The organism is Arthrobacter sp. Sr33, assembly GCF_054511195.1.
In genome coordinates this window covers 1-57,671 of the sequence record NZ_JBTNDD010000007.1, presented here as the reverse complement: position 1 = coordinate 57,671, position 57,671 = coordinate 1, and the positions used below count along the sequence as shown (strand labels likewise).

36 protein-coding genes and 1 tRNA gene (1 of these 37 running past the window's edge) are annotated in these 57,671 nt (G+C 61.4%); 23 read left to right on the top strand and 14 right to left on the bottom strand.

Translation table 11 applies throughout. From position 1 onward, the window contains the following. Both ACX80T_RS10650 and ACX80T_RS10645 read right to left on the bottom strand, forming a co-directional pair. Nucleotides 1-563 carry the start of a DUF58 domain-containing protein gene (locus ACX80T_RS10650; RefSeq protein ID WP_459304401.1) on the bottom strand. 967 nt of this gene lie to the left of the window's left edge, so the window shows 563 of its 1,530 coding nt (coding positions 1-563); the start codon lies at nt 561-563; its stop codon lies off the left edge, out of view. An 8-nt stretch (nt 564-571) separates the two neighbouring features. Further along, the gene (locus ACX80T_RS10645) at nt 572-1,540 is read right to left on the bottom strand and encodes an AAA family ATPase (RefSeq protein WP_459304464.1); all 969 of its coding nucleotides are present in this window, start codon (nt 1,538-1,540) and stop codon (nt 572-574) included. A gap of 262 nt (nt 1,541-1,802) precedes the next feature. On the opposite strand from ACX80T_RS10645, the gene ACX80T_RS10640 reads away from it, so the two are divergent. The 3 genes from ACX80T_RS10640 (at nt 1,803) to rsmA (ending at nt 5,160) form a co-directional block, all read left to right on the top strand. Further along, nucleotides 1,803-2,732: a TatD family hydrolase gene (locus tag ACX80T_RS10640; RefSeq protein ID WP_024476886.1), complete on the top strand. Its 930-nt coding sequence runs from the start codon at nt 1,803-1,805 to the stop codon at nt 2,730-2,732. Nucleotides 2,733-2,984: 252 nt separating this feature from the next. Then, complete coding sequence (locus tag ACX80T_RS10635) at nt 2,985-4,181, top strand: transglycosylase family protein (RefSeq protein ID WP_459304399.1); 1,197 nt, start codon at nt 2,985-2,987, stop codon at nt 4,179-4,181. A 94-nt stretch (nt 4,182-4,275) separates the two neighbouring features. Continuing rightward, the gene (gene rsmA / locus ACX80T_RS10630) at nt 4,276-5,160 is read left to right on the top strand and encodes a 16S rRNA (adenine(1518)-N(6)/adenine(1519)-N(6))-dimethyltransferase RsmA (protein ID WP_026041189.1); all 885 of its coding nucleotides are present in this window, start codon (nt 4,276-4,278) and stop codon (nt 5,158-5,160) included. Nucleotides 5,161-5,305: 145 nt separating this feature from the next. On the opposite strand, the gene ACX80T_RS10625 is transcribed toward rsmA, so the two are convergent. From ACX80T_RS10625 to ACX80T_RS10615, 3 genes are read right to left on the bottom strand one after another with little or no spacing between them, the layout of a single operon-like run. Beyond that, entirely contained in the window at nt 5,306-5,893 is a 588-nt protein-coding gene (locus ACX80T_RS10625; RefSeq protein ID WP_459304397.1) for a DUF3618 domain-containing protein, read from the bottom strand. Further along, a complete protein-coding gene (locus tag ACX80T_RS10620; protein WP_019483620.1) occupies nt 5,890-6,339 on the bottom strand; it encodes a phage holin family protein in 450 nt (149 codons plus the stop codon). Before ACX80T_RS10620 ends, ACX80T_RS10625 begins: the two co-directional genes overlap by 4 nt. Next, nucleotides 6,339-7,169 (bottom strand): hypothetical protein, encoded by an 831-nt coding sequence (locus ACX80T_RS10615; RefSeq protein ID WP_459304396.1) that lies wholly within the window; start codon nt 7,167-7,169, stop codon nt 6,339-6,341. The genes ACX80T_RS10620 and ACX80T_RS10615 overlap by 1 nt, the downstream gene beginning before the upstream one ends. Before the next feature lie 144 nt (nt 7,170-7,313). Between ACX80T_RS10615 and ACX80T_RS10610 the strand changes: the two genes are divergently transcribed. The 3 genes from ACX80T_RS10610 (at nt 7,314) to ACX80T_RS10600 (ending at nt 11,690) form a co-directional block, all read left to right on the top strand. Further along, a complete protein-coding gene (locus ACX80T_RS10610) occupies nt 7,314-8,288 on the top strand; it encodes a 4-(cytidine 5'-diphospho)-2-C-methyl-D-erythritol kinase (RefSeq protein ID WP_459304395.1) in 975 nt (324 codons plus the stop codon). A 65-nt stretch (nt 8,289-8,353) separates the two neighbouring features. Further along, nucleotides 8,354-10,162, top strand: a complete 1,809-nt coding sequence (locus ACX80T_RS10605; protein ID WP_459304394.1) for an ABC-F family ATP-binding cassette domain-containing protein — start codon at nt 8,354-8,356, stop codon at nt 10,160-10,162. A gap of 259 nt (nt 10,163-10,421) precedes the next feature. Then, nucleotides 10,422-11,690 (top strand): acyltransferase family protein, encoded by a 1,269-nt coding sequence (locus ACX80T_RS10600; RefSeq protein WP_083850944.1) that lies wholly within the window; start codon nt 10,422-10,424, stop codon nt 11,688-11,690. Between the two features lie 95 nt (nt 11,691-11,785). Here the strand turns inward: ACX80T_RS10600 and ACX80T_RS10595 are convergent, their stop codons facing one another. Further along, nucleotides 11,786-13,432 (bottom strand): HNH endonuclease signature motif containing protein, encoded by a 1,647-nt coding sequence (locus ACX80T_RS10595; protein WP_459304393.1) that lies wholly within the window; start codon nt 13,430-13,432, stop codon nt 11,786-11,788. Between the two features lie 383 nt (nt 13,433-13,815). Here ACX80T_RS10595 and ACX80T_RS10590 point away from each other — a divergent pair. From ACX80T_RS10590 to ACX80T_RS10580, 3 genes are all read left to right on the top strand, one after another. Beyond that, nucleotides 13,816-13,887: transfer RNA gene (locus ACX80T_RS10590), tRNA-Gln, on the top strand. A gap of 91 nt (nt 13,888-13,978) precedes the next feature. Continuing rightward, complete coding sequence (glmU, locus tag ACX80T_RS10585) at nt 13,979-15,529, top strand: bifunctional UDP-N-acetylglucosamine diphosphorylase/glucosamine-1-phosphate N-acetyltransferase GlmU (protein WP_019483223.1); 1,551 nt, start codon at nt 13,979-13,981, stop codon at nt 15,527-15,529. Next, nucleotides 15,526-16,506 (top strand): ribose-phosphate diphosphokinase, encoded by a 981-nt coding sequence (locus ACX80T_RS10580; RefSeq protein WP_019483222.1) that lies wholly within the window; start codon nt 15,526-15,528, stop codon nt 16,504-16,506. Before glmU ends, ACX80T_RS10580 begins: the two co-directional genes overlap by 4 nt. A 30-nt stretch (nt 16,507-16,536) precedes the next feature. Here ACX80T_RS10580 and ACX80T_RS10575 read toward each other — a convergent pair whose 3' ends face one another. Further along, nucleotides 16,537-17,850, bottom strand: coding sequence for a UDP-glucose dehydrogenase family protein (locus ACX80T_RS10575; RefSeq protein ID WP_026041142.1), 1,314 nt, complete (start codon nt 17,848-17,850; stop codon nt 16,537-16,539). A 332-nt stretch (nt 17,851-18,182) separates the two neighbouring features. On the opposite strand from ACX80T_RS10575, the gene ACX80T_RS10570 reads away from it, so the two are divergent. From ACX80T_RS10570 to ACX80T_RS10545, 6 genes are all read left to right on the top strand, one after another. After that, nucleotides 18,183-18,806, top strand: coding sequence for a 50S ribosomal protein L25/general stress protein Ctc (locus ACX80T_RS10570; protein ID WP_019483220.1), 624 nt, complete (start codon nt 18,183-18,185; stop codon nt 18,804-18,806). Between the two features lie 19 nt (nt 18,807-18,825). After that, nucleotides 18,826-19,413: an aminoacyl-tRNA hydrolase gene (gene pth, locus ACX80T_RS10565; RefSeq protein WP_019483219.1), complete on the top strand. Its 588-nt coding sequence runs from the start codon at nt 18,826-18,828 to the stop codon at nt 19,411-19,413. A 363-nt stretch (nt 19,414-19,776) separates the two neighbouring features. Next, nucleotides 19,777-22,419 carry a helix-turn-helix transcriptional regulator gene (locus ACX80T_RS10560; RefSeq protein WP_019483218.1) on the top strand — a complete coding sequence of 881 codons (2,643 nt, stop codon included), beginning with the start codon at nt 19,777-19,779 and terminating at the stop codon, nt 22,417-22,419. 31 nt (nt 22,420-22,450) lie between these two features. After that, nucleotides 22,451-25,102, top strand: a complete 2,652-nt coding sequence (locus ACX80T_RS10555; protein ID WP_459304392.1) for a helix-turn-helix transcriptional regulator — start codon at nt 22,451-22,453, stop codon at nt 25,100-25,102. A gap of 246 nt (nt 25,103-25,348) precedes the next feature. Continuing rightward, nucleotides 25,349-28,021, top strand: coding sequence for a helix-turn-helix transcriptional regulator (locus tag ACX80T_RS10550; protein WP_272942573.1), 2,673 nt, complete (start codon nt 25,349-25,351; stop codon nt 28,019-28,021). Between the two features lie 46 nt (nt 28,022-28,067). Beyond that, nucleotides 28,068-30,689 carry a LuxR C-terminal-related transcriptional regulator gene (locus ACX80T_RS10545; protein WP_459304390.1) on the top strand — a complete coding sequence of 874 codons (2,622 nt, stop codon included), beginning with the start codon at nt 28,068-28,070 and terminating at the stop codon, nt 30,687-30,689. A gap of 297 nt (nt 30,690-30,986) precedes the next feature. On the opposite strand, the gene ACX80T_RS10540 is transcribed toward ACX80T_RS10545, so the two are convergent. The 5 genes from ACX80T_RS10540 to ACX80T_RS10520 all read right to left on the bottom strand — a co-directional run bounded on the left by ACX80T_RS10540 (nt 30,987) and on the right by ACX80T_RS10520 (nt 38,020). Continuing rightward, entirely contained in the window at nt 30,987-31,553 is a 567-nt protein-coding gene (locus ACX80T_RS10540) for an arsenate reductase/protein-tyrosine-phosphatase family protein (RefSeq protein WP_459304388.1), read from the bottom strand. Between the two features lie 115 nt (nt 31,554-31,668). Further along, nucleotides 31,669-32,946 carry a carbohydrate-binding domain-containing protein gene (locus ACX80T_RS10535; RefSeq protein ID WP_459304387.1) on the bottom strand — a complete coding sequence of 426 codons (1,278 nt, stop codon included), beginning with the start codon at nt 32,944-32,946 and terminating at the stop codon, nt 31,669-31,671. A 397-nt stretch (nt 32,947-33,343) separates the two neighbouring features. Then, the gene (locus tag ACX80T_RS10530; RefSeq protein WP_026041140.1) at nt 33,344-34,657 is read right to left on the bottom strand and encodes a UDP-glucose dehydrogenase family protein; all 1,314 of its coding nucleotides are present in this window, start codon (nt 34,655-34,657) and stop codon (nt 33,344-33,346) included. Between the two features lie 37 nt (nt 34,658-34,694). Continuing rightward, nucleotides 34,695-36,239 (bottom strand): sugar transferase, encoded by a 1,545-nt coding sequence (locus tag ACX80T_RS10525; RefSeq protein WP_019483211.1) that lies wholly within the window; start codon nt 36,237-36,239, stop codon nt 34,695-34,697. A 206-nt stretch (nt 36,240-36,445) separates the two neighbouring features. Next, nucleotides 36,446-38,020, bottom strand: a complete 1,575-nt coding sequence (locus ACX80T_RS10520) for a tyrosine-protein kinase domain-containing protein (RefSeq protein ID WP_019483210.1) — start codon at nt 38,018-38,020, stop codon at nt 36,446-36,448. Between the two features lie 490 nt (nt 38,021-38,510). Between ACX80T_RS10520 and ACX80T_RS10515 the strand changes: the two genes are divergently transcribed. The 7 genes from ACX80T_RS10515 to ACX80T_RS10485 are packed head-to-tail and all read left to right on the top strand — an operon-like array spanning nt 38,511 to nt 45,899. Further along, nucleotides 38,511-40,511: a WecB/TagA/CpsF family glycosyltransferase gene (locus ACX80T_RS10515; RefSeq protein WP_459304386.1), complete on the top strand. Its 2,001-nt coding sequence runs from the start codon at nt 38,511-38,513 to the stop codon at nt 40,509-40,511. After that, on the top strand, nt 40,508-41,452 hold the full coding sequence (locus ACX80T_RS10510) for an NAD-dependent epimerase/dehydratase family protein (RefSeq protein ID WP_459304385.1): 945 nt from the start codon (nt 40,508-40,510) through the stop codon (nt 41,450-41,452). Before ACX80T_RS10515 ends, ACX80T_RS10510 begins: the two co-directional genes overlap by 4 nt. A 54-nt stretch (nt 41,453-41,506) precedes the next feature. Next, nucleotides 41,507-42,409: a glycosyltransferase family 2 protein gene (locus tag ACX80T_RS10505; protein WP_459304384.1), complete on the top strand. Its 903-nt coding sequence runs from the start codon at nt 41,507-41,509 to the stop codon at nt 42,407-42,409. Then, nucleotides 42,399-43,739 carry an O-antigen ligase family protein gene (locus tag ACX80T_RS10500; protein ID WP_459304383.1) on the top strand — a complete coding sequence of 447 codons (1,341 nt, stop codon included), beginning with the start codon at nt 42,399-42,401 and terminating at the stop codon, nt 43,737-43,739. Before ACX80T_RS10505 ends, ACX80T_RS10500 begins: the two co-directional genes overlap by 11 nt. Continuing rightward, complete coding sequence (locus tag ACX80T_RS10495; protein WP_459304382.1) at nt 43,729-44,262, top strand: serine O-acetyltransferase; 534 nt, start codon at nt 43,729-43,731, stop codon at nt 44,260-44,262. The genes ACX80T_RS10500 and ACX80T_RS10495 overlap by 11 nt, the downstream gene beginning before the upstream one ends. Next, nucleotides 44,255-45,127, top strand: a complete 873-nt coding sequence (locus tag ACX80T_RS10490; RefSeq protein ID WP_459304381.1) for a glycosyltransferase family 2 protein — start codon at nt 44,255-44,257, stop codon at nt 45,125-45,127. The genes ACX80T_RS10495 and ACX80T_RS10490 overlap by 8 nt, the downstream gene beginning before the upstream one ends. 13 nt (nt 45,128-45,140) lie before the next feature. After that, entirely contained in the window at nt 45,141-45,899 is a 759-nt protein-coding gene (locus ACX80T_RS10485; protein ID WP_459304380.1) for a hypothetical protein, read from the top strand. Nucleotides 45,900-45,969: 70 nt separating this feature from the next. Here the strand turns inward: ACX80T_RS10485 and ACX80T_RS10480 are convergent, their stop codons facing one another. Beyond that, on the bottom strand, nt 45,970-47,268 hold the full coding sequence (locus tag ACX80T_RS10480; protein WP_019483203.1) for a lipopolysaccharide biosynthesis protein: 1,299 nt from the start codon (nt 47,266-47,268) through the stop codon (nt 45,970-45,972). Nucleotides 47,269-47,365: 97 nt separating this feature from the next. Next, the gene (locus tag ACX80T_RS10475) at nt 47,366-48,280 is read right to left on the bottom strand and encodes a beta-1,6-N-acetylglucosaminyltransferase (protein WP_459304379.1); all 915 of its coding nucleotides are present in this window, start codon (nt 48,278-48,280) and stop codon (nt 47,366-47,368) included. Between the two features lie 524 nt (nt 48,281-48,804). Here ACX80T_RS10475 and ACX80T_RS10470 point away from each other — a divergent pair. Continuing rightward, the coding region (locus ACX80T_RS10470) for a PA14 domain-containing protein (protein ID WP_459304378.1) at nt 48,805-57,671 on the top strand (8,867 nt) is incomplete at its 3' end.

Genomic DNA, 57,671 nt, shown 5'->3' with positions numbered 1-57,671 from the left:
CCATCGGCGCCCCGGGCGCCGGTCAACGGCGAATGGGGCAGCTCCACCGGGGCGGGGGTGACCACCAGCCGGTCGGTGCCGCCCAGGGTGTGGAGTGAGGTGCCGAGCCCAAAGGGATCGGTGAAGGCGGCGGTGACCGGTCCGACGTCGAACACGCCCCGGCCGGAGGAGCGCAGACGATACTCGTACACGCTGGCGCCCCGGGTTGGATGACGGGACGGGTAGTGGAACTCGGGGGACTCACCGAACCGGGCGGGCAACATTTCCTGCATCACCATGCTCCCGCTGACCGGGCCGCTGGCTGCGACCGACAGGGTGACGGTCGAGGTGAAGCCCGTCTCCATGGTCTGCGGGGCGAACTTCCGCTCGACCGTGAAGCGGGGTTTGATCAGGCGCAGCATCAGGACCGACAGGAGCGGGAGGCAGATCAGCAGCACGCCGAGGTACAGCAGGTCCCGGCGGCCGAGGAACTGTGCGAACAGGAGTGCAGTCACCCCCGCGATCACCAGTCCCCAACCACGCGGCGTAAGGACCCGGGACGGCAGTCTGGCGAGCAGTTGCATCCCGCCGCCTATGCGCGAAGGTAGGAGTTCGCCGTCGTGCGTTCCACTGGAACCTTCGACAGGATGCCCGCCACCACGCTCTGGGGGGTTTCTCCCGCGCTCAGTGCCTTGCGGTCCAGGATCAACCGGTGGGATAACACTGGTTCAGCGACGGCAGCAATGTCATCGGGCAGCACAAAATCCCTGCTCTCCAGTGCAGCGCCGGCCTTGGCAGCACGGAGCAACTGCAGGAGTGCGCGCGGGCTGGCGCCAAGCCGCAGCAAGTGATGGTCCCGGGTCGCCTGACCGATCGCCACCGTGTAATCGCGCACCGTGGGAGAGACATAGACCCGGCGCACCTGTTCCATCATCGCGGCAACGTCCGCCACATTCGCCACGGGACGGACCGCTTCCAGCGGAGAGACGGACTGGTGGTTCTGAAGCATCTGCAATTCGGCGCTGCGGTCCGGGTAGCCCATTGAGATACGGGCCATAAACCGGTCCCGTTGCGCCTCGGGCAACGGGTAGGTCCCCTCCATCTCGATCGGATTCTGGGTTGCCACCACCATGAAGGGTTCACCCAGCCGGTAAGTCCCACCATCAACAGTGACCTGGTGCTCTTCCATACATTCGAGGAGGGCTGACTGTGTCTTCGCTGAGGCGCGGTTGATCTCGTCACCGATCACGATGTTGGCGAAAACGGGACCCCGCCGGAACTCGAACCGGTGGGTGTCCTGGTTATAGATCGACACCCCAGAGACATCGGACGGCAGCAGGTCCGGCGTGAACTGGATCCGGTTGACTGAGCAATCGATGGTGCGGGCCAGTGTTTTCGCCAACATGGTTTTACCCACTCCGGGCACGTCCTCCAGCAACAGATGACCCTGGGCCAGCAACACGGTCAGCGCCAGCCGCGCCGCGGCGGGCTTGCCGTCAATAACCGTGTTGATCGATCCCAGGATCTGGCCAGCGGTTTCGTCGAAACGCTGCGCGGTCATCGCTGGAGCGTCACCCAAGGTGGGGGAGTCCTCCCGCCCGGTCCTGCCATTGGGTGAGACGTACTGGTTGTGGGCGTCCATGCGAACCTTCCGCGTACACTGCACGCCAATGTGCAGTTGAGTCGGCCAGCCCTGGTCAGTCACCCCGGCGGTTGTTCGGTCCGTGGAGTACGCAGCAACTGCTTTGTTACAGATTACTAGGACAACTTGGTGTCGTGGAGATAAGTTCCTCAGCCAATGTGCCGGTGGCTAGGGTTGGACTATGCCTTCTACAGCTATTCCTCCGGCCTACCGCCCCGTCTCACCCAGTCCAACCGCCGACGGCGACGCTCCGGTTGGTGCCGGTCGCGAAGACAAGCGGAGCTACCCGCCAGCGCCCGAACCCTTGCCGGTGCCGGTGATGGACAATCACACCCATCTGGACTTCCGCAGCGGTCTCCCGTTGGTCAGCGTCGCAGCAGCTCTTGATGCTGCTGCCGCTGTGGGCGTGTGCGGCGCAGTGCAGGTGGGGTGCGATCTCGAGTCATCACGATTCACTGTTCAGGCCATCGATCAGGAACCCCGCCTGCTGGGGGCGGTAGCGATTCACCCCAACGATGCCCCGCTGCTCGCGGAGCGCGGAGGCCTCGACGCCGCGCTAGCGGAAATCGAAGAATTGGCTACTCATCCCCGGGTGCGGGCCATTGGGGAGACCGGCCTGGACTACTACCGGACTCCAGCTGCGGGGATCGACAGCCAGCAATATTCTTTTCGACGGCACCTCGATATCGCCAAACGGCTGGATCTCACGCTCCAGATCCATGACCGGGACGCACACGACGACGTCGTTTCCACCCTTCGCAGCGAGGGTGCGCCGGACCGGGTGGTCTTCCATTGCTTCTCCGGTGGCGCCGATCTCGCCAGAATCTGCAACGACGCCGGGTGGTACATGTCCTTCGCCGGGACGGTGACCTTCAAAAATGCAGACAATCTCAGGGAAGCGCTGCGTATTGCCGATCCGGCGCTGGTGCTGACCGAAACTGACGCTCCGTTCCTGACGCCGCACCCGTTCCGCGGCCGGCCAAACGCACCGTATCTGGTGCCCTACACGGTCAGAGGGATGGCGGATGTGCTTGACGCCGACCTGGCGACACTGTGCCAGTCGATCGCAGATAACACCCGGCGGGTGTATGGAGAGTGGGAGCTCGGCTAACCAGTGTGGGACTGGCCCGACTTGCCCGTTTATCTCATTTCGGTTACGGTGAGCATTTATTAGCCGGGGTCGGGGAAGGCTTTCCGTCTAATACAGTTCTTTTGCGGGATTGGCTGGTCGCTGCCGTTCGGGCGACCAGATCTCCCGCCACTAGTGCATGCCTTCACGGCAGTGACGTACCCGGGCCACCGGTGTGCCAATTTACTGCCGTGTTTCCCCCGTGCCCGGATAAAGTCGACCGTAAGGGACTTTGTGGCGAGCAGAAATCGTTGGATCAAGACGGCCGGCCAGGGGATAGTCATGATGTGTCTGGTGCTTGGACTCGTCGCCTTTGTTGGCAACAACAAGTCGATAGTCCTCAACATCGACGGCCAGGCAAGTACCGTTCAGACCTTTGGCGGAACCGTCGGCGAAGTGCTAGCCAACTCCAACGTCGTCGTTACCGAGAACGACCAGGTCACCCCTTCGCTGGCGGCAGCCGTCGAGGATGGTTCGGCCATCCAGATCACCAGGGCCACGGCGATCGACGTCGTACTCAACGGAGCGGACACCGTTGTTCACACCACCGGATCGACGGTAGGGGACGTAGTCAACGAGCTGGGGGTCGCCGATTCCTCAGCAATTTCAGCTGACCTCGAAACCCGCCTGACTACGCTCAGCTCCGAACTGGAAATCTCGACCCCCAAAAGCGTGACCGTGACCGTCGATGGTTCGACGGCAACCCATACATCCACCGTAAAATCGGTTCAGGACCTGTTCGACGAAGCGGAAATTGTTCTCGGTGACGAGGATCGGGTCAGCGTTCCGGTCACCTCCTCCCTCGTCGACGGCCTTGGGCTGAAAATCACCCGAGTCGACAGCGACCACCGCGAGACCGTCACCGAAAGCATCAGTTTCACCACCGACGAGGTCCACGACGACACGCTCGATGTGGGCGAGCAGCGCGTTACCAGGGCCGGTGTCGACGGCGAGCGGACCAAAATCTTCACTGCCGTGGTGATCGACGGTCGGGAGGAGAATCGCGAACTCCTCAGCGATAAAGTCACCCTCGAACCCGTGACTGAACTACTTGCCATCGGCACGCGGGAGCCGAAGCCAGAACCAGAGCCCGAGACCAAACCGGATCCGGAGCCGGAGCGCGTGGAGGTGTCGGCACCTGCGGATGAGCCTGAGCCCGCCGGATCAAGCGGCCCCGCCCCAGCCGGCGGGGCCTGGCAGGCGCTGGCCCAGTGTGAGTCCGGGGGGAACTGGTCCATCAATACCGGAAACGGCTACTACGGTGGACTGCAGTTCAGTGCCCCGAGCTGGCTGGGTGCCGGTGGTGGCAAGTATGCCCCGCTGCCGCATCTCGCGTCGCCAGCGGAGCAGATTGCCACTGCTGAAGTGCTCAAGCAAAACGGCGGTTGGGGCCACTGGCCTTCCTGTTCGGCGAAGCTCGGGCTCGGATAGCACCTCGGGTAGCGGCCTACGGGCAACCAAACACCAAAATCGGGTTCCCCAGGCGGGGCCCGCTTTTGCGTGGCGCCCGACTACCATGGCTTAGGTGACTCAGCCCCCTAACCCCCAGCCGGTCCAACCCCTATTCGGCGCCGGTGATGTCCGCCGGTTGGCCGCCGACCTGGATTTGCGGCCCACCAAGACCCTCGGCCAGAATTTCGTCATCGACGGCAACACTATTCGGCGGATCGTCGCGGCAGCTCATATTGACCCGGGAGAGACGGTCCTCGAGGTGGGTCCTGGCCTCGGATCTCTGACGCTGGGCCTTCTCGACGCTGCGGCCCGGGTGGTGGCGGTGGAAATCGACCCGGTGCTGGCCGGGCGCCTACCGGACACGGTCGCCAGGTGGCGGCCGGAGACTGCAGCCAACCTGGACGTGGTGCTCGCTGACGCGATGCGGGTTACCGAACTGCCACACCCGCCCACCGCGCTGGTGGCGAATCTGCCATATAACGTCGCAGTGCCGGTGGTCCTGAACCTTTTGGAGAACTTCCCGTCGCTGCGCCACGGACTGGTCATGGTGCAGGACGAGGTAGCCGATCGGATGGCAGCGGGCCCCGGTTCAAAAACCTACGGGGTACCCTCGGTCAAGGCTGCCTGGTACGCGACCATGCGCAAGTCGGGCGTCATCGGGATGAATGTGTTTTGGCCGGCGCCGAAGATCGCCTCCGGGCTCGTCGGGTTTGTCAGACACGAGCCGCCGGCGACGTCGGCCAGCCGCCGTGAGGTTTTCGCCGTCATCGACGCGGCGTTTGCCCAGCGGCGCAAAACATTGCGCGCCGCCCTCGCCGGGTGGGCGGGCAGCCCGGTCCTCGCTGGAGAGGCCCTTGCCGCTGCCGGCGTAGACCCAAGTCTTCGGGGTGAAATGCTCGACATCGCCGCGTTTGCCCGTATCGCCGAGGCGAAACCCGTGCAGTCGACCGCTCCGTAATCGAGTCCGAACGTGGTGCTACCCCGGGGATCGTGCTCGTACGTGGTGCTACCCCGGGGTCGAGTCAACAGATATGACCGGTTTTCCAACGGATTTCGGCTATTTGTGTTGACTCGATCCCGGGGTTTGGGACGACTAGCGCCCGCTAGGAGCGGCCGGCTTCGTTTTGAACGTTGTCTTTCGCGTCCTGGGCCGAGCCTTTGACGTCGGCGGCTGCCGACGTGCCTTCTTCCTTGACAGTGTTCACTGAACTGGCGGCTGTCTCCTTGACCGAATCCATCGCCTCCTGCGCTGGCTCCTTCAGATCCTCGACAACTGTCTTCGCCGCGTCGGTGACGCTGCTGGTGAGAGGCTCAGCCTTCTCCTTCAGCGCCGTTGCAGCTTCCTTCTCCTTCTCGCTCGCCGGGATCAGCGATGAAATGAGCATTCCAGCGCCGAACGCGATCAAGCCCGCGGCCAAGGGGTTACCCCTGGTCTTGTTGCCCAGCTGATGTGGTGCATCCTGGACGGCATCGCCGGCGTTGTGGACTGCCGACTTCGTTCCGCTGGAGGCCTGGTCGGCCGAGCCCATTACGGAGGTCTTGATTCCTCCAACAGCGCTCCGCACTTTGTCGCCCTGGCGTTGAGCGATGCTGGACGGGCTTACCTTGTCGGCGACGGCGTCGACGTCGGTGCCAAGGTCGCGACGGGTGCGTTCAATATCTTCACGAATCTGTTCTGGTGTCTGGCTCATGGGGTAGGTTCACCTGGTTTCAGAGTGGGGGGAATGTCTTTGACGGTTTCGGCTGTCGCGGGCATGCCGCGCACGCTTTTCAGTTCTTTTTTGCCGGTCAACGCAAGCACGGCGGCAATGATGCCCCAGATGACTGCGACGATCACTGCAGACCAGCCAAGGCCAACGAGGCCGTCCAGCGCCCACATCAGCGCGAGCGACAGGAACAGCAGTACAAAGTGTCCGGCGATAGCTGCGCCACCGAACATCCCTGCACCTTTGCCGGCCTTGGTTCCGCTTTCACGGAGTTCGGCTTTCGCCAACTCGAGTTCCTGGCGCATCAGCGTGGAGAGGTCGCGGCTGACATCACTGAGTAGAGACCCCAGGGATTCGTTGGCGGCCCGGTCCTCGGCCTCGGTGCGCGGCGGCTCGTATGATGGGGGCCCTCCGGTGTGTGTTCCGCTCATCAGCGCAAGTCCCTGTCCAGTGGCCCGTCCTGGGTGCGCCGACCGGGCTCAATGACCGGTTCTGCGGCCAACGGGTCGCTCAGGGGATCGCTGAGGTCATGTCCCGAAGCGCCAGTTCCGCTAGCAGCTACTCCCGTAGCACTAGTAACCGGGGTGGCGGCGGTGGGCGAGCTGAATTTATTGGAAGTATCACGCTGTGCTGGAACCGTCGGCGGGTACTCGGGCGCCGGGTTGGCTGGCGTGGCGTTCTGATCGTCGGATCCCGCCCCAGCCAGGCCTCGGGTGAGGCGACCAGCGAGCAGACCTGCTCCGGCGGCCATCATCAGGAACGTCCCTGGCCGACGGCTGGCGAATCCCTTCACTTCCTCCAGGAGGGAGCCTGGGTCCCGGCCTTCAAGCCAACCTGCGACGTCGCCCGAGCGCTGGGCAGCCTGGCGAACGAGGCTGTTGGCGGGTCCACTCTGGTCGCCATTGTCGGCCATCGAACCGAGCTCATCACTGATGGAGCGTAAGCCCTCGGCGGCCTTCTGCTGGCTGGCACCGGCCTGTTCCTTGAGATCAGACCCCAGCTCGCCGAGCAGGTTCTTCGCCTGTGTGCTGGCTTCGTCCGCAACATTCTTCGCTTCGGTGCCCGCGGTCTGGGCGACATTCTGTGCTGCATCCAAACCTTCGCGGCCCACCTCTTTCGCCTGGCCTGTCGCCTGGTCTTTTACCCCGGTGGAGCCGTTGCGTTCTTCGGTGGTTACGGACGAGGTCACCGAGGCGGACTGAACACGCTCTCCTGACGGCGCTGCCGTCAATGGGTCCTCTGACCAATTCTGGGTAGTCATAGTATTTCCTCCGGATAGTAATCCTGCTTACCTTCGCAATGTAAGCACGCTTACTAGTTTTCCGCAATGCTTTTACTTTCGTTTTTGCGGCCTCGACGGCCGCAGGTTTCCCGGTTCAGTGCCCGGTAGCCTAGGTTGGAGACTATGGAGGCAGGTAAAACGGCAGGACTATTTGGTGGCGTACCAGCCAGCGTCCGAGTCCGCGCGCCCGGAAAGATTAACGTCTCGTTTCGGGTTGGCCCGCTACGGGAAGATGGCTACCACAGTGTCGCCAGCGTCTATCTAGCCGTTTCCCTGTACGAAGAGGTCACCGCAACCGTCGGTGAAGAACCGGGCACAATTGTGACAGTCAACGGGCAGGGGTCACTCAACCTGCCGGTTGAGAGCATTCCGCTGGATGCCACCAATCTGGCCGCCCGCGCGGCCGCGCTGCTCGCCGATCTCAGCGAGAACTCAACCGGGTTATTGTTGGACATCACGAAGCGGGTACCCGTGGCAGGCGGGATGGGCGGTGGATCTGCCGATGCGGCCGCTACGCTGATCGCATGCGATGCACTGTGGAAGAGTGGCTTTTCCCGTGACGAGCTGGCTAACATGGCCGCGGAACTCGGCGCCGATGTTCCGTTCGCACTGGTCGGCGGCACAGCGGTCGGCGTTGGGGTGGGCGAGCAGCTAACCCCGGCGATTTCCAAAACCCCCCTCTACTGGGTGCTCGTGACCTCTGGCTATGGACTGTCTACGCCAGAGGTCTACCGGACTCTCGATGAGATTCGTCTGCGCGAAGGCACCGAACCGGGGGCGCCGCCCGAGATTGACCCACGGATTCTTGGGGCAATGCGGTCCGGCGATGCCCGGGCACTGGCGGATCTGCTGCACAACGACCTGCAGGCCGCTGCGCTTGAGCTTGCCCCGGGGCTTGTCGACATCCTGAAAACCGGGACGGGCGCAGGAGCCCTCGCCGGCCTGGTCTCCGGCTCGGGGCCTACCGTCGCCTTCCTTGCGGAGAGCGAAGAACATGCGGCGGCATTGGCCGGACAGCTTACGGATAGCGGCCTGAAAGCCACGGCCGTGCACGGGCCGGTCTACGGTGCCAGAATTGTTACCGACTACATCGCCTGACCTGCCACCGAAGCTGGGCCAGTTCAAGCCATCTTTTAACTCCACGATTAGGAAGCAGCACTCCCTTGGCACATCTTCTGGGCGCTGAAAGCGTCAGCGTCACGTTTGCCACCCGCACAGTCCTTGACGGCGTTTCCCTCGGCATCGAGGACGGCGACCGCATCGGCATGGTGGGTCGCAACGGCGACGGCAAATCTACCCTGATGCGACTCCTTGCACAGCGAGCCACCCCCGATGAGGGACGTGTCACCCGACGGCGCGACGTACACGTCGGGTATCTGGACCAGACGGACGTCCTGGACGGTGAACTTAGCGTTGGTGAGGCCATCGTGGGCGACCAGGCAGACCATGAGTGGGCGTCGAACCCCAAGATCCGCGACGTAATGGGCGGTCTCGTCGCCGAGGTTGACTGGCATGCGAAGGTCTCATCGCTTTCCGGTGGGCAGAAACGTCGGGTCGCGTTGGCGAAGCTCCTGATCGGCGATGACGACGTCATCATGCTCGACGAGCCCACCAACCATCTTGATGTGGAGGGCGTGGCGTGGCTTGCCCGCCACCTTGCCGAGCGCTGGCGTCCGACCGACGGTGGTCTGCTGGTAGTGACCCACGATCGCTGGTTCCTGGACGAAATCTGTACCCGCACGTGGGAGGTGCACGACGGCGTCGTCGACGGGTTCGACGGCGGTTACGCAGCCTATGTCCTGGCCCGCGCAGAGCGTGACCGGATGGACTCGGTGGTCGAAGGAAAACGGCAGCAGCTGGTCAAGAAGGAACTGGCCTGGCTACGCCGGGGCGCTCCCGCACGGACGGCCAAGCCGAAGTTCCGCATTGAGGCGGCGAACGCGCTGATCGCGGACGTGCCCGAGCCCCGGGATTCGCTCGCGTTGAGCAAGATGGCGATGGCACGTCAGGGCAAAGATGTACTGGATTTGGAGAATGTTTCGCTGGCGTTGGGGGAGAAGTCCCTCTTCGACGGAATTACTCTCCGGTTGGCTCCCGGGCAGCGGCTGGGCCTGGTGGGCGTCAACGGGTCGGGCAAGACCACCCTCCTGCGGATGCTGAACGGTGACGTCACTCCTGACGCCGGTCGGCTGAAGAAGGGCAAGACGGTTCAGACGGCAGTGCTCTCCCAGGAGGTCAAGGAGCTCGACGAACTCGAGCACCTGCGCGTCACTGAAGTGATCGAGCAGGAAAAGCGAGTGTTCAGCGTCGGCGGTCGCGAGGTTTCTGCCAGTCAGCTGGTGGAACAGCTTGGCTTCACCAACGAGAAGCAGTGGACAAAGGTGAAGGACCTCTCGGGTGGCGAACGACGTCGGCTACAGCTGCTTCGGCTACTGGTCGGTGAGCCGAACGTGCTGATGCTTGACGAACCAACCAACGACCTCGACACGGACACTCTGGCAGCGATCGAGGATGTGCTGGACGGCTGGCCGGGTACTCTCGTGGTCGTCTCGCACGACCGCTACCTGCTGGAACGAGTCACTGACTCCCAAATGGCGCTGCTGGGTGATGGGAAGCTCCGTGATCTGCCCCGCGGTGTCGACCAGTATCTGGAACTGCGACGCGCGGCTGAAGCCGGGTCGGGCGCTTCGCCCCTGAACTCCGATGAAGGACAGAATGGCGCGGAGTCCGCTCCCAGGTACAGCTCCGAGGAGACAAGACAGGCGAAGAAGGACCTGACCCGCATCGAACGCCAGCTCGGCAAGGCGGCGGCGCAGGTCGAGAAAATTCAGCACCAAATGAATGATGGAGCTTCGGGAGACGTCGACTTCGACAAGATGGCAACACTCAATAAGAAACTCCAGGTAGTTCAGGCCGAACAGCAGGACCTGGAGCTGCAGTGGCTTACCGCTGCCGAAGTGCTCGGCAAGTAGGGAGGCTGTTTTCGATTATGTTCCATTCAAGTACTACTCGGACAAAGTGAAGTAGGCGACAGCATTTCGCCTGGGCGTTGCGGCACCTATTTTGAGTGCATGACAAACATGGCTGGATTACCTCGAGGTAGGCGTCGCGATAAGTACCGGATGCGTCACTCTGACAAGCTGGCGTTGATGGGGGTTCTCGTCCTCTCAGCGGTAGCCGCAGTGGTGACCCTTTTCGCGGTTCTATAGCGGTCGACTAGGCAGCTAGGCGATGGCTGGGTTATTGCGGCGTCGGCGGGGGATACGGTCGCAGTTCCTTGCCCTTCGCGCCCGTCCACGGAAAGCTCCCGCCTTCCTGCGACGTGACATTCTGGGCCTACAGATGATCGCCGTCGTCGCAATTATTCTCAGCAATCTTGCCGCCTGGCCGGTGGGTGGATTTGTTGGTATCGACATGTTTTTTGTGATTTCTGGCTTCCTCATCACCGGATTGCTGGTCAGCGAATACAAAAGCATAGGGCGTTTCTCGTTGATTAGTTTCTACCGGAATCGGATCCGGCGTGCTGCGCCAGCGGCAGCCCTCACACTGGTGGTGACCGTGGGCGCGGCATGGATTATCTTTAGTGCCGAACGATTTCTTACCACGGCTATCGACAGCTTATGGGCGAGCCTCCTGGTAGTAAACTGGCATGCTATTGCCACAGGAACCGACCCATTTCAACCCGTCGGTGCGGGGTCTCCGCTCGAGCATTACTGGGCTCTGGCTGTTGTCGGTCAGTTCTACCTGGTGTGGCCGCTGCTTTTGCTGGGCTGTCTCTTTCTTTTGGGCCGCCGCAGCGCGGGATCGAGTGCCCCCGATGTGATCCTGGGGATAGGGACGATTCTGGTGACTCTCACCGTCCTATCTTTTGGCTGGGCGTTGTGGATAGCCGTCGATTCGCCCGCCGTCTCCTACTTTTCCTCCTTTGCACGGGCGTGGGAACTGGGTGTGGGGGCATTGATCGCGGTCTATGCCAGCGCCTTCACCCGATTGGGCCGGTGGAACCGGATGATGCTCGGCTATGGAGGTCTGGCGGGGATAGTGGTGTCTCTGGCAACGCTCAGTGAGAGCTCGGGCCTGTCCAGCCCGTGGGCTGTACTGCCGGTCCTTTCGACGGCGGCCGTGATCGTTGCTGGGACCAGTGGCCAGGCACCCCCACTGTGGCCCTTGACGAATCCGGTGTCGACCTATGTCGGGACCATCTCCTACTCGTTGTACCTCTGGCATGTCCCAGTCATCGTTTTGGGGACCACAATGCTGGGTGACGGTCCGGTTGAACGGGCAGCCTATGCAGTAGCCATCACCCTTGCGGCGATCTACACCTACCATCTGGTGGAGGATCCGATCCGCAGGTCCAACTGGCTCCGGGGTCCGCACGGGCGTAGCCGGAGAGGTCCGCGGGTTCTTACTCCCGGATACAAGCTGGCGGCAGTGTCGCTGTTGGCAATCTCAGCTGTCGCTGTGTCCACCGCTGCTTTGACTGTCCATTCCCTCGGATAATTGGACCCGCTGGGATAGCCGACCAACTCGAGTCTCAGCGGTATCCCACCCAGATAAGGCCCTGTCCTGACCCCGTGACACACCCCGGCTGAAAACTAGAAGGGTGCAGGGTCCGGGTCTGGGACCGGGTGTGGTGGTGCTGGTGGTGGGTCGGCGGTGGTGAGGTAGGTTTCGCCGAGTGGTGAGATCGCGATGATGGTCCCGGGGTCTGGTTGTTGGTAGTGCCAGTAGCCTTCGGTTTTGAACATGTGGTGACGTTTACACAGGGCCGCCAGATTCCCGTAGCTTGTTTTTCCTCCTTGGGACCAGGGTGTGGTGTGGTCGAGTTCGCAGAACACCGCCAACCGGTTACATCCCGGATGCCGACAGGTCCCGTCCCTAACCCGGACCGCATCCTTCAGGTCCTGCGGGACCCGATACGTGGTCGCATCAGCGCCCAGCCTGGCCCCGGTAAAGGGGTGGGTAAGGATCCTGGTGAACGATGGTGCGTGCCCGGCGAGCTTCCGGGCCGTCTCGGGATCAAGCGGACCATAGCCTTCCAACTCACCCGGTGTGTCCCCGCCGAGGAGAGTCATCACCGGGACGGTCACAAACACCTTCGCCTGCACACCCCAAAACGTACTGGCCTCCCCCGGCCGACTAGCTGTTCCCGGCCCGCCCCGGTCAGCACCAGCGGCAGCAGCGGGGTTAGCAGCGGGGTCGGGTGCGTCACTCATGTGTCCGGTGGGTCCGGCGCTGGTGAGGACATCCACCAGGACATCGGCCCTGAGCTGGGTGAGGGTCCTGGATTCGTCGGGGCCCTGCAGGTTACGGGCTGCGGTGTCGACGCGGTGGAAGATCCCGGCGGCCTGTTCGGTGGGCAGGAAGGCTTGGAGCCAGGCCATCCCGTCCTGGACCGGCACCAAATACACGCGACGGTCCTGAAGCGCTTTCCGGCGCCGCAAGGTAGTCGACTCGGGGTGTAAGGCTTCGCGTAACCGTTGGGCTTGGCGGGTGAACTTCGCCACCGTAGTCTGGCAAGCCAGACCGATGAGGTGGGCTTCAAACGCGGCGGTAACCGCCGGGACGGTATTGGGGATGCTGATCGCTTCCTGCACGACGGCCGTGGCATGGCGTTGGGAGAGCCTTCCGTCCTCCAGCGCGCGCAGCGTGGCCGGATACTCACGGGTCAGTAGTTCACTGGTATCCAGGAGAAACCCCGCGGTCCGTTCCGGGATGCGCAGCGCGGCGCTGATCTCCGATCCGGCCAGGGCATGAACACGGTCCAGGTCTTCGGCCCAGGGGTGTTCCTCGGCCATCAGGTCATAAAGATGGGTGGCCGCTTTGGCTTCCTGCGCGTCGACCCAGGACCGCAACGCTGAGAGCGTCTTGAGCAGGTTCACGGTCTGCCCCGCGTTCAACGTCACCATCGCCGCGACCGATACCTGGCCAGACAACGGCACCGGAGCCCCCGGCCCGGTCGAAGCGGCCTCCAAAGCGGCGTCCGGGGCGGCCTCCGGAGCGGCCTCAGGCGCGGCAGGATCAAGAGGATCGGCGGGATCGGCGGGATTCGTTGAAGCCGTCGAAGCCGTCGGAGCGGTCCAGGTCGCTTCCCCGCCCAGCGGACCGCCCGGACCATACCCACCCGCACTCCCCGAAGCAGTGTTCGCGGACCCGCTCTCGAAGACGGAACCGGGGCCAGAACCGGGGCCAGATTCGGGGGAGAATCCCGATCCGGGAGCAGAAGCGTCGCTGCCTTTCATACCTTTATTCCATCATCGAGCACTGACAAAATAGGGGCCGATTCAGGGCCACCAGAAAAACTTTCTCAACTATTTTTCAGCACCAGAAATCAGCACCGAAGATCAGGCACCGGACCGCCCGCTGACCACCCGCCAAGCCGTGAGACGCAGCAGGTCAAGGTGTCCGAACCCGGTGCATCCCACTGGGTAGCAGCAGGAGAAATGCTGCTTGCGGACCACGTATAGGTTCCAAGGGGGCATGGATTGGCTCCAACCGAGGTGACTCTGCCCACTTCGCCACGGACTGACCGGATGGGGGCTACCAAGTCGCAGGATGCCCCCGACTCGTGGCAAACTGGATAACCGCGCTTAGGGACGGAAATTAGTCAGTTCCTTCAGCGCAGTCCGCCCTGGTGTAATGGCAGCACCCCAGCCTTTGGAGCTGTGGAGTATAGGTTCGAATCCTATGGGCGGAACTGTCGGGCGGTAGTGCCGCGGGTAGTATTGCCGGTGTGAGCCTGTACTTTTCCGGTTGACAGAGAAACTACAGGCAGGAGTGTCTCCTCAATGGGTCCGCAGACCTCAAACACGCATCCCCAGGTATCAGACTCAGAGGCAGGAGCCCTTCGCCCGGCCGCTGTCATCGTGCTCGCCGCGGGCGCGGGTACCCGGATGAAATCCCGTACACCGAAGATCCTCCACACTCTGGGCGGGCGATCGATGGTGGGGCATGCCATGGCCGCGGCCAGGGGAGTGGTCCCCGAGGCAATGGCTGTCGTGGTCCGGCACGAACGAGACCTCGTCGCCAGCCACATTGCCAGCCTCGACCCGGGAGCGGTCATCGTCGACCAGGACGATGTGCCAGGCACCGGTCGAGCAGTCCAGGTAGCGCTTGACGCACTTGACCGGGCCGCCGGGGCGCCCCTCGAAGGAACCATAGTTGTCACCTACGGCGACGTGCCGCTGCTGACAGCCGACACTCTCGCTCAGCTGGTTGAATCCCACTCGACCAAGGACAACGCGGTGACCGTGCTGACCGCCGTTCTTGAGGACGCTACCGGCTATGGGCGGATTCTGCGGGCCGCCGACGGCACTGTCACCGGCATCGTCGAACACAAGGATGCCACCGACGCCCAGCGGTCCATCAACGAGATCAACTCGGGCATCTACGCGTTTGACGCGGCAATTCTGCGCAGCGCCCTCACCTCAGTCACCGCAGGGAATTCCCAAGGCGAAATGTACCTGACCGATGTCCTAGGCATCGCTTCAGACCGGGGCGGCAGGGTCGCCGCCGTCGTCTCCGACGATCCTTGGCAGGTAGAGGGAGCCAACGACCGCGTGCAGCTGGCAGCCCTCGGCGCCGAGCTCAACCGTCGCACCCTGACCCGATGGATGCGCTCCGGTGTGTCAATCATCGACCCCGCCACCACCTGGATCGATACCTCGGTGCAGCTGGCAGAGGACGTCACGATCCTGCCTGGCACCCAGCTTCACGGCGCCTGCGAGATTGCGCGCGACGCCGTCGTCGGCCCTGACACCACCCTCACCGATGTGGTGGTGGGGGAAGGGGCGACAGTGCTTCGGACCCATGGATCCGGTGCCGCTATCAGCGCCCGTGCCACCGTTGGCCCGTTCACCTACCTGCGACCCGGAACGGTCCTCGGCGAGGACGGCAAGATCGGGGCATTCTACGAGACGAAGAACGTCATCATCGGTCGCGGATCGAAGCTGTCACACCTCGGGTACGCGGGGGACACCGAGATCGGTGAGGACACGAACATCGGCTGCGGCAACATCACCGCCAACTACGACGGCGTCAACAAGCACCGCACCACCATCGGCAGCAATGTCCGCACCGGATCGAACACCGTCTTCGTCGCCCCGGTGACAATCGGCGACGGCGCCTACACTGGCGCCGGCGCCATTGTGCGCAACGAGGTTCCGCCGGGCGCACTTGCTGTCAACGTCGCACCCCAGCGCACCGTCGAGGGCTGGGTGCAGGCCAAACGCCCCGGCAGCTCAGCCGCAAACGCGGCCCAAGCGGCCGCTCCCGAAAAACTTGCCACCGGTGAATCCACCAGCAGCATCACCAGCACTGACGAAAGCGACCGTTCATGAGTGAGATCACCGCACGCGGCGAGAAGAAACTGGTCCTGGCCTCTGGCCGGGCCCACCCGGAACTTGCGGAGGAAATTGCTGCAGCACTTGGCACCGAGCTGCTGCCCATCTCCGCCTACGATTTCGCGAACGGCGAGATCTACGTTCGATCCGGCGAGAGCGTGCGCGGCACCGACGTGTTCGTTATCCAGGCACACCCGGCGCCCCTGAATAACTGGCTGATGGAGCAGCTCATCATGATCGATTCGCTGAAGCGGGCATCGGCCAAACGGATCACTGTTGTCTCCCCGTTCTACCCCTACGCCCGGCAGGACAAGAAGGGACGCGGCCGCGAACCGATCTCCGCGCGGCTCGTCGCCGACCTGTACAAGACGGCCGGCGCCAACCGGCTCATGTCCGTTGACCTGCACACCTCGCAGATCCAGGGCTTCTTCGACGGTCCCGTAGACCACTTGATGGCCATTCCGTTGCTCGCTGACTACATCCGCACCCGGGTCGACGCCGACAACGTCACCGTGGTGTCCCCCGACACCGGCCGGGTCAGGGTAGCCGAGCAGTGGGCCGAGCGGTTGGGCGGGTCACCGCTGGCTTTCGTGCACAAAAGCCGCGACCTCACGGTTCCCAACCAGGCCGTCTCCAAGCAGGTAGTGGGTCAGGTCGAGGGACGGACCTGTGTGCTGATCGACGACATGATCGATACTGGCGGGACCATTTCCGGGGCGGTCCAGGTTCTGAAGAACGCGGGCGCCAAGGATGTCATCATTGCCGCGACCCACGCCGTGTTCTCGGACCCGGCGGCCCGCCGTCTTTCCGAGTCCGGCGCCCGCGAGGTAGTGGTGACCAACACCCTGCCCATCCCATCCGAAAAGCGGTTCCCGCAGCTCACCGTGCTCTCAATTGCGCCGCTGATCGCGCGGGCAATCCGTGAAGTGTTCGACGACGGATCCGTCACCAGTCTCTTTGACGGCAACGCCTAGAGTCGACTGATTGGGGTATCGGGATGGCCGTTACGGCCGCCCGATACCCTGGTAGGTCCACCCAGCGGCCCGCCACTGGACTGGATCCAGAACGTTACGTCCGTCAAGAATGTTTTTGCTCGTTACCTGCGAAGCCAGGTCCGCCGGATTCAGTGAGCGGTACTGATCCCATTCAGTCAGGACCAGCAGGGCGTTGGCTTTGGTGACTGCCGCATTGAAATCGGGCTCGTAGGTTAGCTCCGGGAAACGACCCTTCGCATTACTCAGAGCCTCCGGATCGGTAACTGTCACGTCAGCGCCCTGAAGCTGGAGTTGGGCAGCGATACTGAGTGCGGGGGAGTCCCTGACGTCGTCGCTATTGGGCTTGAACGCTACCCCCAACACAGTGATCCGTTTCCCGAGGAGCGATCCGCCCACCAACTGGCGGGTCAGCTCGACGACCCTGATCCGGCGTCGGAGGTTGATGTCATCCACCTCCCGAAGGAAGGTCAGGGCCTGATCAGCGCCGAGCTCGCCCGCTCGTGCCATGAACGCACGAATGTCCTTGGGAAGACAGCCCCCGCCAAAACCGATGCCCGCGTTGAGGAACTTGCGGCCAATCCTGTCGTCCATCCCGATGGCGTCCGCCAGGAGGGTGACATCCGCTCCCGCTGCGTCGCATACTTCCGCCATCGCATTGATGAAAGAAATCTTGGTTGCCAAGAACGAGTTCGCCGCCGACTTGACCAGTTCAGCGGTGGCATAGTCGACAACCAGCCTCCTGGTGCCCAGCCCCATCGGTCCCGCATACACCTCATCAAGCAGCTCGGTGGCCCGATGCCCGTCCTCGCCGGACGGCACTCCGTACACCAGTCGGTCGGGGCTAAGGGTGTCCTTGACGGCGAAGCCCTCTCGCAGGAACTCAGGGTTCCACGCCAGGGTGGCTTCGGGAAACCTCTCCAACAGGTCATCGGCGAGCCGCGCAGCAGTGCCCACTGGAACCGTTGACTTCCCGACCACCAGGTTTCCGGCCTCAAGCGCGTCAACGAGCGAGGAGAACGCAGCGTCCACGTATTTCAGGTCGGCGGCGTATTCGCCCTTCCGCTGCGGCGTCCCTACGCAGAGGAAATGCACCTGCGAACCCCGGGCATCCGCGATGTTTGAGCTGAATTTTAGCCGGCCGGTTTGGAGGACTTCGTGAAGAAGCTCCGGCAGACCGGGCTCGAAAAAGTGGGACCGGCCAGCCTGGAGTTCGCTGATCTTCCGCTCGTCCACATCGATTGCGACGACTTCGTGTCCCAACTTCGCCATGCAGGCCGCGTGAACCGCGCCAAGGTACCCACAACCGATAACAGATATTCGCATGCTGATCCTTCGTACGGCCTAGGTGGGTTTCCTCGGGAAACCCGCCGGGAGTCCTCGATTTCAACGGTACGTGTCACACAATAGAGGATCATGAGGAACACCAGATGACGACGCCGGTTTCCGGGCTTCGGCGGTGTCCTTCCGGACGCTCAGGGTGCTGTAAGATTGAACGCGATGCCTAGGCGAGGGAGCATCCCGGTACCTCCGGGATTCGTTCCGTGATCGACGGTGGCTAGTGACGAGAGTCCAACACTAAGCGTGTTGACTGTTTCTAGACAGATGCCGATCGTTTGCCCAGCAACGATCCACTACTCGTCAACACAGGAGACTCAATGTCTGACCTCACACTTCCCGCAGAAGTACGCACCGAATTCGGTAAGGGTGCAGCCCGCCGCGCACGCCGCGAGGACAAAATCCCCGCGGTCATCTACGGCCACGGCGCCGATCCCATCCACGTTCTGCTGCCTTCCAAGGCCACCACGCTGGCCCTGCGGACCTCCAACGCCCTGCTTACCCTCGACGTCGAAGGGGAAAAGCACCTCGCCCTTGCCAAGTACGTGGTCCGCAACCCGCTGAAGCGCATCGTGGAGCACCTTGACCTCCTGACCGTTCGTAGCGGCGAGAAGGTCACTGTTGACGTCTACATCCACGTCGAAGGCGAACTGGCACCGGGTGCCGTGATGAACCTTGAGCACACCTCGGTTGAGGTTGAAGCAGAAGCAACCCACCTACCGGATTCGCTGACCGTCAACGTCGAGGGACGCACCGTCGGCGAGCACATCCACGCTTCGGACATCGTACTGCCGAAGGGCGTCACCCTGCTGATCGAAGACGACACCCTGATCGTCAACATCAGCGAGCCGACCGTCCAGGACCTCGGCGAAGATGACGAAGAGACAGTTGCAGAAGGCGACGTTGTAGCTGCCTCCGGCGAGAAGTCAGAAGAAGGCGAGTAGCCACTTCTCCGGCGCATTCATGGCGACTGACTCCTGGCTTGTAGTCGGGCTCGGCAACCCCGGGCCCGGCTACAGCCATAACCGGCACAATGTTGGACAGATGGTTCTCGATGTCCTGGGCGCGCGGCTGGGCGGAAAGTTCAAAAGCCACAAAGCTCATGCCGCCGTGCTTGAGGGGCGGCTAGGTCTGGGCGGGCCGCGGCTGGTGCTCGCCAAGCCGCTGACCTTCATGAACCTGACAGGTGGCCCGGTGAACGCGCTGTGTCGGTTCTACGACATTCCCGCCGAGCGCGTTATCGCGGTGCATGATGAGATTGACATCGACTTCAACACGGTCAAACTGAAGACCGGAGGCGGTGAAGGCGGACACAACGGGCTCCGCGACATTTCCAAGGCACTCGGAACCAAGGACTACCTTCGGGTCAGGGTCGGAGTGGGCCGCCCGCCGGGCCGCCAGGACGCCGCCGATCACGTGCTCAGGGATTTCAGCCCGGTGGAAAAGAAGGATCTAGCGTTCCTCCTGGAAGATGCAGCCGACGCGGTGGAATCTCTCATCGTGGATGGGCTTGTCAGCGCTCAGCAGAAGTTCCACTCCGCTGGGAAATAGCGTATAAAATATACTCACGACCACCGGTCAGGGACAGCTAAAGCCCAAACCGCGTCAGGCCTAGTAGGCCCCAAATGCGGGGGCCGACGTTGGGCGGCCTCTGAGACTGGGCCACCCCCATCCCAACGTCGGTCCCTTTTTTGCTGTCTTTGGTAGCTGGTCCTTTTGGACCGAGGTAAAAGGTTCTTCTAAATTCCCGTGCCATATTCCGTTCCCCGGCGTATCGTTGTCCACTAACGCATGCGCCCGTCGAGGCGGACTCGGAGGCGCTAGCGGAAACCGGCGGTGAAGTGACACAACACCGTTAAATCTGTCGGGCTGGGACGACTCGCCGTGTCGGCCTGCACCATGTAGTGGGGCGCTATGTTTGGGGTGCAAGGAAGTTGGCCGCTGGTCGGCCGAAAGGACGAGATCACTTCACTGCTGGCTGCTTTGCGGAATGAGCGGTTCAGGGGCGCGATCCTCACCGGCCAGGCCGGGATCGGGAAAACCTCTCTGGCACAACACATTGCCCGTCAAGCGGAGGACGGCTTTGCGCTGGTCTACGTTCGGGGTACGACCGGCGCCGCGGGAATGCCCTATGGCGCCCTGAACTTTGTGCTCAGCGAGTTGAGCGACGACGCCGTCGCCAACCCGCTACTGCTGCTACGGAGATTGCAGACACTGTTTTCGGTCCGCAACGACGGCCGCCAGACACTCATGCTGGTAGACAACGCTGAAGCACTCGACGGCTCATCGGCCATGGCGATAGCCCACCTGGCCAGGATCAACGCGGTAAAGGTTCTGGTTGTGTGTCAAAGCCTCAGCGCCGCACCAGAAGAGTTCTGCGACCTGTGGAAAGACGGGCTCCTAAAGCGTGTCGACCTGGAGCCGCTGGATCTCAGCGCCACCGCCGAGCTACTGACCGCCGGATTGGGAGGACCGGTAGCGCGGGCCGTCGTGGTTGATATGTGGCACGCGAGCGGCGGCAATCCCTTGTTCCTGCAGGCCACCAGCCGCGAGCAAAGAGACTCAGGATATCTGGTTAAGCAGGACGGAATCTGGGTGAACGGTTCAGAGAAGTCCCCTGAAGTGGGGCGATCCCTCACCGAGTGGATTATCGAGCGCCTGTCCAGGCTGCCACCGCCGCAGCGCGCCGCTGCGGAGATTGTGTCGATCATGGGGGCGCTTCCGCTAGAAATGCTCGCGGACTTCGTGGACTCCGACTCAATTGACTCACTGCTGGAATCCGGACTTATTGAAGTCAATCACGCGCTCAGTCCGGTCGTTCGGTTTGCCAACAGCCTGGTCGGGGACGTCATCGGCCAGCAGATGGCGGGCGCCCCCAAGCCAGAGCTTCTCACGACACTCGCAGCGTCAATCCTCAGTCGCCCAATGCCAGCCATTAGCAGGATCAGGTATGCCCACTGGTGCCTGGAGAACGGTATCAAGATCGCGCCCGAAGCAGCACTGGAGGCTGCACGGCTGGCAAATCGCCACTTTGACTCCGCCGGGGCGCAACGGTTCCTGCAGACGGTGCCGACCGCCGCACGATCAGCGGATTTCGCTATCGAGGAAGCCTGGGCATACGGAGTTCAAGGCAAGATCACCAGATCGGTGGCCATCCTTGACCGCGAGATCGAAGTGGGCCACGAGCACCATGATCTTGACAACTGGGTAAAGGTTCGGCTCCTCAGATGTCGGCTGCTCACCCGGCTTCATGAGCGGTACACCGAAGTGGATGACCTGATCGCTGAGGTCCGCCAGCGAGTAAATGCCGAACTCGTGAAGGGCACGCAGGGGGCGACCGATCTTCTGCTTGAGACCGAGCTGCTGGCAGCCGAACTGAACGCTTACAACGGCAAGTACCAGGACATTCTGGCTCCAGTCAACGACCTCCTGAAAAAGCATTCGACTATGCAGCCAACAATGCGGCACGAACTGTGTTCCTGGCTGGCTGAAGCACTATGTATTACCGGGCACCAGGATGAGGCAATCCGGGTGTGCCAGTCAGTGGTGTCACATCTGGCTGACGACACGGATGATCCGCTGGTGGCTGAGGCAGCTCAGGCACGGATGTTTTCGGTGCTGCTGGTCTCCGGAAACTGGAGCCAGTGCGAGTCGATCCTGCACCATCACGACGAGCAGTCGATCGCGGGCAAGTATGACGGGTCGTCGTCTGAACTGGCAGAGGGATGCCTCAACGCGTACGCGGGCAGAGGCGCCGAGGCGCTGACGAAGCTGCTTCCAGCCGTCAGCCAGCTACGTATTAGCGACCGGCACCAACTGAGGGTCCTGGCAGAGGCTGCGACCGCATACGCTTTCACCTTGGTGGGAGATCTTCAGGCAGCACTCGGGCACCTGAAACACGTTGACCTGGACGGGCACAGGCTGGACTGGCGGACCTTGCGGGCCACTCAGTACTTCGCAGCACTCGCCTCAACCGCCACCCGTGATGATCTCGAAGTGGCACACGACATGCTGAGCATGGCCGATGAGGATCGGCAGCAGGGCAACAGGGGGCATGAGCTGTTCTTCCTCTGCCAGGCCGTCCAGCTCGGGCTCACCGAAGTTGCCGATCGGCTCGCCACGACTGGTCGTGATGGGCAGGGCGTCTTCGCCCGGACGTGTGCATTTTATGGCAAGGGAGTAGCCTCGGGCGATTCCGACCAGCTCCTCAAGGCTGCACGGTCTGCCGCTGACAGTGGCAATTATCGGCTTGCCCATGATGCAGCAGAGCTTGCTCGCACCTTGTCGCATGGCGCAGGGGACGACGAGGTGAGCACTGACACGGGCAGCATTTTTGCTGCTATCGGTCAGTTGGGGGCCGAAGCGCGGCAACGGTTACTCGACCAACTCACTGAACGGGAACGGACTATCGCCCTAGAGGTAGCCAACGGAGCATCGAATCGGGACATTGCGGAAGCTCACACCGTTTCGGTCCGAACTGTTGAAGCGCACATGCATCAGGTATACGCAAAACTTGAGGTAAGAAACCGTCAACAACTCCGGGCTATCCTTGGATAGCAGCGATCCGGAGACCCGCTCCGAGCCCGGGATGAATTCGCTCGTGGGGCGGGAATCGCTGGTAGCGAGCATCGTGCAAACCCTCGGCGACAAGCAGCATTTCGGCGTGCTGGTGGTGGGGGAGCCGGGACTGGGCAAAACGGCCCTCGCACGCCTTTTGGTGAGTGACTCGGACGGCGGTCGCGATGCCCTCAACGTCAGGGCAAGACCCTCGCTGAAACAAGTACCGTTTGGGGCACTGGCGCCGTTCCTTGCCGATGTGTCAGCAGCGGAGGCCGGCTCACCCGTGGGAATCTACCGCAGGCTCCTGGCCCGCCTCGGGAATCAGGCTGCAGGTGCAGCACTTCCTTTGGTGGTCGTTGATGATGCCCAGGACCTCGATGATGGCAGCTCGGTACTACTTGCCCAACTGGCTGCAACCCGCCGCGCCAAGGTGCTGGTCTTCTCCCGTTCCACACCGGGGCCGCCGTCCGAGTTTGTGGCGCTGTGGCGTGAGGGGTTGCTCCCCCGGTTCGTCCTCGAACCGCTGACTACCTCGGAAATCCACGAACTATGTCTCCGAGAGCTCGGTGCAGAGGTCCTCTCCAGCGTGAGCGCAGTTCTGGCGCGCACCACAGCCGGGAACCCGATGTTCCTTCTCGCCCTTCTCAGCGAAGGGACCCGGGACAAGTACCTGGTGTTGCGCAACGGGGTCTGGTGTCTCTCGGGTGAATTACCGCAAATCAACCTGCGGCTTACCGATCTGATCAAAGGCCAGCTCCGTGGGCTGACCGCTGAGGAGGTCGAGGTTCTCGAAACGGTCGCCCTTGCTGAGCCGATCGCTCTCGACGTGCTGCGAAACTGCAGCGATGAACAGGCTGTCAGCAAGCTGCTAAAGGACCAACTCATCGCGATGCCCGGCGGGTTGGATCCCAGGGTAAGCCTGGGGCATCCCCTCTACGGTGAAGTGATTCGTGCCAGGGTGCCAATTGGCCGCAGCCGCGCTATTCGGCGGCGGGTTCTCGAGTCCAGCGTTGGTCATACCAATTCCGTCGATGGTCTCCTGCGAAGTGTGTCGTGGGGACTCGACTGTGGTGCGGTGTTGGAGGACGACACGCTACTTCGGGCTGCGATCGTTGCCAATCGTCTCTTCAACCCGGAATTCGCCCTGCGTGCGGCACGCGTGGTCCGGTCCTCAACGTTGAAGGCCAGGGCGTTGGTCGAGATTGCACGGGCCAGGATGACCCACGGGGAGTTTGCCTACGCCAGGGAACTGGTCGATGAGGCGCTGGTTGCCTGTGACAGCCTCCGGCTAGCGAAAGAGGCAACGCTGCTTTCGGTCGACCTCAGGATGCGTGATGGCAGCCGACCGGCTGACATCCGAAGTGACGCGCGACGGTGGGAAACCCTGGTCACCTCGATTGAGAGCGCAAGGGGAGAAGAAGCCGCCCTGTCCGTTGCCGTGTCACGTCTGGGCTGCCGGCTCCTTCACTGTTTCGCCCTCAACCTGGAAGGGAACTACTTTAAAGCTGAGAAGGATATTCGCGCAGTGCTCTCAGCTGTCAACCGAACGGAGGAGACGAGCCTGATGGCTCACGCTCTGCTCGGGGAGGCCCAGTATTCTACCGGCCGCCCAGCGCTAGGGACCGAGTCAACCGCCACCGCACTGAAAATCGTCGCTGAGGGAGGACATTCCTACCTGGGCCATCGGGAGTTTGTGCTGGCCCGCCACGGAGCCGCCTTGACTCATGCGGGCCGCTGGGGGGAGGTGCGCGAGCTACTCCAGGAATACTCGCAGTCGGCGAACGGCGGGCTGGTCTATTTCGGTGGGGTGCTGGAGTTCTCGGACGGGCTCGTTGCCCTGCGCCAGGGAAAAATGAGGACGGCCCGTAAACGGCTTATCCTCGCGGTAGAAGGCTTTCGGGAAACCGACATTGCTCAACTGCTGCCTCTGGCCACCGGGCTTGCTGCCTACGCGTGCGCGATGGTGGGCGACACCGCCGGCTCGCGGAGGTACGTAACCGAATTCCAATCGATGTCCCGAGGCGGGCCTGCCCAGACCTGGCTGCTTGGTGAAGCGTATTCCGCTGCAGGCAACTCCCTGTTTGTCGGCGCAACGCGCAGCATCGTTGAACTACGCAGGATCGCCGGGGAAGCAGAGGCCGCGGGGATGCTGACATTGGCTGCCACCGCTCTGGAACTCGCCGTGCGGTTTGGGGATACCGGGTCGCTGGCCAGGCTGCAGGATGTGACGGCAGCTTTCGACGGCGGCGAAGGTGTTGTGTTGCACGCGATGGCGACGGCGATGCTGGCCAGGGATCCCCAATCGCTGGAGACGGTCGCCGAAAGTGCCAAAACGGCCGGATACCTCTTGATCGCGGCTGAATGCCTCGGCCAGGCCATTGATCATCTGACCCGCGACGGCCACATCCAGCACTCCCGAGCTGTGCAACTCCAGCTGAACGACCTGACGGTCGGTCTTGAAGGATTTCGGAGCCCAGCCAGCACCGACACGGACTCAGGCACGAGGCTGACCCGACGTGAACAGGACATCGTGACGCTGGCCTCCCAAGGCTATTCGAACCGGGAAATAGCTTCCCAACACGGTGTCTCAGTGCGGACCGTCGAGGGTCACCTGTACCGGATTTTCGCGAAACTTGGCATCAGCCGACGCGAGGACCTGCCTGAGCCTGGCGCTTTCTAGTGGGCCGATTCCCGCTGGCTAAGTGGTGCACCAGCACAGATCGAGTAGTGTCCCGCGCCCCCGGGCCACCCATCGAGTGAGTAGCCCACGTGTTTTTCCAGTAGTGGCTACTCGTGTGGTCCTGTTCACACCTTCCTAGACTCGGTCTTGTTGCTATTCAATCTGGGGAAAAGGAACGGGTCTCATGGGGTCTCTCAATATTTGCTGTTGCTGTGGCGAAAATAGCTCATCTGTCGGCGGCGACTCGTGAGGGCGCCAGCCCAGCCGTTCTTTGTTGGACGGTCTGAGGAATTGAGTCAGGCGAAACGCGCAGTGATGTCGCCGCTGTCAGCAGGCGTAGTCCTCGTGGGCAGTGCCGGGATAGGGAAGACTGCCTTGCTGCAGGAACTCGTCTCAGAGCTGGCGCCCTCGACAAAAGTCATCCGAATCAGGGGATCCGAGGCAACGTCGAACACCCCCTATGGTGCGCTAATTTCGTTGTTGTCCGAAGTGGACCCAACCGGTCTTGGCCATCCGGTGAAGTTGATCCAGAGCATCACTGAACTGATTAATCGGTTGGCAGATGGCAAGACCGCAGTGCTAGCCGTCGACAATGCGGAACTACTCGATCCTCAGTCCGCGACAGTGATCGCGCAGCTCGCAGCAACAAGAACTGCCCGTTTGCTGCTGGCAACTGGCGCCTTCGCCCAGGCGGATTCAGCCTTCATGAGCCTGTGGCGGGATGGGTCGTTGCGTCGCGTGGATCTCCACGAGCTCTCCCTCAAGGAAACGGGAATGTTCGTCCAGGCCGAGCTAGAAGGTCCCGCATCCAGCGAAGTGGTTCGAGCGGTGTTGAAGCGGAGCAGCGGCGTGCCACGTCTGATCCGTGCTGCGCTCCAGGATCTGACGAGGCGGGGCATCGTGATTCCCAGTGACAGGTCCTGGGTGATAGTGCCGGGAATCAACATTCAAGACGGGGCGGTGTCGAACTCTTCTCCGGTGGGACAGGGGGTTGGTTCTCCAGGTCGCACCGCCGGAAACCTCATTGCGCTCAGTGGTGGTCTGCCGAAGCAGTTCCTTTTGTCTTTCGTGCATGGCGACGATGTCGACGGTCTGCAGCGGGCCGGGCTGATCACGGTAGGTCGTGACCTCCAGGCGACTGTGACCTGTGCCAGTCTGGTCTTTTCCGACAATTGTCTCAGCAGAATTTCAACCGATGAAGCAAGTGCCTTGTATGCACAGCTCTGCTCCACTGCGGATGGCTGGGAGAGTCGAGGGCTTGACCCCGTGCATCGCGCTGCGTGGTTGATGCGGGCCGGTTCAGACCTCGCGGTAGGCCAGGCGGTCGAGGCCGCTCAGGAACTGAATGATCAGGGAAGCTACAGTGAGGCGCTGGGTGTGTGCTCCTACCGGCGAGCGGCAACCAGCCACGTTTCACTGGCCGTAGAAGCGCTACGCGCACTCCTTGCCCTCGGAAGTTTCGATGAGGCCGAGCAACTCACGGCGGCGCTGTTGGTTCCTCTTGCCACCGAAGCCACCGAAGCAACCCAGACCACCGAGATCGCCAGCCAGGTCAGGCTCGCCATTCTGCGGTCTGAGCTAAACCAGCGGCTTGGGCGGGGGTCGCTGTTGGAGGTTCTCGACCAGGCAGCCAGCCTTCTCGAGACGCAACGTGCGGCTGGGCTGCTACCAGCAACCGCTGCTGCACTGGAAGACGAACTCCTGATTGCCCGCGCCGAAACGGCGGCATTCGACGGCTCATATGCTGAGGTTACGCTCCTCCTCGCCGAGGAGAACGAGCCCAGCACACCTCGTCCGGCCGACGCGCAGGCACGGATCCAGACGCTGCTGTGTGAGGCATGGACCATGATGGCACGTCAGGCTGAGGCAATGGAGTTGGCGCGAAGCCTCGCCAGTTTCTTACGGGTCAATCAAACAACCAGCAAGACCCGGGAGCTCGCTTTTGTCCAGGTCTGGGAGACGCACCGCCTGCTGGGCGAGGCCGGTAGCGTGGCACACCTTCGCGATCTGGCACTCACCGACCTGTCCGCAGTTGATCTTGCACCCCGATCCTATGAACAGGTCTCACGGGCACTCGGCCACGCCCATCAGGGCCGGGTTGAAGAGGCACTGGCGATCCTCACCCCCACCTTTGACCAGCTTCGCATCAGTGATCCCTTTGGTGTTAGGCCTGCCGCCGCTGCGGGTCTGAGCTACTGCTACGCTTCCACCCGAAATCTGCCGGAAGTCATCAACTTCCTGCCACTCAGCGAAGCGGGGCCGAGCAGCCCCTGGAAGGTGCGACGCATGGCACGCTACTTCCAGTTGGTGGCCGCCTCACATACCGAGTCGAAGGCAGCGGCGGCGAAGGACCTGCTCGCGTTTGCTGATGAGGACGCTAAACGAGGGGTAGCAGTGTTCCAGCTAATGGCCGTGTGTCGTGCCGCACGGCTAGGCGATCGGTCGGCGATCGGACCGTTGAGCGCAATTTCAGCTCACCTTCAAGGGAGCTTCGCCAGGTTAAGCGAAACTTACGCGAAGGGACTGGCCAGCAGGGACTGTGAGCTTCTGATCCAGTCGATGGAGCTTGCGGCTAAGATCGGCGACACCATGTTTGCGAAAGAAGCAGCCCAAACCGCTCTTCAGACTGCAGTGCAATCGCCGGACAGGAGACTCATCCGCCATGTCCAACGACGGGTAAGGGAAGTGCTCCCGGGCATCGACGAGAACGGCTCGTTCGGAGGCCGCCTCGAAGCCCTGACCGGGCGCGAACGGGAAATCGCTATTGCCGCGTCAGCTGGAGCGACCAATCGGGAGATCGCGCAAAGAATGTGCGTGTCAGTTCGAACAATCGAGGGACACCTCTATCAAGTTTATTCAAAACTCAACGTGTGTACCCGTGCTGAACTTACCGAACTAGTTCCAGCGGGGCAGGCCTGAGATGCGATTTACAACGGCAGGCAACAGAAATGGTGGTCGTCGGCAGATGGAAGCCGCGCTCGCTGCGGCCCTGGAGCGGGCTGACTGCACTGGTGCACTGATCTACGGCCATCCGGGTATGGGTAAGAGTACCCTCGCCCGGCAACTAATGGACGATCGGTCAACCTTCCCTTCGACGCCTTTCCTTGTCCAGGCTACCCGGGGTCTGGCGGGCATTCCGTATGGCGCACTCGCGCCCTATCTCCGTGACGCACGGTCTGACGACATGGTGGATTCACTGTCGGTTTTGCGGGCCCTGGTCGGCTTCTTTCGGAAGGAATGCCCAGGACGGGTACCGCTGGTGGTCATCGACGATGCCCACGAGCTAGATCAAGAGAGCTCCTACCTTCTGGCCCAACTCGCCATCGCAGGAACGGTGAAGGTAGCGGCCCTGACGATAAACGGCGGATGGCATCACCGCGACCTTCCAGCGCTTGAAGAAGACGGCTTACTGGTGCGTTTCGACCTACAGCCGTTGACCATTCAGGAGGCAGGTGAAATCTGCGAACGTCTCCTGGGTGCGCGGATGGTTCGGGGCGCCGTAAGCTACTTCACTGCAGAGTCGGGGGGTAATCCACTCTTTCTTCGCTCAGCTATCAGCCATGCGGTGAGGTCCCAGGCTTTGATCCAACGCGAAGGACATTGGGTGCTGATTGAGGAACCATTTGGTGTTGACGAGTCGCTGAGGGACCTCGGCGAGAGCTCGATACTGGATCTTTCGGATGCGGAAGGCGATGTCCTGGACTGCCTCGCACTCTCAGGACCGGAGCGTACTGACCACGTTGCGAGGTTGGGCGCATCCCCGGCGGTGCACCGCCTGATCGAATTGGGGTTAGTTCGCGAAGACCCCACAAACCCACAGGTTATTGGATGTTACCCGCCCCTCTACTCACGCATCATCCGTTCGCTGGTGCCGTCTCATCGAAGTTCCGAGCTCCGCACCGCCTTCCTTGACTCTGTTACCGAGCCGTGGACAGCTGGAGCGCATAATCAGGTCCAGCAACTGAATTGGGCGTTGGATTGTGGTGTGGAGGTCGACGATCAAGCCCTCGTCGAAGGCGCACGATTGGCATCCATCCACCACGACCATCAGTCCGCCCTCAGACTTGCAGCAGCAGTCAGAGGTTCGGTTCTTGCACCAGCCGCAATGGTTGAGGCCCTCCGAGCACGATTCCTTCTTCGACTCCCGCTGGAGGGACACCTCGACCTGGACGCTCTGCTTAATCAGCCTCAGGACTTAGAAACTCTCGCCAGCGCGGCGGTGCTCAGCGCCCAGATAGAACTGGCGCGCGACGGACGCACAGCTGTCATCCATACGCTTGCTGACCACTGGTCGCAACGTGCAGACGAACTCGTCCAGGGACAACCCTCGCGGCACGCAAATCTGTTGCGGGCGCTGGCACTTAATCTGGAGGGACGCTTCAGGCAATCAGAGCAGCTAATGCGGGAGTTCCTGGCCAGTGGCGGGAATTGTCCTCTAAATGAAACGGTGGCGCTGTGCCTTCTGGGGGAGTCACTGGGAAGCACCGGTCGTAGCGAGGAAGGTACTGCTCTGCTGCAACGGGCACTTGACAGGATTGCCCAGAACGCTGGCGGGTCAGCCGATCTAGAGAACTTCGCGGTAGTGCGCCATGTTTCCCTGCTAATTCATAACGCGGAGTTTGATGCCGCTGAGGCTGCCATCGACGAACACTTCGGCGGACGGATAGGTGACCGCTTTTTCAGCGGGGGCACCATCGCAGTGCTCGACGCCGTATTGTGTGCTCGTCGGGGGCGCTTCACGCAGGCCTACGAGATCATTCTGCCGGCAATCACTGTGCTGCGAGTATCGGACCATCAGGCAATGCTTCCCTACGCCCTTGCAGCAGCGAGTTGGGTGGCGGCGATGGTGTCCGAACCCGGGACGGCCGAACGTTTCGCAACGGAGTTTGAGCAAACACCGCCCAAGGGGTCAGCGGCCTCAGGCCTCCTGGGTGCTGCCTATGTCGCTATGGCCAGGGACCAGCAGAGCCCATCGGTTGAGCTCTCCAAAGAATTGTTCCGGCTTGCTGACTGCGCCCGGTCAACGGGGATGGAGGGATGCGAGAAAGAGATCCTTGAATTTATGGTTCTTACCGGGGACGAGCGACTCATCAAGCGGCTCCACGAGCTGGCGGCGTCCTTCGAAGGTGGGGAGGCTCGGGCGCTGCAGGAGTACGCCGCGGGGGTCCTGGCCAACGATCCTGACCGGTTGATACAGGCGGGTGATCTAGCGGAGGAACAGCAGAAGCATTTCGTTGCCGTGGATGCATCGGCGCGTGCGCTACGACTGCTCAAGGACAAGGGAGATGCCAGCGTGTCCAGAGGAGTGCTGAGAGTCCTTCGCCGTCGTCGGGATGCGCTGGAGCGCCCCCTGTCGGCGTCGGCCGTCGCGCCCACCGAGCTTCGTGATCTCACCGGGCGGGAGCTGAAGATAGCATTGATGGCAGCCAACGGAGCATCCAACCGGGAGATTGCGGGGGGCCTCACCCTTTCGCCCAGGACCGTTGAGGGACACCTCTACCGGATCTATGTGAAGCTTGGAATCACCCGGCGGGAGGACCTCGCCCTCGTAGTTGAATCATCCTCCTATGCTGGTAGCGCCGGGTAGACGTTAGGTAGTCCCGGCCCTTTTTATCAGTACCGGGACCGCCAAATGAAGGTGTGGTTACCCGGGAAAAGTGCCGACTTGCGGATTATTCTCGTTATGTCGGGGTCGTGGAAAACTACGGCATTCCGAAGGCGTGAAAAGGCCGTATACCCCAAGTGTGCCTACTCCGGACCACGCCAGCCTCTACGAAGCGGCCCCTGACAGGGGCCGGCGGTGTACGAGAATTCTTTCAATGGAAGACTCTGTCCCCAGCCTCCGCCGGCCCCGCCCACTTCCCGCCACGTGATGCATTGGTGGCTATTTGGTCCACGCCAAAATAGCTTCCACAGCAGGGATAACCTGGCCGAACATATGGCGAAACTGTTCTTCCTCGCGCCCATACGGGTCGACGACGTCGTCATCTGCCGGCTCGACAGAGCTCATTGACCGGCCGCGTAGCGCACGGGGTAGTGCGTTGCGAAGCTGTTCCTGCGGCGGAAGCGACTCGTCGCGGCTCACCCCGGGGAGGAGTCGGCCCAGCTCCCTGAGTGTGAAGGTTTTTTGCAGCAGCCACGGGGCAAGTCGAAGGATCTCGCTTCGGTGTGCCCTGGTCAGGGCGATGACCAAATCCTGGGAAGAAAGCATTTCGGCGGTCACGGATCGGGCAACGAACGCGCTCGGATCCACTCCCAGACTGTCCAGTTGCGCGGCGACGCGGGACTCGATAGGCCACCCCGACATTGCTCCAGTCCCGGCGCTGGCAACACTGAATACCCCGGGATGCTGGGTGTCGAGGCCCTGCTGAAGAAGCCGCTCAGTCATAGGGGAGCGGCAGATGTTTCCTGTACATACCGTCAGGATGCGGAACGGGGATTGTTCAACCATGGCCTACGGAGTCTAACCGGTCACTTCGCCCGACGCGAGGTGTTCCTGAGACTCAGGCCTGAACACAGAACTGGCCGCGACCCGGTGGTCCCGGGTCGCGGCCTGTCTCAGTCGGTTAGCGGGCACCAGCGATATTGCTCGAGGTGTTGTTGGTGACGACGCGCAGCAGGGGGCGGAGCTTTGCCCAGTCCTTTTTGAGGGACTCGACCTGGGTCTGGTCGGCCGCGGCTTCGGCGTAGATCGTGACACCGCTTGAACGGATCAACACGTGACCTCCGTATTCCTTCAACGCCTGGGCTAGCGCCTTGCCTTCGGGGGTCAGGCCGAGCGCATCAATGTTGGTGGATGCAGGCAGGGCAAACATGGAACCCATCGGGATGTTTCCCGTGTAAGCCCTAGCCGAGTCGCCGTCCTCTTTCTGGGCCGGCCAGACGCCCGTGCCGTTGTTGACGCTCTTAAGCTGGGCATTGCCGATGCCAATGGCAATTGAGTGTTTGATGGACAGGTTCTTTAACTCGTCCTTGCGGATCAAACCGTGGAGGTGGCTGATGCCCGAGGCCCTCGCGCCGGCGGCCATGCCTTCGCCCTGGATATCGGTCTTGACCAGGTAGCGGGCGGTCCACTCAGTGGATGAAATGCGCTTCATCCCCCACACTTCGTAGGCAGTCTTCTTGTCCGGCTGGATGACCGTCATGTGTTGATCTGTTCCGCCAGTGGTGGTGGCGTTCACCGGAATCCTGATCGAGTGAGTTCCACCAGCAGTCGCCCTGACTGTTGCCACTGGGTCGCTGGTTTTTGCTTGCTGTACCGAGATGGACCAGCGGGAGCTGTTGACGTTCGTTCCACCTCGTTGGAAAACCCCGTGGCGGGAATCACCGGCAGCCGCAAAACTCACTGCGGGGCCCACCGGGGTGTTGGAGAAGGCGGAGGAGCTAAAGGGGTGCAGCGAGTAGTCCTTGGCAGCCGGCGCGGGAGCAGTCGGAGGAGGAGTTGGTCTCGGTGCGGGACCTGGCGTTGGTGCGGGTGCAGGTGCGGGGGACGCCTCGGTCCCAGGGACGGGAACCAGATAATCCAGGACCGCACTGTTCTGCCCCGAATCATTCAGGTACACAACCTCAACCTTGTGGGTACCTGATTCCCAAGCGCCGGTGAGGGCGTAGGTTTGCTGCGACTTACTTGAGAGGGTGATGTCGCCGGCTGTCTTCCCATCGACGGTCACCCGAACCTTCGGAGCGGTGGTGCCGGTGTAGGTGCCGGCGGCGCGAAGTTCCAGGGTGCTGAATGCTTCAGTTGCGGTGAATGATCCCGTGGCCGACCCGTTGGTCAGGAGCGATCGGACGGTATCGCCGTCGCCGGTCTTCCAGATGACATAGTTTCCGCCACCATTTCTCATGGATTCTGACTCTAATTTTGCTTGTGAGGCCTGAGCCGGTGTTGATACGATTAGCCCCGTGCCTAGAATTGCGGCAGCGGTGAGTAAACTGAGTGATTTTTTAATTGTGCAACTCTCTCGTCGGCATGGCAGTTTTAGCCACGCGGTAAGCCGAAGGCGCCCCAAGCGCCCCGGCATCTTGGAAGGCAAACCAGCAGGAGCTGTTAGTTGGAGCTAACGCAATGAGGGGTTTGCTGCAGATAGAGACCGGTAACAGCGTACAACACGTTTTTACGGTTCTGTCATTGGGGCGGGAGGATTCATCGTCAGTCGAAGACCCACGCCTCATAAAAAATGGCACTAACCCCGGCGCTCGAAGCGCACGAAGTTAGTGCCATTTTGTTGACTTGGAGTGTTGCTAGGGGCGCCCAATTCCCCGGTAGGTCCAGCCCGCGGCCCGCCACTTCAGAGGCTCAAGCACATTACGTCCGTCGAGAATCGCTTTGGCACTCACCTTCTCGGCAAGGGCATACGGGTCGAGATCCCGGTACTGTTGCCATTCGGTCAGCAGGAGAATCGCGTGCGCATCCTGCACCGCGAAATTGAGATCAGATTCATAGTTGAGCTCGGGAAACCTGCGGGCAGAGTTCTCGATTGCCTCAGGGTCCGTCACTGTCACGTTGGCTCCCTGCAGCTGCAGCTGGGCGGCGATGTTGAGGGCGGGCGAATCTCTTACGTCGTCACTATCCGGTTTGAAGGCGGCACCCAGCACAGTAATGCGTTTGCCGAGGAGAGAGCCGCCCAAAAGTTCCCTGGTGATTTCCACAGCCCTCGAACGTCGCCGCATGTTGATGGTGTCAACCTCGCGAAGGAAGGTGAGGGCCTGGTCGGCGCCAAGTTCGCCGGCACGGGCCATGAACGCACGGATGTCCTTCGGCAAGCACCCCCCGCCAAAGCCAATCCCAGCATTCAGGAACTTTCGGCCGATGCGATCGTCCAACCCGATCGCCTCCGCGAGGAGCGTCACGTCGCCACCCGAGCTGTCGCAGATCTCAGCCATCGCGTTGATGAAGGAAATCTTGGTGGCGAGAAAGGAGTTCGCCGCGGCCTTGACCAGCTCTGCTGTCGCGTAATCCATCACCAGGCGGGGGGTGCCGTTGGCGATTGGCACCTGGTAGACCCCATCGAGAGCGGTCATGGCATATGCGCCAGCGGTTCCATCCGGAATGCCGTAGACAAAACGGTCGGGACTGAGGGTGTCTTCGACCGCATGACCTTCCCTGAGGAACTCGGGGTTCCATGCGAGGACAACGCCCGGAGCCAACGAGCGAAGTTCCTCGGACAGCCGCGTGGCCGTTCCCACGGGCACCGTCGACTTGCCGACGACGACGCTACCCTCCGAAAGGTGTTCGGCAGCTGCCACGAATGCCGCATCGACGTAGCGGAGGTCAGCGGCGAACTCCCCCTTTCGTTGGGGTGTCCCGACGCAGATGAAGGTGACATCAGATTCGGCAATCGCGGCCATATCGGTGGTAAAACTTAACCGCTGCGAAGACTGAAGCTCCTCCAGAAGCTCCGGCAAACCGGGTTCGAAGAACGGTGCACGCCCGGCCTCCAGATCGTCGACCTTTCGCTGGTCGACGTCTACTCCAACTACTTCATGGCCAAGCTTCGCCATGCACGCAGCGTGGACGGCACCTAGATATCCGCAACCAATAACAGAGATACGCATAATTCTTCCTTAGACTGAGACGATTTCTGTGAGGGGACTAGTAGGCGCCGACCGGTTTGATCAGCATTTTTGCGGTGCGCCAGATGATCATCAGGTCCATCGTGATGGACCAGTTCTCGACGTAGTAGAGGTCAAGCCTGACGCTGTCCTGCCAGCTCAGCTCGGATCGGCCGTTGATCTGCCACATCCCCGTCAGCCCCGGTTTGATGTAGAGGCGGCGGTGCACATCCTTGGCGTAGCCGTCCACCTCCCGACCAAGTGGTGGCCGAGGGCCAACGAGGCTCATATCACCGACCAGGACGTTCCAGATCTGGGGGAGTTCGTCGAGTGAATGGCGTCTCAACCAGCCGCCAACCTTGGTGACGCGGGGGTCGTTGCGCATCTTGAAGAGCAGCCCGGACCCCTCATTGCTGCCCAAGAGGCCTGCGAGTTCTTCCTCAGCGGTTACCACCATGGAGCGGAACTTGTACATGGTGAAGGTTTCCCCGCTTCTTCCGATCCGTTCCTGCTTGAACAGGACCGGACCTGGACTATCCCGCCTGATACACAGTGCGATTACGGCAAAGACCGGAAGCAGGGCTACCAGTGCCAACGCCGAGGCCGCAATATCCAACAGGCGCTTGACCAGATGTTTGGCCCCGCCAAACTGAGGTAGCTCAACATGCATCAGGGGCAGGCCCTCCACCGGCCTGGCATGAATCCTTGGACCAGCGACGTTTGTCAGGCCAGTAGCAAGAACCAGTTCGGTGTCTGATTCTTCAAGGCTCCAACCCAACTTCTGGATGAACCCGCTCCCGCCCTGAACGGGCCCGGCCACAATCACTGCGTCAACCCCTAATCCGGGAAGGACCTCGACCACTGAGTTCAGGTCCGACACGACGGGCACCGCTGCGCCGTCGACATAAAGCCGCGGCTGGGTGCAGTGCCCGGCAAGGGCTGCCCCCACCACTTCGTAGCCCGCACCGGTTTTGCTTCTGATCTGTTTGATCACGTATTTGACGTCCTTGGGGCGCCCGAGAACGACGACACGGGAAAGGAATCGTCCCTTGGTTCGCTGCTGGGTAAGCCAGGACCGAAGCATCCAGCGTGTGAGCACCAGACCGCCCATTCCGAGCGGCAGGGCAAGAGCGAAATAGCCTCGAGACGCGTCGACCTGGGCTACGACCAACAAGATTGCTGTAATGCCGAAGACGAGGAGAGTTGAATGTATGACTCGCTTGTACTCGTCGCTTCCCAGTCCGAGGACCCGAGGGTCACGGCTTCGGAATGCGCTGAGTGCACCCAACCACATCAAAGCGATCGCAAGGCCAAGGAAGTCGTACCCTATGGCAGTGTCCGCAACCGGCACCTGGACTCTGCCCGTTCCGAATCGCGCCAGTTGGGCGACCACCAGAGCCGCGCAGATGACCAGGGTGTCAGCCACCCGGAGCATCGCACGGTAGGGGCGGATCCAGTCGCGGCGGGATTTCACGGGGGATTTGGATGCGCGGCTGGTGCGGTAGCTTGTCGCCGGGTAGCGGACGTCGAAGTGGGTGGTGGGGGTTCGGGTCCCGGTTTCGGTGGCTATGCTGAACTCACTCATTGTGGTCCTCATCTCCTGTTTGGTGAGTAAGGGGCCGACGACGACTGGGGACGAAGCTCCGGTCTCAGGAGAGCTTCTACGCCGCCGGCCCCGCTAAAGCGGTATCCGCTAACGGATCCGGGTTGTGGTGCCACCGGCGTCATTGACGGTGGGAGAAAGGGTGCGTGATCCTTTGAACGCCGTTGCCGACACTCGGAGATCTCGTCCTATGATCGTGAGGAAACCTTCGGCGACGGGCTGTCCCGGGCCGAAGTGGTGTTCTTCTTGCCTATGCCTGCAGGGATGAGGTCACGCTTCGGTGGGTGGTTCCCGTTCGGTGCCTGCTTCGGCGGGACCAGGGGTTTTCGGGGGTCCGGCTTTCGATAGTCAGCCGTTCGCGTCGTTCCCCCCGCTTCATTAGCGACCTCGGCCGACCCAGGCGCTGGTGGCACAACCGAGCTGTAGTAGGCGCGCGCCTTGGCATCCGGTTCGGGGATGCGCAACTTGTTGAGGATCAGACCAAGCACTCGCCCGCCAGCCAGCTCCAGTGCCTTCAGGGACTCGTAGACATCCGTGGTGTTGACCCCCTGTGCGCCCACGACCAAGACCGTGTTGACGCCGTTTGACGACAGCACGGCGGCGTCGGTTACCGGCAGTACCGGCGGGGCGTCCACAATCACCGCATCATAGGCCGCTTCAAGCTCAGCAAGGATGTTGAGCATCTGTGGTGATCCCAGCAGTTCACTGGGGTTCGGCGGAATGGGACCCGAGGTCAGCACCTGCAGATCGTTCTGCCCCCAGGGCTGCATCAGGTCGACGATAGCTGCCTGTCCGATGAGTGCTGAGGTGAGCCCGGCATCGCTTTCAAGCTGGAGGTATCCGGCGACCGCTGGCCGCCGCAGGTCCGCGTCCACCAGGGCGACCCGCTTTCCGGCCTGAGCCATGGCAATAGCGAGGTTGATCGCGGTTGTCGTCTTGCCTTCCCCAGGCAAGGAGGAAGTCACCTGGACTACTTTTGAACCACGGGTGAGCTGCGTGTACTGAAGGTTTGTCCGAAGTTGCCGGAAAGCTTCGGCACGTGAGCTTTGGGGAGCGGTCTGCGTCAGCATCGGGTTGCCGGCGGCTGCGGCGTCATAGCGGACCATTCCCAGAACTGGCGCCTTGGTAACTCCATGTAGGTCAGCGGCGCTCCTGATCCGGGTGTCGAACTTGGCGCGGAGCAGGGCAACGACGAGGCCGATGCCAAGCCCGGTCAACAGCCCGACTAGAAGGTTCATACCAACGTTCGGTGAGGAGGGCGTAGTGGGCTCCGCTGCCTCGGTAAGTACTGAAAGTTGCACCGGGGACGTGGTCGCAACGTTGGTGGTCTCAAGATCGTCGATCACCGTAATAAGATTCGCGGCCAGGCTGTTGGCAATGGCGGTTGCCAACTCTGGTGATTCGTTGCTGACCCCGAGCTCGACCAGAACTGTGTTGGGTGTGCTCGCTGCCCAGACGTTGGACGAGAGGTTAGCTGCTGTCACTGGATCGAGGCCGAGCTCGTCGACCACGGGCTGAAGCACCCGGGGCGAGTCGACCATCTGCGTGTAGGTGTGTACCCGGTCCTGCATGAAAGTGTTGCCTTGCTGCAACTCCGAGACCGAGCCGACGTCCTGAACTGCGACGAATAGCTCGGTGTAGGCCGTGTAGATGGGCCTGGTGAGCAGCGAGGCAATACCAGCGACAAGCAGGCCAGCTACCGTCGCACCGACGATGATCAGCCAGTTCCGTTTAAGTATTCGTAGGTAGTTTCGTAACTCCATGACTGAGACCTTTCGAAATATTGTTAATAAGTCTCCGCGGGAACCTAATTTCCTGTCCGCGGCGACGCAATAGATCTGTTGGTGGGGAAATAAGACCGACGTCCGGGGCGCCAGGTGCCGTAAAAGGCAAAAGCTAGTTTCGGTCCCGCGAAATCTAATTGCTAAGAGAAAGAATTGCTCACCAGCAACGGGTATTCAATCGGTTGCCCCACCCGAAAGCCTGATATTCGTACTGGAGAGGCGGAACTGGATGCTCGGGTCGCACAAGCGTGTGCATGAGTAGCAGTCGCCCAACTACTCGATTGAGCCGGCTTCCTACTTGCCTTCGATGAACTCCATAGATTTATTGATGGCGCCATGATTAGCATGGGCCATCAATTCCAAACATTTTCTTCCGACTCTGTGGTGCTCTAGCCGATTATTAGTCAAGGCAAGGGGTCTCTGGTTAAAGCCACCGAATTCGTGAGTCGATGTTGAGCTGGGGAGCATCATGAAAAAATCAGGGCCTTTGCAGGTCGACCGTCTAATTGTTCATCAGTTCGATCCGGCTAAGCCTTCTCCGGGCGGCATTGACACGTGCTTGCGGGGGATCTGCGCTTACGCCCCGGCGGACCAGGAGCTGGCGGTTGTTGGCGTCGATACCGGCGGCGGCGGATCAGGCCGGGTGCTGGGCGCCTGGGAGGTGCATACCTTCAACGGTCGGTCGGTCTGGTTCCTTCCTGTCGCCCGGTTGGATCCGGGGGACCAGCGGAGAAGAGTCCCACACTCGCTCCGTCTGATCGGTGGGCTGATGAGGTTTCGAAGCCGTTTGCCGGCAGCCGACCTTGTGCAGGCTCACCGGATGGACACGGCACTGGCCGTCTCCCGGCTGGTGGCCGCACCGTTGGTCTACTTCATCCACACGCAGGAGAATGGGCTCACCGGGGCTACCTCAGATTCCATCTGGCGCCGGGCGGCGGGGGTTCATCGCCGGCTGGAGGAGTCGGTTGTCACCCGTGCGGTGGATGTCGTGGTCTTCAACGAGGACTACGCACAAACTGTCGTGCAGTGGAACCAGGCAGCTCGTTTCTCCCCGACCTGGTATGACCCGAAGCTCATTCGCGGGAGGGGCAACGGCTCCGCCACGGGGCGTTCCCTGTGCTGGGTTGGTCGCCTCGAAACCCCCAAGGATCCGCTGCTAGCCCTGGACGTGATGGAAAGTCTCGCGGATGGCTATCCCGGCGATCACTGGAGTCTAGAGCTACTCGGTTCGGGAACGCTGCTGGACGCAGTCACCAGCCGTGCCGAAACCCTTTCCACTCGCAGTAACCTCACGATCTCGGTGCGTGGACGAGTTAACCCGCCTGAAGTAGCAGCGGCTATGGAGCGGTCCGATATTTTCCTCATGACCTCCCATCCGGGGTATGAGGGATACCCCCGGGTGTTGGTCGAGGCGATGGCCTCGGGACTAGCCGCAGTGGTCACTGACGGATCAGACACTGGATCATTGGTAGTTGACGGCGTGACGGGGTACGTGACCCCGCGGGATCCGCAACAGATCGCTGTTGCGGTGGACAAGGTTAAAGATATCCAGCCAGCGGCCGTCATCAAGGCTGTTGAGGCTCTAAGCGCACCAGCGGTAGTCCGTAATTTACTCTCATTCAGTGGCCCCCGGCCCGTAGCTATCGGCCAGGGGTCAGCCCGTGGCCGGAACAGGAAGCTGCGAGACACGGCACGCCAGGAGATTGCGCTTGAGCTGGACGGTGAGGGCGTCCGTCTGGGCAGATGGCGCCTGTTCAACGGCGACACGGTTCAGTTGCTGACCGAAATTGGGAGCCTGGTTGATTCGAAGCAACCACACCTGGTGGTCACCCCGAATGTGGACCAGGTGCTTGATCTGCAGGAGTCACCAGCACTGAGAAGAGCCTACGATGCAGCATCGTTGCGTTTGGTGGACGGTGCGCCACTGGTTGCAGTATTGCGTTTGCTTGGCGCCCGGGATATTCACCGCCACACCGGTGCGGATCTCCTGCCGCTGATGGCCGAACACTCCGCCGATACCGGCTGGAGAATCGCTATTCTGGGCGGCAACGGAGACGTGGGTCGACGGGCTGCCGCCACCCTGATGGACAGCTACCCCGGCAGCGTCGTCCACAGCATTCCCTTCCCCTACGTCAAAGACGTTTCGGAAACGGCCTCGAGCAATGCGGTGGACGCGCTCGCCGCATGGAAACCAGCTGTCGTTTTCATCTGTCTTGGCTCGCCTAAACAGGAGGCCTTCTTTTCCCACTGGCGGGCCGACCTCCCGCCAGCCGTCTATATCGGTGCTGGGGCCGCTGCGGACTTCGCCGCCGGGAGCAAACGGCGTGCACCTGCTGCCGTCCAAAACCTCGGCCTGGAGTGGACCTGGCGGCTAATCCAGGAGCCTCGTCGACTCGCAGGACGCTATCTCGTCAAGGGGCCGCGCTTCATCCGGCCAGCCATCAGTTCTCTTACGCGGAGGTTCGCATGAAAGCTCTCATCACCGGCGTGGCCGGTTTTATCGGCAGCAATTTGGCCCGCAACCTACTCAACGAAGGTCACCAGGTTGTTGGGATCGACACTCTCAGCGATTACTACGACGTCCGGATCAAAAAGGCCAATTTGGCCTCACTCCCGCCAGGGCTGGACTTCCGTGAGGATGACCTCAATACGGTCGATCTGGTTGAGTTGTTAGCCGGCGTTGACGTGGTGTTTCACCAGGCCGGACAACCGGGGGTTCGCAAATCCTGGGGTGCCGACTTTGGCATCTATGTCGAAGCCAATGTGTTGGCCACCCAACGCCTGCTCGAGGCAGCTAAGGACGCAACATCGCTGAGCCGATTCGTGTACGCCTCATCCTCGTCGGTCTACGGAAACGCCGAGCGGTTCCCCACCACTGAGGACGTCCGGCCGCAACCGATCAGCCCCTATGGGGTGACCAAACTAGCCGCTGAGCACATGTGTTCGCTGTATGCCGCCAACTTTGGTCTTCCGACGGTTTCGTTGCGGTACTTCACCGTCTATGGTCCCGGTCAGCGACCCGATATGGCTTTCACCAGGTTCACTCGGGCGGCGGTGCTGGGCGAACGGATCACAATCTTCGGATCAGGTGAACAGATCCGGGACTTCACCTATGTCGACGATGTCGTGAAGGCCAACGTGCTTGCCGGAACCACCCCCGATGTCCCCCCGGGGTCGGTCTTCAATGTGGCTGGCGGAAGCAACACCAGCGTGAACGATGTGTTGGGCTTGCTCGCCGAGATGGGGGACACCCCCCTCGACGTCGAATACATCGATGCCGTCGCTGGTGATGTCTGGCGTACGGGTGGTAGTACCGCCGCCATCGACCGGGCACTCGGCTGGAAAGCCGAGATTTCCTTGACAGAAGGCCTTTCCCGGCACCTGGAGTGGGCACATGCGACTTTCAACTAGCCGCTCTTGCAACCCTTCTCTTCGTGAAACAGCTGCCCGGCGGAGGTGCGCGCGATGCCACGATTAACAGTTTTGATGCCTGCTTTCAACTCGGCAGGAACCATCGTCCAAGCGGTGAGGTCAACGCTGTTTGATTTGCCCCGCGATGCTGCGGTGCACATCCTCGATGATGCAAGCACCGATGACACGCTGGAGGTGCTGGCGAGACTAGCTTCAGCCGACAAGCGGCTAAAGATCACCGCAGCGCCGGTCAACGGTGGCGTGGCACTTTCACTCAACTCGCTCCTTGCCGGAGCGAACAGCGAATATGTCGCGCGGATGGACGCTGACGACGTTGTGATCCCGGGCCGTTTTCGGCGGTCAATTGCAGTGCTTGATGCCGGGAAAGCGGAAATGGTCTTTAGCGGCGTGATCCACAGAGGACCGGGCCGGCGAATCCGGCCGGCCGTTCAACTGCCGATCTCGCCCGAAAACATGCAACTCTTCCTCCTGCTCGGTAATCCACTTACTCATTCCACTATGGTGGGAACCACCTCGGCCTTGGTCGAAACAGGTGGGTATCGTCAGGTGCCATCGGAGGATTATGACTTGTGGCTCCGGCTTGCGCTTCGGGACCGGCGCCTCCGGCGGGTCGCACAGCCGGGTGTGTTTTACCGGCATCACGCCAGCCAAGTAACGTCCTCCGCTGCATGGGCTGCCTCAGCACTAAACCATCCGCTCACTGGCGCCGCCCACACAAAACTTTGCGCCAAGGTCCTTGGCAGCTCACACGAGGTGTTTGAGTTGCTTCGTCGGCCAGTTACATGTCACAGCGAATACGAGAAGCTCCACACTTTCCTCAAGGATGTCATTGCGCATTCGCGGCATCTAAATGCACTACAACGGGCGGACCTTCGGCGGCTCTGCGCCAAGTACAAGGGCCCACAATTTGCCCTGGGTGAGCACCATGTTGCCTGATACCTACTTGCTCCCGCTGGGTGTACTAGGAATTCTCCTTGTGCTCGCGTTGCCTGTAATACCCGCAGGGAAACTTCTACTCGCGCTCATAGTGGGAAGATCGCTAACGGAGCTGGGCGCCAGCTCGGGTGCTGCAAGTGCGTCGTCGGCGCTTTCAGCGGCGCTGGGCGCGGTGGCAATTGCTGCAGTTTTCCTCCCGAGGGGAGGCAGGATCCATCATCGGCTGCAAATGCCAATCCTGTTGACGCTATTGGTCCTCATCATCGGATCGGTTGTGCGATTGACCGCTGACGGGTTAGCTTTCGAGGCGTTCCGAGAAGCTATTACCCTGGGCTCGATTCTTGCCGTCTTCGTGCTAGCGTTCACCTTTGCATCCCAGCACCTTGACACCTCGCTTAAGTATCTGCTGTGGTGTTCGTTTCCTGCCGCCCTCATCTCTTTGGTCGGGTTTTATGCAGGGGTGCCACTGATGACTGGAGCAGGCGAACGGCTTAACGGCACGTTCAATCACGCTAATACAGCGGGAGCTTTCCTTGCGCTCTCTGCACTTCTTGCGGTCTGCCTAGCGATTAACCTCAAGCGTCCCAGGCTGCTGCTCATTGCGGCGGTTAGTGGAGCAGGATTGGTGGCAACCCAAAGTATTGGGGCATGGATCGGGGTGATCGCCGCCTGTGCGGTGTACGTCATCGCAACTTCGACTTTGAGCGGTCTGCAGAAGGGGCTCCTCATTGTTGTAAGCAGCGTCGGTTCCCTGCTAGCCATCAATTCGTTTGGACTACCCGACCGAGTTAGTGAATTCGTCGGGTTCAACGCTGAGTCCGCTATCGCGCGCGGTGTTGTGACCAACAGCCTGGATTGGAGACTGCTTAACTGGCATCTGCTAATCGTGGAATGGCAGGAGAGGCCGTGGTTCGGTCACGGGCTCGGCGCCACATCCACAACCATCATGCCGCTCGGAGCCCCACCCCACAGCCTCCCAATCCAGCTATTGGTGGAAGTGGGAATAGTAGGTTGCGCAATCATTGGCTGCATTCTCATCTACATCCTCGGGCGAATCTTGGCTGCTCTAAGGCAGGGTAAATGGGAGGCCGCACTGCTGCTTGCGTTGGCAACATTTGTTCTGGTGAATGGTTCCGAGTCGAACCTTCTGGGTTATACGCCAGCCATGTACCTTATTGCGCTGGCCTGCGGGGTACTCTGCGCAAGCATGTGCTCGGTCCAGCCCCGCCATCGCGCGACCATCGCCGAACGTGTCTGGCGACGACCATGGCGGCATGATCCGCCACCGCCCGCGCACTCCGCTCGAGAGGGAATTCTCTATGTACGCTAAACCCAGTGAAAAAATTGGCGGACTCGGCCAGGACTGGGCCGCCAACAAGGGGCGACGCCACCTTCAGGTTCTGCTTGTCACCTTCCGGGCAGCACAGCGGGCTCGGCGCTCAACGGGGCCGCTCAAGGCCACGTCTCCATTATTGACCCTGCTATATCGGTCAGTTGCACTGTTCACGATGAGCATCGATATCCCAGTGAGCTGCACAATCGGCCCCCGGCTCGCCATACACCACGGAATGGGCCTGGTTATTCATGCCCAAGCGAAGCTGGGGGCTGATATTACACTCCGGCAAAACGTCACAATTGGGGCAAGGAAGGTTGGCGGTGATGCCCCGATGCTCGGCGACGGCGTCGACGTAGGAGTGGGTGCCGTCATTCTTGGGCCTCTTTCGATCGGCGCTAATGCGAGGATCGGCGCCAACGCGGTGGTCCTGCATGATGTCCCAGACGCCGCAACCGTCGTCGGCAACCCCGGCCGAATCATCGAGCGCACCCCCAGGGAGGTCATGTTAGGTGAGTAATCACAGTGTGGTGTGTGTAGTCCCCACTCACAACAGAGACCAGTCCCTCGAACGAACCCTTCACTCGATTGCTGCGCAGACGTGCATCCCGGACAGGGTTGTGGTTGTCGACGATACGGCTTCCGAACAAACACGACGGGTGGTGCAATCGTTCGGGCCAGCGTTTGAATACTTCGACGCATCTCAAGAATTCGTCCACGGTGCGTCAACCTCACGGAATGCTGGTGCCATGGCATCCGACTCAACGTACCTCGCCTTCATCGACGACGACGATCGATGGGAACCCACTTTCCTCGAACAGTGCCTGGACGGGTTGCTCAACAGGGGTGTCGATCTGGTAGCGGCCTGGGGTTTCCTCGAAATGGACGGACAGATTGTGGGCCGTTCATGGGCGGTTGAACCGGGCATCACTGCAAAGGATGCACTGGCATGCAACCCGGGGGTGACTGGAAGCAACTTCGTGATCCGCCGCGCGGCATTCGACGAGCTCGGCGGCTTTGATACCGGTCTGCCGGTGTACAACGACCTCGATTTCTTCGTTCGGTTCCTCCAAGCAGGCCATACCTATGGGGTGGTTGCCAAACCCCTGGTGATTCAAACTGCTGACGGCGCCGGACACCTGTCATCGCGGGGAGCGTCACGGGCGGCCGGGATCCAGAAATACATTGCAAAACACCGGACGGAGGCAACCCGCAGTCAACTGCGGAGGCTCCGGCGGGACTTCCACCTCGCGCAACGGTACAAGGGGCAGCAACTGGCGAGATCAGGCGCCCACTTTGTGCTCATGTGGGCGAACTCAAGCCCCCGGCAGTTGGTCAGGGTGATACGCGAGAAATCAACCCGGAGGGCCAAGATCTACGCCTAATCGAAAGGTAGTCATGGCACCGTTACCTCTCGAGGTTCCCAGCTCGCCGCTACGAACGGTGCGCCCGGATCGAGTAACGATTCTTTGCTGCCTGATCGTCCTGGCGGTAGATGCGTTGCTGTTTCTGGCGTACGCCGCCCACCTCCGCGCCGACGACGGCGGGGCTGCGGCCCTGTTTTCCAGTCAGCGATGGGACGGGGATACTGATCGATCAATTCCTGAACTGTTAGGGCACATCCAGCTTGCCCTCGCGGGCTTCTTCCTTCTCAGCCTGGTGGCGCTCCACCGACGCCGGTCCGGCCAACTTAGACCGTCGGCGGTCTATGCTGCGTGGACGGCGATCCTTGCGGCAATCACTCTTGATGACTTTTTGATGATTCACGAGCGCGTCGGAGGGTTCCTGGCCGATGCGCTCGGGCTCCCAGCGGTGGCCGGGTTGCGGCCGGTAGATCTGGGGGAGCTGCTGGTTTGGGGAGGTGTGGCAGTTCCGCTGGGCATTGCCCTCCTCCTTGCACACCGGGTTGGGGCACCTGGGGCACGCGCCGGATCCAGGCTTTTCATGATCCTTGCCGGCATTCTGGTGCTCTTCGGCGTCGGGATCGACATGGTTCACGTCATGACAACCACCGTGTTTGACGCTCCAGTACGGCAGTTCCTCACCTTCCTGGAAACTGGCGGTGAGCTGGTCTCTATGTCGCTGATGCTTGTCTGCTCGATCCACCTACGACGGATCTACCCCACCTCGGTCACGGGGCAGCCACTTCCCGGCTGATCGGAGCTTGCGGGTCAGCTCGGAGCAAGCCGGGGCCTTCGAAGTTAGCAGGTCAGCCGAAGTTAGCCGGTCAACCTTGGCGGCCCGGGACGGCGTCGTGCGTAGTGCGGCCGATACCTGCCACCTCGGCGGCGCTGACGAGCGGCAGATCAGGATCCGCTGAACTCCTTGCACCCGTAGCCGGACTTACGGGTTTCGCCGTCAACAACCGAACCAGCAGCGCCACAACCTTCAAGACGTAGGCGACAAGAATCCCTCCGGCGGCTCCGGTTGCTTCCCAATACACCGCACCTACCCACACCGAAGCCAACGTGACAGCCGCAAAAATCACTCCGTTGCGGGCCACAAAATTCTGGTATCCCTGGGCCTGAAGCATGCCACCGAGAGGGGGCGCCAGCGAGAGGAAGGGGATAGCCAGGACGGCAAGGGCAAACGCCGGGGCAGCATCAGCGTAGGGAGCGCCGAACAGCAGGATCACAATGGGTTCGGCGAAATACGCCACGACCGCGAGTGGAATGACGCTCAAGCCAGCGGCCGCGCTGAGTTGCCAGCCCAAGCGTTTTACAGTGGCGAGCGACTCCCTGGCAGCATGCGGCAAAATTACAGCAACGGCTGCGCTCCCCACGAGCATCAGTGGGCGGGTGATCCTGAATGCGGCCGAGTACAGGCCAGCAGAAGCTACCGATGTGGTTCCAGCGACAATTGCCGCGTCCAGGGATCGTGAGGCGGCACTGAGATTAGCCACCATGTACGGCGTTAGTGACCGGTAAAGCACCCGAAACGGGGACCGTTCCCTTATGCCGCGCATCCGGGACCTGAGGACCACCAAAATGTGGGCCAGGCCCAGTAAACCGCTGATGAGCATACCGAGCGTGTAGGCGGCGAGGGGATCGACGTCGACCATGAACAGTCCGACGAAAATTGCCAGCGCGGCGCATCGCCGGAGCAGAACCGAGACAATGATCGGACGTTTGAGCTTGTCAGCGACAGGAACCGTCAGTCCCGCCTCAGTGAACTGGTCGAGGGCCAGCGCGATCGGTAGCAGGCACAACCATGAAGAGGCTCCTGTGGAAAGCCCGATGACCAGAATGGCAAGTGCGAACAAGATGCCTGCGATCAAATTGCCGCCGCAGCTCATGCGAAGTCCGGTTGCGACGTCGCCGTGGTCTCCCTTAGCCCTCGCGCGGGGGATGTAAGAGGACAAGCCCCAATCCGAGACGGTGAACAGGACTCCGCCGATGCCGAGGACGACGGCGATGAGCCCGAAAGTCTCGATACCCACCCAGCGGGCGAGGAGGACTACTGATACAGCCTGGACGCCGCTCGCGAAGACCCGGGTTGCCAGCATGACGAGGAATTGCAGTTTCATGAAGTGCTCCAGCCTTCAGCGTCGAACGGTCTATGGAAGAAACGTCTTTCGAAGCAACCGTGACGCCGTCGTCCGGGAACCAAGCCCTGTTCCTTCATTATGCAGAGTCCAGGGTCAATTTCCAGAGGTCACGCCGGATCTTTTTGGTGATCTTCGGTTTGACCACCTTTCGGGCAAAAAGGGCCAGAGCGACGCCGTAGCCTCGCTGATTGACCATGAGGGAGGCTACCTTGAGATCCTTTATGTGTCGCTTCCGGAGCACCTCGGGGCTGGCCCCCGAGGCATCGGTCCAGCTTGAGTACATGAGGCTCCGTTTGAGCTGATGGGTGAACGGAGAGTCTGCCAATAATGTGTGAAAGAAGAACTCATCGGGAATCCGGGTGAAACGGCAGTATCGGGTGAACGCTGGATCAGCATCAATCTCGTCGAGGATCCACGTCACTGCCTCCCCGGTCAGCATCCACCACTGACTCCCGCAATATACTCGCCGTCCGTTTAATGCGCGCTCATGGTTGCGGGGGACACCGCACCTGTTGACGAGTCGGGGGAGAACGCTCATGAACTTGCGGTGCGGATCGTATTCCAGATGAAAACGGGTAAATCGGCTCAATGGTTTGGTCGCCGGATCCATCGGTAGGCAATTGATGAACTGTTGGTCATCCAGGGCGGCAAAGTAGTCATGAATCACCGATTGCTCCTGCACGGGGTAGGAATCGCCGCTGAGGAGGACCAGTCTGTCCTCCGCAGCGAAATCAGGACCGTCGACCGCGAAGCGCAAGAGGCTGAGGCTGGCCTCCACCTGGGACCAACCGCCCCAGTTCACCCGAACGCGGAAGCGATCCGGGATGAACCGGACATTTCCGCTGGCTCCCGCTGCGGCACGAAACGGTGCGTCGTCGACTTTCTGGTCGATGTGGACGATCACCGTGCTGCCCTGATGCTCCAAAGCCGTCAGCAATTCCGCAAATTGAGCAGGGTTGTAGTGCGCCAACACTAGATAACGAATCGTCAAAGCCGGCCCTCCCATGTCAGCCAACCCGCGCGGCGAGACCATGAAGCAGATAACAGGCCTGGACAGACTTGCAAGGATTGGTTGTGATCCCTGAAGTCTAGGGATTGATCAGGGCTTGGGACTGCTAGTTACCTGCCCTGCGAAGGAAGTACCGTGCTCGGTCAACGAACAACACGTAGTCCGACCCGATGATCCGGGCTAAAAAGCGCGCCATTAGAGTAGGCATCCCGAAAGGATCAACCGAACGACCGGCACTAGAGGGTACTACGCGGTTCCGCCGCCTCGGTACCTATCCTTCACCGCCCTGGCACCCACATTGGCGGAAGCGGCTACCAGTCTTTTCTCAAACTATGGCGAAGCCGCGCAAACCCTTGGTAGACCTCAGTATGGGGCGATTCCGTGCTATGCCACGCCATTGCTGTGAATATAAGTCCGGCTTGAACTGGTGAACAACACCAGGCCGTTTAAAGGGGATAAACATGGCGGGTCGCCACGTAATAATTCAATCAGGATATTCCGATCGGGTGGCTAACCGTCGCTGGCGTGCAGTCCTTGGCGTCGTGATTAGCTGCAGCCTGATCACCTCAACGTTCGCTGCACTGCCAGCTGCAGCCGAGCCCCTTCAAGAGCCGGCAAATGACGCCGAACCCGGCTGGCCTTCCCCCTGGTCGCCCTTGCCGATCGAAGAGATTTCGATTGAGTCGAATAACCTCCAACTTGAGTTCGACGGTGACCTGCCAGTACTCGACGGGCAAGCCGAGCCAGGTTCGGGATTCACCATGGTGCTGCCCTCCTCGGAGACGGAAGAGGAGCGGAGCTATGTTCCGGGCAACCTGAGCATGAAGGATGGGAATCTATACATTGCTGCGCTCGGTAGCGCGGCCGATGACTCGAACAACCTCGTCAATGCTCTGGGCGTCGGACTGAACCCGGGTGAAGAGACCATCAGGATCTCTACTGAAATGATTCTTCCAGAAACGCTTACCGAGACGCAGGACGCCGGGATCTGGTTGGGTGCAGATGAGGATAACCTCGTCCAACTGGTGCTCTCTGGGGCTGGGGCCGGGTCGGACCGCGCAGTGAAACTTGTCAGTGAAATCGACGGCGAGGAGACTTCCACGCCTGACTCCAGCACCACCGTGTCCGACGAAGCGCTCACAGCGCCGGCCGACGACGCCGCGCCGCAAAAGCGGCTCCGCCTAACCCTTGATGTGGATACCAGTGCCCAATCACTCATGGGGGTTTACCAGATCGACAATTCCGATCCCGTGGCGGTGGGCAGGATCGAGCTTCCCCAGGAGTTCCTGAACGAACCAGCGGAAGTCCCAGGCTCACCCGTCTTTACCGGGATCCTCGCCTCCGATGGCGCAACCGCAACCACCCCGGGTATCACGGCATTTGCCGATTTCACCGTCGAGCAGCTCCCGGCTGAGGCCGCCCCCGGACCCGAGACCACGCTAGCGCCGGAACCATCGCCGGAACCTGAACCGTCAAGGACGCCGACCCCGGAACCCTCACCGACCCCGGAACCCTCACCGACTCCAGAACCCTCACCGACTCCAGAACCCTCACCGACTCCCGAACCCTCGCCCTCGCCCGAGCGGGATCCCGAACCATCGCCCGAACCATCGCCAGAACCATCGCGAGAACCAGAGCCAGAGCCAGAGCCAGAGCCAGAGCCGCAACCGGTACCTGAGCCAGCGCCCGCTCCCGAGGCGCCTGACCACGGAACTGCTGATCCAGCCAATCTGTCGGCGACGGTCCAGACAGTGGGAGTCGCGTTGGCCTGGAGCCCAGGCATGGACGCAATTGGCTACAACGTCTATCGCAGCGAGACGGCCGAATTCACAGACGATGCGGACCTCGTCAGCGGCGACACCCCCATCAACACACTGAGATTTATCGACGCGTCAGTGAGACCAGGTGCTACCTACCACTACCGGGTACAGGCTGTGGCGGAGGACTCAAGCGAATCCGGTCCGTCGAACGTCGTCGAGATCTTCATCCCGGAGCCCTCTGAGGGATGCACAGAGGGTCTGTGGTCGATGCAGTACTTCGACGGCGTCTCCTTAGGCGGGTCGGCGATCGTTTCTGAATGCGTCGTCGGCATCGACTATCAGTTTGCGGATGGCAAAGGACCAACCGGTGTTGGCGGAACCGACTATTCGGGTCGCTGGGAGAGGACCATCGAAGGTGGGGGAGATTATCTGGTTTCTGCGGCAGCCGATGATGGCGTCCGGGTCCTGGTTGACGGTGCGACAGTCCTTGATCACTGGGATTCCCCTGGCCGCAGCGAGTCGAAAACCATATCGCTTGAGGCTGGTCCTCACACGGTAACCGTCGAGTACTTCCAGGCCTCTGGTCCGGCATCGCTCGCGGTGTCGTTTGAGCAGATCGGCGAGGATACCGAATCGCCCGTCGCTCCCACCGATCTCACGGCGCGCCTCGACAAGGGCGAGGACGGAAACGCCGCTATCAAACTGCAATGGGAGGAAAGTCCGTCAGAAGACACTGCCGAGTACCAGATACTTCGCAGCACCCCGGCTGACGCTGAGGCAGAGACCGTCCTGACAGAACAGCCCGAAGGCACAGCGGAATTCATTGACTCCACAGCTGAAGAGGACACCACCTACACCTACTCGGTCATAGCCGTTGACGACTCCGGCAACGAATCACTCGCGTCGAACGAAACCAGCATCATGCTGGCTGAGCCGTCCGACACGACGGCGCCTCCAGTCGTAACCGGGCTGACCGCCGCGGCGGGCGACACATCAGTGGCGCTCACGTGGGCGGCGTCGTCTGCCACCGATCTGTCCGGGTATAGCGTGTACCGCTCTCTGCAGCCCAACGTCAGCGAGACCGGCGACCTTCTTACTGGGATAGGCACTGTGCCGGGTGCAACCTACACCGACGCGACGGCGGTCAACGGGACCACCTACTTCTACACCGTCACCGCGGTTGACACCTCAGGCAACGAATCGGCGATGTCTGCGGAGGTCCGCGCCGTACCTAACGTTCCGAACACCACAGTCCTGAAGGTCGACTTCACGACCGATACGAGCGGGCCCGCGACCGGCTACCGCGCCGACTGGGGGCAGGCCTTCGGCGCCCGGTCAAGTGCCGGACAGGGCGAAGGGGCAACCTACGGCTGGAAGACGGCTGACGGGAATCCGTTGAGCCTGGTAGGAAATGGCCGCGACCGGGGACGGGCCGGGATAGATCCGCGTCTCGACTCGATCATCCATATGCAATACGGGGACGATCCGGGAACGAAAGGGGTCAAAACCGAAGGTGTCTGGGAGGCACAGGTCCCCAACGGACTGTACAAGGTCACCGTCGGAGTCGGCGACATGAAGTTTGGAAGCGTGTACGACTCCCTGCACGCAATCAACATTGAAGCTGGCGTTGGAATTGAGTCCTTCCAGAGTACTGAGGCTGCCGAGTACGCAATAAAGACGACGACGGTCGGTGTGTGGGATGGTGCCCTGACGATCAATGCCACCGGGGGGAAGAACAGCAAGATTGCCTATATCGACATCGTCGGGATGGACCTGGCTCCACACGTGGACACCATGCGCCCGAACAACCGGGGCACGGGCCACAGTCCCAATGATGGGGTTTCCGCAACCATTCGGGTGCCCTACGCCGGGGTAGGCGTCGACCCGACATCGCTGCCCGGGAACGTTCATATCTATGAGGTTTCCTCGGGTGCGGAGGTGCCTTCCTCAACAGGAACATCAGGTGGCAACGATGTTATCGCGACTCAACCCGACAACGCGCTGAAACCCAACACCAACTACCGGTTCGTCGTCACCTCCGGGGTGAAAGACAATTACGGGGTGGCCTTCGCGCCGTTCACTTCAATCTTCACCACGGGAACCGATGTTATTGAAGCGTCGGATGACTTCACCCCGGTACGCGGAGTCGGCTTCGAGCGGGAAGAACAGCCGGTTGCGGAGGGCACCTATTGGTCCTCCATGACGTTCGGCCCGGACGGCAAAATGTATGCCGCGTCTATCGGCCAAGGCCTGTACCGGTTCACCGTCGGCCCTGACGGGTCACTCAGTAACAAAGAGGCCTTAGGTTATGGGGGCCGGGCCATCGTGGGCCTGGTCTTCGACAAGGCGTCTACGGCAAACAACCTCCGTGTCTGGATCACATCGACCACGGCAAACACCTTCAATGAAACGGGCGAATGGGTATCGAGTGTCAGTGTGCTGAGCGGAGCCCAGTTGCAGGTCGAGTCCCAGGTGTTCATCGGATTGCCACGCTCGCAGGCGGATCACCTCACCAACTCCATGGCATACGGCCCAGACGGGCGGTTGTACTTCCTGCAGGGCTCCAACCAGGCGGCGGGAGACCTCGACAATTCGTGGGGCCAACGCGGGGAGACACTCCTCACCGCGGCAACCCTGGTTTTTGATCCCAATCACTCAGCAGTGCAGCAGGCCGCGACATCGGGTGAGCCCATTGACGTGAAGACCGCTGATAGCGGTACCTATAATCCCTACGCGCCCGGAGCCCCGCTGCAGATTTACGCCACGGGCATCCGTAATGCGTATGACCTGGTGTGGCACTCCAACGGTCACCTGTATGTGCCGACCAACGGCACCGCGGGTGGTGCGAACTCGCCAGGGGTGACGGCCAACTCCAACGGGACCTTCACACGGGTAGCTGCCACCGGTATCCCCGGCTACAGCTCGGTCAACGGTTTGGATGTGACGCAACAGTGCCAGCGCCGCAACTATCAGGGCGGCAGCGTTCCGGCCGTCGCCAATCACCCCACGCAGCAGGACTTCCTCTTCGATGTCGTAGCCGGCGGTTACTACGGACACCCGAACCCGGAACGCTGCGAATGGGTGCTGAACGAAGGCAACGATCCTGCGAAGCCTCCGCTGTATGCGGGGCAGGGCGGTAGCAAGTATCCTTCCGGCGTAAAGGCCGACCCGAACTATCGCGGAGTGGCCTACAACTTCGAATACAACAAGTCACCCAACGGAGCAATCGAGTACAAGAGCGACACTTTTGGGGGTCAGCTCAAAGGCCGGTTGATCGTATCCCGGTTCTCCAACAACAATGATTTGATTTTCCTGCAGCCAGACACTGCCAGCGGAAAGATTCTGGGCGCCCAGACCTCGGTTGGGATCACCGGCGTCGCCGATTCGATGATCGGCAACGTATCGGAGTTCATCGATCCCCTGGAAGTTGTGGAGGACCCCAAGACAGGCAACCTCTACGTGAACCAGTACGATCGCGGCGGCAGCAACCAGAAGATGTTCCTGCTGCGGGTACCCGCAGCCCAGCAGGCGGCATCCGTGAAGGCATCAGTGCCCGAGGTCATCTTCTCGGCGGTGAAGAGCACCACAAGCTCCTCCAAGCCGGTAACTGTGACCAATTCCAGCACCAGCTCACTCACCCTGAGCGCCACCCTGGCCGGGACGAATAGCGGCGAATTCACCTTTTCGGGGGGCAACGGTGTGACCCTCGCAGCGGGTGCCTCCACCACCATTAACGTCACTTTTAAACCAGGCACCACCGTGGGGCAGCGCAGCGCGATCCTGCGACTGACCGGCGGTGACGGTATCGCCGTCGACGTCGGCCTCTATGGGCTGACGATGAACGGGATCGAGGGACTCAACGAGCCAACGCTAGCCAACGTTTTCGGCACCCTGGGTTACAAGGTTGATCCGGGCTGGCAGAACCTCGAGGCTGGAGTCCAGCCGTCCGCTAAAGGCGAGGAGGTGCTAGAGCCGCTCTTCGTCAAGGCCGGGCTGGCACCGGTGACGATGAAGCCTCTGGCACAGTACGCGCCGCGTGAAGACCTGCCCTACGGCTGGTACACCGGGAACGCAGCGACCGAGGAACGGCGCAAGCTGGGGTCCATCGCAATCGAGGGCTACCAGTCGTTGCTGCCCCCGACCAGCACCGGAACGGCTGAAACGTTCGATCCGGGAACTGATGCATTTGGCCTCTACTACTATTCGAACGCATTCCAGCGGTTCGGCTACACGGAGGACCGGCTGAATACCGGAATCGCCCACCGTGCCCGCATTTACCCGGCCAAGGACCGTCAAGGTGTTTCCCTGGCGAACAGCTATCTCATTACCTTCGAGGACGCATCCAACGGTGACTACCAGGACTACGTCTTTCTGGTGACCGGAGTGCGGCCTGCCGGAGATGTTCCGCCTGAGTCGCCTGGAGCGATCAGGGTGAACTTCTCGAACCTCGCTGGGACTCTCCCAGCGGGTTACGCACGGGACTTTGGACAGGCGTTCGGCGATCGCACCAGGAGCGACCAGCCAGGCGGGCTGAAGTACGGCTGGAAGAGCCAGGCCACCGAGAATCCCCTGGACATCTCCACTGGCGGAACCGAAGGTAACGGGCGCGACCGAACGTTCGCGCCCCAGTCCGATCAGCGGCTGCGCACCCTAATGCACATGCAATCCGGGGACATCACCAACTTCAACGGCGTATCGACCTACGCCTACTGGGAGATCGGTCTGGAAGACGGCGACTATGACGTCACCGTGGCGGTTGGGGATGCACTAGCCCAGACTGCGCCGGAAGCGCATTCAATCAACCTGGAGAGCCAAAGTGTCATCAACCGGTTTACCCCCAGTGGGACCTCAGGTTCAGCCACCCGGCACCGGACCGTTACAACACGTGTCACAGTGAACGATGGCTTCCTTACGGTGGATGCCAACGGTGGTACCAACACCAAGATTAACTACCTCGACATCGTTCCGGTTGAGGGCCCGATTACTGGGGATGATCCCACCGAGGGTGCCCAGGTAAAGGTCAACTTCCAAACGACGACGGCGCCGACTCCCGCAGGGTGGACGGCTGACACCGGAATAGCGTACTCGGCGACTCGCGGCTCCGGCTGGTCGGTCAATGGCACACCGTACGACGCCAGCGGCGGAACACGGTATCGGACGTCGCCTACGGCTGGCATCAACTATCCAGCGGGTGACCCGCTGCTCCAGACCAATATCCATATGGGACCGGCAGCCGCATTTCCCAGCAGTGTCTGGGAGTACAAAGTTCCCAATGGCACCTATCAGGTAGCAGGATCGGTGGGTGACGCCGGATATCTAGACTCGGTTCATGGTGTTTCGGTAGAGGGTCAGCCGCTCGTTGCATCGTTCGTGCCCACCGGCGCAACCCCATTCCAAACAGGAACGCGGGAAGTGACAGTCACCGACGGGGCCCTCACCCTCGCGTCAACAGGCACCAATACCAAGCTCAACTGGGTGTCGATTAAGGGGGACGCTCTCAGTGCCGTTCCGGACACGGCGCCGCAGGTGAAATACAATTTCCAGCCATCGTCGGTGCCCACACCGTCAGGCTGGGTGGCAGACACCGGGGGAGCGTTCGACCAGGACGCTCACGGTTGGTTCGTCAACGGACAACCCACCGACCGATTTACTTCGGCCCGGAACAGGGCCACCCCAACCACGGGCATCATCTATCCGGCGGATCCCACGCTGCAGTCCCTGGTGCAAATGCAGGACGCCTTTTCAACAGGAGTCTGGCAGCACGCCGTCGGCAACGGCACCTACCAGGTTTCCCTCGCGGTCGGCGATGCCAATTACCTCGACTCGACGCACGCGATCTCTGTTGAGGGCAAGCCCGTCTTCGCGCCGTATACCCCTACCGGATCTGCCCCGTTCAAAACGGGGACGATCACTGTGGAGGTCACCGATGGGATGCTAACCCTGGTTCCCACGGGCACCAACACGAAGATCAACTGGGTCAGTATCAAGGGAGTGAATCTCGCAGTACCTGACATTAGTGTCACTGCCAACGGCCTAGAGGTAGGGGCTCAATATTCGGGTGGTGTCGCAAAAGTGGCACTGGCCGCCGAAGCGTCTCCTGACGCTACCCTCACCTCGCTGACCTACTCAATCAACGGCGGTACGGCGGCGCCCTACACGGCACCGTTCACCTTCGATGAGGTAGGCAACTACACGCTCGATGTCGCCGCTACGGACTCCGCAAGTAGAACCTTCAAAAGAACCGTCAAATTTGAGGTCCTGGATGTGGGCGGCACCCTCACCCTTCGAAATGAGCAGGCAACGAGGACTGCGGGCCAACCTATCCCAGGGTTCTCCGAGGACTGGCTGGTCATGCATCGGCTGAACTCGGGGGTCACCACCCATAAGGTGGTCGACGAAGCGGCGGCAACTATCACGAACACGGGCACCAAGGACCTCAGGGTGTCTGACGCTACCCTGAGCGGCCTCAACGCGTCCCAGTTCGTGCTCATCGACCTGCCAGCCCGCCCCTTCGTCATCCCACCGGGCGGAACCCAGGCCTTCAAGGCCCGCTTCACTTCTGTCACAGGATTGTCGTCAGTGCGCACCGCGCAGGTCGAGTTGACCACGAGCGACCCAGCAAAGCCGATGACTACCATTCAGCTACGGGGCATCTATATGCCCAGCCCCGAAGGAAACAATGAACTGCCGTTGGCTGAGATCACCAAGGCTTTCGGTTGGACCACGAACCTTGGAACTCTGGGGAACGGTGCCGAAAACACCGGCTCGCCGCTCAACGGTGACGAAGTCCGGTCCAAGACCTGGAAACGGATGGATACTACGAAGCCCGTCACGGTGCGTCAGATAGCCGCGTTCCATGGCTGCTGCACGGCATCGGAAACCATCAATATTGCGGGAACAACCGCCTCACATCATCCTACCTACGGCCAGACCACCCTCCCGCTCAACAGTGCCTTGACCGGTGGAGCTCAGCTCTCGGCCAGCCCGACGGTCAACTTTCCACTGGTGGTCGGTGGTCAATCAACCCAGAACAACACGCACGTCCCAATCAAGACCTGGCCAGTCAAGGATCGGACGGGAGCTGCAGTTCCGGGCGCCTGGATCGTAGGGCACGACTATGTCACGGCCGCCAACCAGTGCGGCACGGGCGACGTGAACTGTGATTATCAGGACAACGTTTACCTGATGACCAATGCGACTCCAGCCGGAGCAACCGACACCACACCACCGGCGGCTCCCGCCGGACTGGCCGCGACGGTGTCCGGATCCACAGTCAATCTGAATTGGAACGACAACTCCGAACCCGATCTCGCGGGCTATTACCTGGAGCGGGGCACCAGTGCCTCCGGTCCATGGCAGCGGCTCACCAGCTCGCCGGTAACAACCTCCGCCTACGCTGACACCTCGGCGCCTGCAGGCGCCGTGTCCTACTACCGGGTCCTTGCAACGGATGCGGCAGCCAACCTTTCAGGTCCCTCAACGGTGGTGACAGCCACGCTGCCGCCGGAGGAGCCGGTGGGGGATGTGGTGCGGATTAATGCTGGTGGTTCTGCGGTGGTTGCTGGTGGGGTGCAGTGGCTGGCGGATGAGAAGTTTGCTGGTGGGAAGTCGTT

Excerpts from the sequence above, each read along its gene's own strand:
- ACX80T_RS10530 (WP_026041140.1), bottom strand. The coding sequence starts at position 34,657 with ATGCGTATCTCTGTTATTGGTTGCGGATATCTAGGTGCCGTCCACGCT.
- ACX80T_RS10540 (WP_459304388.1), bottom strand. The coding sequence starts at position 31,553 with ATGGTTGAACAATCCCCGTTCCGCATCCTGACGGTATGTACAGGAAAC.
- ACX80T_RS10595 (WP_459304393.1), bottom strand. The coding sequence starts at position 13,432 with ATGAAAGGCAGCGACGCTTCTGCTCCCGGATCGGGATTCTCCCCCGAA.
- glmU (WP_019483223.1), top strand. The coding sequence starts at position 13,979 with ATGGGTCCGCAGACCTCAAACACGCATCCCCAGGTATCAGACTCAGAG.
- ACX80T_RS10610 (WP_459304395.1), top strand. The coding sequence starts at position 7,314 with ATGGAGGCAGGTAAAACGGCAGGACTATTTGGTGGCGTACCAGCCAGC.
- ACX80T_RS10495 (WP_459304382.1), top strand. The coding sequence starts at position 43,729 with ATGTACGCTAAACCCAGTGAAAAAATTGGCGGACTCGGCCAGGACTGG.
- ACX80T_RS10570 (WP_019483220.1), top strand. The coding sequence starts at position 18,183 with ATGTCTGACCTCACACTTCCCGCAGAAGTACGCACCGAATTCGGTAAG.
- ACX80T_RS10525 (WP_019483211.1), bottom strand. The coding sequence starts at position 36,239 with ATGAGTGAGTTCAGCATAGCCACCGAAACCGGGACCCGAACCCCCACC.
- ACX80T_RS10555 (WP_459304392.1), top strand. The coding sequence starts at position 22,451 with ATGAATTCGCTCGTGGGGCGGGAATCGCTGGTAGCGAGCATCGTGCAA.
- ACX80T_RS10625 (WP_459304397.1), bottom strand. The coding sequence starts at position 5,893 with ATGAGCCAGACACCAGAACAGATTCGTGAAGATATTGAACGCACCCGT.
- ACX80T_RS10640 (WP_024476886.1), top strand. The coding sequence starts at position 1,803 with ATGCCTTCTACAGCTATTCCTCCGGCCTACCGCCCCGTCTCACCCAGT.
- ACX80T_RS10500 (WP_459304383.1), top strand. The coding sequence starts at position 42,399 with ATGTTGCCTGATACCTACTTGCTCCCGCTGGGTGTACTAGGAATTCTC.
- ACX80T_RS10510 (WP_459304385.1), top strand. The coding sequence starts at position 40,508 with ATGAAAGCTCTCATCACCGGCGTGGCCGGTTTTATCGGCAGCAATTTG.
- ACX80T_RS10560 (WP_019483218.1), top strand. The coding sequence starts at position 19,777 with ATGTTTGGGGTGCAAGGAAGTTGGCCGCTGGTCGGCCGAAAGGACGAG.
- ACX80T_RS10520 (WP_019483210.1), bottom strand. The coding sequence starts at position 38,020 with ATGGAGTTACGAAACTACCTACGAATACTTAAACGGAACTGGCTGATC.
- ACX80T_RS10515 (WP_459304386.1), top strand. The coding sequence starts at position 38,511 with ATGAAAAAATCAGGGCCTTTGCAGGTCGACCGTCTAATTGTTCATCAG.
- ACX80T_RS10545 (WP_459304390.1), top strand. The coding sequence starts at position 28,068 with ATGGAAGCCGCGCTCGCTGCGGCCCTGGAGCGGGCTGACTGCACTGGT.
- ACX80T_RS10615 (WP_459304396.1), bottom strand. The coding sequence starts at position 7,169 with ATGACTACCCAGAATTGGTCAGAGGACCCATTGACGGCAGCGCCGTCA.
- ACX80T_RS10535 (WP_459304387.1), bottom strand. The coding sequence starts at position 32,946 with ATGAGAAATGGTGGCGGAAACTATGTCATCTGGAAGACCGGCGACGGC.
- ACX80T_RS10620 (WP_019483620.1), bottom strand. The coding sequence starts at position 6,339 with ATGAGCGGAACACACACCGGAGGGCCCCCATCATACGAGCCGCCGCGC.
- ACX80T_RS10645 (WP_459304464.1), bottom strand. The coding sequence starts at position 1,540 with ATGACCGCGCAGCGTTTCGACGAAACCGCTGGCCAGATCCTGGGATCG.
- ACX80T_RS10580 (WP_019483222.1), top strand. The coding sequence starts at position 15,526 with ATGAGTGAGATCACCGCACGCGGCGAGAAGAAACTGGTCCTGGCCTCT.
- ACX80T_RS10485 (WP_459304380.1), top strand. The coding sequence starts at position 45,141 with ATGGCACCGTTACCTCTCGAGGTTCCCAGCTCGCCGCTACGAACGGTG.
- ACX80T_RS10480 (WP_019483203.1), bottom strand. The coding sequence starts at position 47,268 with ATGAAACTGCAATTCCTCGTCATGCTGGCAACCCGGGTCTTCGCGAGC.
- pth (WP_019483219.1), top strand. The coding sequence starts at position 18,826 with ATGGCGACTGACTCCTGGCTTGTAGTCGGGCTCGGCAACCCCGGGCCC.
- ACX80T_RS10575 (WP_026041142.1), bottom strand. The coding sequence starts at position 17,850 with ATGCGAATATCTGTTATCGGTTGTGGGTACCTTGGCGCGGTTCACGCG.
- ACX80T_RS10505 (WP_459304384.1), top strand. The coding sequence starts at position 41,507 with ATGCCACGATTAACAGTTTTGATGCCTGCTTTCAACTCGGCAGGAACC.
- ACX80T_RS10600 (WP_083850944.1), top strand. The coding sequence starts at position 10,422 with ATGGCTGGGTTATTGCGGCGTCGGCGGGGGATACGGTCGCAGTTCCTT.